The sequence below is a fragment of the Streptomyces callyspongiae genome (genome assembly GCF_047200695.1).
In the GTDB taxonomy this organism is placed as follows: Bacteria; Actinomycetota; Actinomycetes; order Streptomycetales; family Streptomycetaceae; genus Streptomyces.
The window spans coordinates 112,197-169,867 of sequence record NZ_JBJZOM010000012.1 but is presented as its reverse complement, the minus strand read 5'-3'; the positions used below and the strand labels follow the sequence as shown (position 1 = coordinate 169,867).

The following is a 57,671-nucleotide window of genomic DNA, read 5'->3' as shown; positions in this document are numbered from 1 at the left end:
CCTGCGCGGCGGGCGCGGCCGTGGCGCACACCTTCCCCGAGCACCGGACGTCCGCCGCGGCGCCGAAGGCGGAGCACACGGCCGCCGAACCGTTCGGGCGGCTGCTACGGCGCGGCCTCGCCGAGGCGCGCCGTGTCCCCGCCGTGCGGCGTGCCGTCCTCCTGACAGCCGTGCTCACCGGGGCACTGGCCTACGACGAGTTCCTCCCGCTGTTCGCAGCCTCCACGGGTATCGCCGTCACGACCGTGCCGCTGCTGATCCTGCTCGTCACCGCGGCCGCGGCCGTCGGCGAGTGGAACGCCGGCCGCGGACGGCGCCTGCTCCGACCGGCGCTGCTGGTCTCCGCCGTCCTCCTGGTGCTCGCGGGACTGAACGGCCGGCCCGCGGCGTTCGGCCTCGTCGCGGTCGCCTACGGCATCGCCCGCTGGGCGGCCACGACCGCGGAGGCGCGTCTGCAGAGCCGCCTGTCCGACGGGACCCGGGCCACCGTCGGTTCGATCGCCGGTGTCGGCTCCGAGGTGGTCGCCGTGCTGGTCTTCGCCCTGCACGGACTGGGGTCGGCGTGGTCCCCGCCCGGGCTGCTGCTCGCCTGCGCCGCCCTGCCGTACGGGTGCGCCGCCTGCCTCCTGCTGCGCCGCCGGCCCTCCGACGGTCATGTCCGATGACCGCCGGTACCGCCCCCCTCCGGAGCGCACACTGGACGACGTGACCACGGAAGACAGCAGGTACGAGGCGGTACGCAGCAGGGACGCGCGGTTCGACGGCGTGTTCTTCCTCGGCGTCACGAGTACCGGGATCTACTGCCGTCCGAGCTGCCCGGCCGTGACGCCCAGGCGGGAGAACGTGCGCTTCCACCCCACCGCGGCCTCCGCCCAGCAGGCAGGCTTCCGGGCGTGCCGCCGCTGCCGGCCGGACGCCGTGCCGGGATCGCCGGAATGGGACACCCGTGCCGACGCCGTGGGCCGCGCGATGCGGATGATCGCGGACGGGGTGGTCGACCGGGAGGGCGTCGCGGGACTCGCGGCCCGCCTCGGCTACAGCGCCCGCCAGGTCCAGCGCCAGCTCACCGCCGAACTCGGTGCCGGCCCGGTCGCTCTGGCCCGTGCCCAGCGTGCCCACACCGCGCGGGTGCTGCTGCAGACCACACGCCTGCCCGTCACCGACATCGCCTTCGCCGCGGGCTTCAGCAGCGTGCGGCAGTTCAACGACACGATCCGCGCCTTGCACGGCACGACCCCCAGCGGGCTGCGGGCCGCCCGCGGCGGGGGCCCGGGGGCGGTCGTCGCCTCCTCCTCAGAGGCCGAGGGCGCCTCGGGGATTCCGTTGCGCCTGGCCTTCCGGGGTCCGTTCGCGGCCCGAGAGGCCCTGGACTTCCTCGCGCGCCGCGCCGTCCCCGGCGTCGAGGAGGTCCTCGGCACCGCACCGCGGCGCACCTACCGGCGGACCCTCGCGCTCGTCCACGGCGCCGGCGTGCTGGAGGCCGACGAGCGCACCGGCGCCACCGCGTCGGGCAGCCACACCTGGCTCGACGTCAGGCTGAAGCTCACCGACCTCCGCGACCTCACCACCGCCGTGCAGCGCGTGCGGCGGTTGTTCGATCTGGATGCCGACCCGGACGCCGTCGCCGCGCGGTTCGACGGCGATCCGGTACTCGGCCCGGCGACCCGTGCCGTACCCGGCCTCCGCTCGCCCGGTGCCGCGGACGGCCACGAGGCGGCCGTCCGCGCCGTCCTCGGGCAGCAGGTCTCGGTGGCGGCGGCACGCACCCTCGCCGGGCGGCTGGTGCGGGCGTACGGCAAACCGCTGCCCGCCCCGGACGGCGGACTGACCCACCTCTTCCCCGAGGCGGGGGCGCTCGCTTCCGCCCCGCTCACCGAACTCGGCATGCCCGGCAGCCGCAAGCACACCCTGCGCGCCCTCGACACCGCCGTGGCCGACGGGACGATCGACCTCGGTCCCGGAGCGGACCGCGACGGGACCGGACAGCGTCTCCGCGCACTGCCCGGCATCGGCCCGTGGACCGTCGCCTACGTACGGATGCGGGCCCTGGGCGATCCCGACGTCTTCCTGCCGGGTGATGCGGGAGTGCGCCACGGCCTCGCCGCGCTGGGCGCCTCCCCCCGGGACGCCGAACGCTGGCGGCCGTGGCGCAGCTACGCCGTCCACCACCTCTGGAACGCCGCATCCGCCAAGGAGAACGCCTGATGCTGTACACCACCCACCCTTCTCCGCTCGGGGAGTTGCTGCTGGCCGGACCGGAGCGCGAGGTGCTCGCCCTGGTCTCCGTGCCGGGACAGAAGGGCGCTCCGACCGTCGGCCCCGGATGGCGGCGCGACGACGAGGCGCACCGGGGCGCCCGGGAGCAGTTCGACGCCTACTTCGCGGGGGAGCTGCGGGAGTTCGACCTCCGGCACGTCACCCGGGGCACGGCCTTCCGGGAACGCGTGTGGGCTGCGCTGGACCGCATTCCCTACGGGACGACCGCGACCTACGGACAGGTGGCCCGGATGGCGGGCGTCGACCCCCGAGCCGCCAGAGCGGTGGGTGGGGCCGTGGGGGCCAACCCGCTGACCGTCGTGCATCCCTGCCACCGTGTCGTCGGGGCCGACGGTTCCCTGACCGGGTTCGCCGGCGGCCTCGCCCGCAAGAGGACGCTTCTCGCCCTCGAAGGCGTGTCGTTGCCGTGAGCCTCTCGGGCAGCGCGTGCGGCACGTCCCTGCCGGGTGCGTACGTGGCGGTGGCCGGCGTGCGGTCGTACGAACTGCCCGGCGGCGGCCTCCGGACGGGTGGTCCTGTCCCGCGGAGGCTTCCCCCGGGGCGGAGGGGGACGACAATGGGCGGATGAGCGAGCAGGGGGAACGGCACGTGCCCGGGACGGGTGCGCAGCAGGACTGGTGGGCGCGGTTGTACGAGCCGGGTGCGCCGGACACCGGCGGCTCCGCCGACGGCGACACGCTCGACGACCGGTTCGCCTCCGCCCGGGTGCTGGGAGTCCCGCCCGCCGTCGGGGACGACGCCCACGGTCCCGGCGCGGAGAGCGGGAGCGGAGAGACGTTCCGGGGCGCGGGCGATCCGGCCACGGAAGCGGTCGCCTCCCCCGCCCCCGCCGGCGGTGCGCCGGACCGGCCCGAGTGGCTCGACCGGCTGTTCGGCACCGGCGATCCCGACGACGCCGAGCCGCCCGCGACGGGGCGGGTCGGGGCGGGAGAGGCTCTCCGCGAGCCGGTACGCCCCACTCCCGGGATCGCACCCGGGCGTGAGCGCCCGTCATCGGCCACCGGTGCCGGGGAGGAGGCGGGCCGGGTCCGGTCACGGCGGAGCGGCCTGCGTGGCGCGTTCGGTGCGAGGAGGCCCCACGACGGGCCCGCCCCGGATCCGGGGCGGGCCCGTCGTGGGGCGCTGCCGGAGCCCGGCCCGTCCGCGGACGTGGCGCCGGAAGCCGTCGCGGACCTCGTTCCCGACACCGTGCTCGACGGCGCCCGCCACGGGCACCTGGTGGTGCGGGCGGTGTCCGCGCGCGGCGGGTCCTCCCGGCTGCGGGGCGATCCGCGCGCCGAGACCGTGCTCACGGCACGGTTCGGGAGCGCCGACTCCGGCCTGCTCTTCGCCGCGGTCGCGGCCGCCGCGGGCGACGCCCCCGCCGGCCGTCGGGCCGCCCGCGATCTGTGCCGGTCGCTCGGAGAGGCCGTGGGGCGCAGTCGGGCCCGGCTCGCCGAGGACATCGCCGACGCCCGCGATGCCGCGCTGAGCGGCGGCCTGAAACGGCTCACCGACCGCTGCTACGGGCGGCTGCGGGCCCAGGCGGCGGCACTCGGCCATGCCCCGGACGCCTACCACGCCGACCTGTGCGCACTGCTCGTGCCGACCGACCCGGGATGCCGTAACCGGGTGGCTTTCGGAGCCGGCGCGGGCGCCCTGTTCCTTCTCCGCGACGGCGCCTGGACGGATCTCGCTCCGCCGGTGGAGGAGCTCCCCGCGGAACCGGCGGAGTCCACCGCGCTCCTGCCCCCGCCGCGCGGACTCGACGCCACCCAGGGCGGTGAGCCCGGCCCCCCGGCCCACCCGGCCTTCCGCTTCCGCACCCTCACCGCGGCCCCCGGAGATCTGCTGCTGCTCTGCGGCGAGGGCCTCGCGGAGCCGCTGCGCGGTCCGACCGGATGCGCCGACGACCTGGCGGCCGCCTGGTCGGAACAGTGCGGACCGCCCGACCCCGCGCACTTCCTGACGGATGTGCAGTACCCGGAGCCCGGGCAGGGAGTGGACCGTACGGCGGTCGCGATCTGGGACACCGACCCGCGCTGACGGGTGCGGGGCGCGACCGGCCGTCGGGGCGCAGTCGGCGCGGAACGGGCGTGGAGCGGTCGCCCGCTCCGGAGCGGATCAGCCGAACTGCTTCTCGATCTGGCGCAGCTTCTCCTCCAGGCTGTCCAACCGCGGGCTGGCCTGGCTGCTCAGCGACTCGTCGGAACTTCCGGACTCCGCTTCCGCTTCCGTGTGGTCGCCCGGGGCCCGGTCGTCCGCGGGGCTGCGCGGGCCCGGCGGCCGCGGTTCAGCTCCGGCCACCCCGGCCGCCTCCTCCTCCACCTCGACGTCCAGGGCCGCAGGCTGCAGGGCCGGACGGTTCCGTGCCGCCGCGTCACCGGACGGGGCGGACGACGTCGGGGCGCCGATCTCCACCTCCAGCGGCGAGGCGTTCCCGCTGCTCCGCCCCCACAGCCGGTGCTGGCGGTTGAGCGCCTTCAGCCGCGCCCGCTCCAGCTTGTCCTGCTCCTTGCGCCGCCTGCGGTCCTCCTCGCGGCGGCGCTGTTCGTCGCGGACCTCGTCCACCGCCTCGTCCAGCGAGCGGACTCCTTCCAACAGCATCAGCGACCAGGCGCGGAAGGTCTCGCGCGGGGCACGCAGCCACCGCACCACACGGATCTGCGGAAGCGGCCTGGGTACCAGTCCCTGCTCCCTGAGCGCTGCCCTCCGGGTCTGCTTCAGCGCGCGGTCGAACAGGATGGCGGCGGAGAGCGACATTCCGGCGAAGAACTGCGGAGCGCCGGCGTGTTCGTCGCCGCGCGGCGCGTGGACCCAGTTGAACCAGGCCGCGGCAGCGGCGAAGGTCCAGACCAGCAGGCGCGACCCCAGGGAGGCGTCACCGTGGCTGGCCTCCCGGACCGCGATCATCGCGGAGAACATCGCGGCGCCGTCGAGTCCGAACGGCACCAGGTACTCCCAGCCGCCGGAGAGGTTCAGATTCTGCCGTCCGAACCCGACGAGCCCGTGGAACGACAGCGCGGCAGCGACCGCCGCGCAGCAGAACAGCAGCAAATAGGACGCCATGGCGTACACGGTCTCCTTGCGCCGCCGCCGCTGCTCCATCCGCTCCCAGGAGTCCGCGGGTGCGCCGTCCTCCCGTTTCCGCCGTCCACGCGCCAGGAGGAAGACCGCCACGAGGCCGGCGACGAGCAGCACCGTGCACACCAGCACCCAGTTCGGCGTCAAGTCGGTCAGTGTCATCGGGCGCCCCTCGTGTCCTTCGCCGTGCCTCTTCGGTGGTGCGGGCATCCTGGACCAGCCGGGGAGCGCCGCAGGCGGTTTCGGGGCAAGAGCACGCCAAAGGGCGGCGGGGACCGTCGTCGGGGCGACCGGGAAAGGAACGCTTCAGCGAGTGCCGGTCAGACGTGCGACGCGTTCAGGGTCGCCCGTCCGCGGGCAGGTGACGCAGGTGTCCTGGGGGCGGAGCGTGTAGTAGAGGCAGCACGACGCCCGGTCCCGTGTCGTGAGCGGCCGGCCGGCGGGGCCGGTCAGCGTCCGGAACGCGGCACCGCCCGGGAACGGATCCGTGGCACCCGGCAGCAGCAGTTCCGCCTCCTTTCTGGCCCGCTCCTCCTCGCCGAGCAGGTGGCCGAGGTACCAGAGCCCCTCGGTGATCTCGTCCGTGACCAGGCCCCACAGGGCCCGGGTGCCGCGGCGCATCCGGGGCCGGAACCCCTCCAGAACGGGGGCGAGGTGGTCGGCGACGGCGCTGCGCACCTCCGCCGCCAGGGCGGCCTCGTCGGCCACCGCCCGTGCCCGGGGCAGGGTGGCGGCCGGGTCCCCCGGCAGGCAGGCGAAGCCCTCGGCCCGCACGGCGAGGCGGCCGCGCTCGCGGTGCAGGGCCACGCCGTCGAGGGGGAGGCGCGGTACCCGGCGGTGCAGGAACCAGGGGAGGGTCACCAGCAGGCAGACGGGCCAGGCGTACCGGTGGAACGCGAAGGTGGCGATCACGTCCGGACGGCCCGGACGGGCGTGCTCCCCGAGTACCTGTTCCGCCTCGGGGCGCAGGTAGGCGTCGAGGGCCGCGGTCGAGCCCGCGAGGTCCGCCGCCGTGACCCAGCCGCCGCCCCGCGGGAGTTCGAGGTGCTCGCTGATCCGGACGGCCGGGAACACCTCGGCGAAGCGCGTGTAGGCCGGCGTCAGCGGGGTGGCGCTCGGAGCGGGTGCTCCGGCCGAGGCCGCGGGCGGGCTGGAGACGGGTGCGGGCACGGGCATCCGGGGACCTTCCGAGCCGATGATTGATTACAGGTAAGCCTTACCTTACCCGAAGCCCGGGATGTGCTCATCCGGCGTCGCCGCCTATCGTGCTGCTCGACACGAGGAGGCACAGATGCAGCAGGTCCGCACGGGGGCCGCAGCCGAGACGCTCCGCCTGCCGCGTCCCGGCACGGGTGGGACCCCCTCCTCGGGCGTTCCACCACACGGGGGCCCGCAGCGCCACTCGGTGCGTGCGCAGGTTCTGGCGGACCTCCGCCGTGCGCTGCTCTCCGGCGACCTGGCGCCCGGCCGGGTCTACTCGGCCCCCGCGCTGGCCGAGCGCCACGGCGTCTCGGCCACCCCGGTCAGGGAGGCGATGCAGCAGCTCGCGAGCGAAGGACTCGTCGAGACCGTTCCCAACCGCGGATTCCGCGTCGTCGAGCACAGCGCCCGTGACGCGGAGGAACTCGCCGAGGTGCGCCTGCTGCTCGAACTCCCCGTCGTGCTGCGGCTGTGCCGCACTCGGCCCCCGGCGACGTGGGAGGCGGTCCGGCCGCTCGCCGACCGCACCGTCGCCGCGGCCGAGGCCGGGGACCGGGTGGAGTACGCCGAGGCCGACCGTGCCTTCCACCGTGCCCTGCTGGAACCGTCGGGCAATTGTCGGCTGACCGATCTCGCGGAGGACGTGCAGCGTCGAGCCGCCGGTGCGCAGCCCGCTGCGGGGAGCCGTCGGACGGCAGGGCTGGTCCCGGCGGCGGCCGAGCACGTGGCGCTGCTGGACGCGCTGTGCGCACGGGACGCGGTGACCGCGGAGCGTGTGCTGCGCGACCACCTCGTTCCCGGAGGCCGTCCGGGGGCCGGAAGCCGATGACGCACGGCGGCCCCGGCCGGAGGGCCGGGGCCGCCGCTGTGCGAGGTGGAGGTCACCGCCGTGTCGGGCGTTCGCGGACGCCGTCGCTGCGGTGGGGTGTCCTGCCTGCCTGTCAGTAGACCTGCAGGCCGTAGGTGTTGGTGACCTCGGTGACCGGCTGGAAGAAGGTGGTGCCGCCGGAGGAGCAGTTGCCGCTGCCGCCGGAGGTCATGCCGATGGCGGTGTTGCCGGCGAACATGGAGCCACCGCTGTCGCCGGGCTCGGCGCAGACGTTGGTCTGGATCATGCCGTAGACGACGTCGCCGCCGCCGTAGTTGACGGTGGCGTTGAGGCCGGTGACGTAGCCGCTGTGCAGCCCGGTGGTGCTGCCGCTGCGCTGGACGTACTGGCCGACGTAGGCGTTGCCGACACCGGTGATGTCACGCGTGGAGCCGTTGTAGAGGTTCACGACGCCCGGGGTCGAGCTGTAGTCGTTGCGGATGACGCCGTAGTCGTCGCCCGGGAAGCTCGACGCGGCGGTCGGGCCGATGTTCTGCCAGTCGGGGTAACCCTCGGTGCAGTGGCCGGCGGTGATGATGTAGTAGGTGCCGTTCAGGTAGGCGTTGAAGCCCGCCGAGCAGCGCCAGGAGCTCGTGTACATGGCGTCGCCGCCCTGGACGAGCTTGCTGAACTCGCCGGAGGTGCGCTCGATCGTCACCGCATCGCCGAAGCGCTTGGTGACCTTGTGGAGCTTGGCCATCTCCTTGGCGTCCACGGTGCTGTCCGCCTGCACGGACAGGGTGTTGGACGTCGGGTCGACGGACCAGGCCGTGCCCTTGATGTTCGCCTTGTTCTCGAGCGCCTTGGCCGCCTGGCCGAACTCCGCCTGGCTGTGCTCGACGAGCTTCGGCACGGCGCCGGACTTGCGGACGGTGCTCGCGTCGGCCTGGTCGGTGATGGTGACGACCATCTTGCCGGAGTCGCCCATGTAGGCGCCGCCGGTCCGGGCGTCGCCGAGCTTCTTCGCCAGGCCGGACGCGTCCTGGGCGGCGGCCATCCTGGCCTCGGAGGTGGTCGGCGCGTCCGCCGGAGCGGCGGAGGCGCCGGGGGCCGTCAGGGCGGCGGCGGCGACAAGACCGGTCGCCGCGACCGCGATGCTCTTGCTGCGGGACTTGACACGTGCGGAGGCAGAGTTGCTGACCTTCACGCGTTCCTCCATGTGTGGGGTGTCTGTGAGGTTGACCGGATGCATCCGGCGTGGAACGCGTCCCCGGTTCCCGGCCCGGTGGGGGGTGGGAGGTCAGGCGGAGATCCCCGGCGACGTGGTGAGTATCGGCAGCGTCCGAGGTCGCTCACAAGGGACATGGACAAGTCAAAAATTCACCGGGGCATGTGAACACGCCGTCACCGAACTCCGGTTTGCGGAACCCGCGTTCCGGATATCACGCGGAGTCGCCCAGCCGTCCCGCCAGCCATGTCGGAACCCCTCCGAGCAGGCGGAACAGGCGTCCCGCCTCCGCGCGCAGCCGGGACGCCTCCTGCTCCGGTTCGGCGTCCGAGAGGGCCACCAGGGCGGGGGCCATGCCCACGAGGAAGCCGGTTTTCTCCCGCAGCAGCAGCGATTCGGTGAACCCCTTGCGGGCCTCCGCGAGTTCGCCGTCGCGCAGGGCCAGTCCCGCGAGGTGGCGCCAGGTGAACGAGTGCAGCAGGGGGTTCCCGTGTGCCGAGGCGCCGGCGTGCGCCCGCTCGTAGGCCGCCCGAGCGGCCTGCGTGTCGTCGCCCAGGTGCTCGGCGACCAGTCCGCGTCGATAGTCCAGCAGGGCGCGGGCCGGGGATGTGGGTGCGAGGAGGGCCGCCGACCTGCCCAGCGCCGCACGGGCCTCGTCCGCCCGGTCCCGTACGCCCAGGACCGTCGCGACATAGGCGAGATGGCCCCGTTCGCTCGCGGCCGAGCCGCGGGCGTCGTCGTCGCGTGCCGCGGCCTCCGCCAACCGGAGCGCGTCCTCGGCCGCCTCCCAGCCGCGGGAGGTGAACATGCACCGTTCGACCAGCAGCGCCGCACGCTGGAGTGCTGGCTGCCAGGCGCTTGCGGCGTGGGGTTCGAGGAGCGCCGCCGCGTCGTCCCAGCAGCCCCGCGACCTGAGGCGCCACACCGCCCGTTCGGAAGGGGAGTCCCCGCCGTACGCGGCCGTCGAGGCCCACACGTCGTTCTGCCGTCGTGCCCCACGTGCCATGGCGGCGTCCGCCACTGTGGCCTCCTCGCGGATAGGTCTGGCGCGTCGTCGAGCCGGGTGTGACCGCATCTCAGCACGAAGTGGTCGTCGAGCCAAGGGGAAAGTGTGAAGCGGTTCACAAAGTTTTGCCCGGTGCTGCGGTGCCCGGTGTGCCCGTAGTTCGGAGCAGACGAGCGGAGATCGTTCGCGGTTTCACCGACCTGTGCGTGCCCTACGTGATTTTCGTTCTAGCATCTGTCACGGTTTAGGACGATTTGACAGAAAGGTGAGCTTCGTGCTTCGAGTCGCCCTCGTGCCCGGCCCGTTCGGCGAACCCTCCGCAGCCGCGCCCCCCGGCAGCCGGACCCCGCGTAGCCCCCGCGCTGCCGCGGGCCGCTGAGCCTCACCACCAACGGCATCCGAGACCGCATCGTCCCGACCGCGGGGGAGAGGTACGCGTGCAGCAACAGCAGCCGCAGTCCGGCCCGCCGACCGTCCTGCATGTGGCGCAGCCCGTCGACGGCGGAGTCGCACGGGTCGTCACCGACCTGGTGCGGGCGCAGACGCGCTCCGGCCTCCGCACCCTGGTGGCCTGCCCGCCCGGAGCGGGCCTGTCCGCCGCCGCTGTCCGGGAGGGCGCCACGGTGCTGCCGTGGACGGCGGGACGCGAACCCGGAACCCGCCTGCCCCGTGAGACGGCCGAGATCGCCCGCATCGTCGCCCGCACCTCGCCCGACGTGGTGCACGCCCACAGCGCCAAGGCCGGCCTCGCGGTGCGCCTGGCGCTCCGCGGCCGGCTCCCGACCGTCTACCAGCCGCACGCCTGGTCGTTCGAGGCCGCGACCGGCCCGACCGCCGTGCTGGCGAAGGCCTGGGAACGGCACGCGGCCCGCTGGGCGGCGCGGGTGCTCTGCGTCAGCGAGGACGAGCGACGGCGCGGGCAGCGCGCCGGTGTACGGGCCCGCTGGGCCGTCGTCCGCAACGGCGTCGACACCGCCCGCTTCGCGCCCCCCGGCCCGGACGCCGTCCTCCGGGCCAGGGAGCAGCTGCTCGACCGCTCCGCCCCGGACGGTCCCGTCGTGGTCTGCGTCGGCCGGCTCTGCCGGCAGAAGGGACAGGACGTGCTGCTGCGTGCCTGGTCCGCCGTCGGGGACCGGATTCCGGGCGCCCGCCTGGTGCTGGTCGGCGACGGCCCGGCGGGGGAGGACCTGCGGGCCGCCGCCGACCGCCGGGTGCTGTTCGCCGGAGCCGTGACGGACCCGGCGCCGTGGTACGCGGTGGCCGACGTGGTCGTCCTGCCGTCCCGTTGGGAGGGCATGGCCCTCGCTCCGCTCGAAGCGATGGCCTGCGGACGCCCCGTCGTGCTGACCGACGTGGGCGGTGCGCGGGAGAGCCTGCCGCCCGGCCACCACGCCGACTGCGTCGTGCCGGAGGAGGACCCGGAGGCACTCGCCCGCGCCGTCGTCCGGCTGCTGACCGACCGTGAGCTGTCCGAAGCACTCGGACAGCAGGCCCGCGACCATGTCCGCGCCACCGCCGACGTCTCGGTGACGGCCGCGGCCGTGCGAGACCTGTACCGGGAGCTGACCGCCTCGCCGCACCGCGGCGCCGACCGCGAGGAACTGATCCGCCGATGACCATGGAGAGCACCGGGGCGGTCGGGACGGGCACGTCCGTGCCGCGCGCCGTGCCCGCCGAGGCCTCCGCCCCGACCGCCGACGCCGCCTCGCCGCCGGCCGACGGCACGGAGGCGGCGAGCAGGGAGACACTCAGACCCACCGCCGTCCCCGCGCCCCGGGCCGTCGTCCGGGGCAGGACCGGGCCTCCCCCGGGGCGGAGGCAGGCCGCGGCCCTGGTGGCCGCCGACCTGTGCGCGGCGGGACTCGCCGCGCTCCTCGCCGGTGGATCCGCCGCCGCGGTGCTCCACCTGGCGCCGATGCTGCTCACCCTGCTGGCCCTGCACCAGCAGGGCGGCCTCTACCGCTGCGGTCCGGCCTGCGCCGCGCTCGAGGAACTCCCGCGGGTGCTGTGGCGGGCCGTGCTCGCCTGGTGCGCGGCGACGACCGCGGTAGCAGTGGCGCGCCCGGATCTGACGCTCGGGTGGCCGCAGTTGCCGGCGCTGACGGCGCTGCACGTGCTGCTCGCCGTCGCCCTGCGCGGCAGTGTGCACGTCCTCCACCGTTCGCACCGCAGGCGCCGTCCCCGCTCCACGCTCGTACTCGGCGGCAGGGAGACCGCCCGGCGGATCGCGGCCGTTCTCCACGAGCATCCGGAGTACGGGATGTGGCCGGTGGGACTGATCACCCCGCCGGGCGAACTCCACGAGTCCGCACGTCCCGCCGGCGAGGGGCCGGCGAACGCCGACCGGGCGCGGACCGGTCTCCCGCTGCCGGAGCTCTCCGCAGTCGAGGACGTCACCCGCGCCGTCATCCAGAACGCCGTGACCGAAGCAGTCGTCACCCGGCCCGTGCAGGCGGACAAGCAGACCGAGGCGCTCGTACAGCACTTCCGCATCCTGGGATGCACGGTGTGGGTGGTCGACGGGGAGGCGGCCCCCGGCCGCACGACCTGGCAGACGACCGAAGCGGGCCACGTCTGGGGCTTTCCGTGCCTGCGGCTCGACCCGCCGCCGGCCCGCACCGGCGCCCGCCTCGTCAAACGGGCCGGGGACAGCGTCGCCGCGCTGCTCGCACTCCTGGCGGCGGCCCCCCTGCTGGCGCTCTGCGCGCTCGCCGTCCGTGTCTGCGACGGCCCGGGCGTCCTCTTCCGGCAGGAACGCATCGGCGTGCACGGGCAGCCGTTCGTCATGCTGAAGTTCCGCACGCTGCGCCCCACCGACGCGCACGAGTCGGCCACGCGCTGGAACGTCGCGGGCGACCGTCGGATGAGCAGGATCGGGCACTTCCTGCGCCGGACGTCCCTGGACGAACTGCCCCAGCTGTGGAACGTGCTCCGGGGAGACATGAGCCTGGTCGGTCCGAGACCCGAACGGCCCTACTTCGTGCAGCAGTTCAGCGCGGCCTACCCCGGATACGCGGCACGGGACCGCATGCCCGCCGGGATCACCGGACTCGCCCAGGTCCACGGCCTGCGCGGCGACACCTCGATCGAGGACCGCGCGCGGTTCGACAACCACTACATCGAGACCTGGTCCCTCTGGGAGGACGTCCGGATCCTGCTGCGCACCGCGGGTTCCGTGTTCCGGCTGGGAGGCAGCTGAGGTGCCGGAAGGCCAGGCCACGGCGACCGCCCTCCTCCCGGCCCAACCGGTCCGCGCGAGTCCGCCGGCGGCGCCGGCTCCGCCGGAGCCCACCGGACGGCGGCTGCGGCGCGCGCTCCGCTCGCCCGCACTGCCCGTCGCGGCAACGGCTTTGCTGCTGTGCCTCCCCGGTGGCGCCGGGGACACTGCGGAGGGGACCCACGTGACCCCCGCCGACGTGGCCTCGGCGCTGCTGGTGCTGTGGTGCGCCGTCGTGCTGCTGCGCGGCCGGCGTCGCCCGCTCGCCCTCCGGGCGGTCGTCGTGATCGCCGCACCCGCGGTGGCGTTCGCCCTGGCGACGGCGACCGCACCGGATCCGGCGGGCGCCCTGCTCGGTCTGGTCCGCCACCTGCAGATCTTCGTCCTGGTACCGGCGGCCGTGCTGCTGCTGCTCCGCACCCGCCGCGACCTGCGCCGGGCCGCGGCCGCGGTCGTCACGGTGGCCGTGGTGCAGGGAGCCGTCGGCGTGTACCAGTACGTCACCGCGACCGGCGCCTCCTACCGCGGCAGCACGGTGCGGGCCGTCGGCACCTTCGGGCCGACGGACGTGATGGGCATGGCCACCGTCGTCTCCTACGGGCTCGTCCTGCTCCTCGCCGTCGCCCTCGCTCCGCCCCCGTCCGCCCCCCGGCGGCTGCGGCCGGTGGCCCTGGGAACCGCCGCAGCGCTCGTGGTGCCGCTGGCGGTCTCCTTCAGCCGGGGTTCGTGGATCGCCACGGCCTGCGCGGCCCTCGTCATGCTGCTGTTCACCGGGATGCGCAGGGCGGTGCGCTCGCTCGTCCTCCTCTGCGCCGCGGCGGTGGTGCTGGTCGGCGGAGCCGGAGTGGGCACGGACATGATCGGCGAACGGCTGACGAGCATCACCGAAGTCACCAGCGCCCCCGACCAGTCCGTCACCGACCGGTACGCGATGTGGGCCGCCGCCACCGCGATGTGGCGGGACAATCCCGTGACGGGCGTGGGCCTGAAGGGGTTCCCCGACCACCGCGACTCCTACGCCTCGCTCGCACTGTCCGCCGGGAGCGACACCGCCGGAGCGGGCGTCGCCTTCCACGTCGAGCCGCTGCTCTCCCCGCACAACATGTACCTGCTGGTCCTCAGCGAACAGGGGCTGGCCGGGTTCGTCCTCGTCATCGGCGGCTGGCTCGCCCTGCTCACCTGCGGAGTCCGCCGCCTGCGGGGTCTGCTGGGACGAACGCGTCGGACCCGGCGGACGGGAGGGTCCGCACCCGACGGCGCGGACTGCGGCCTGGCCGCGGTGGGCCTGCTGGTCTGGCAACTCGTCGACTTCCTCTACGCCGACATCGGAGGACCCTCCACCGTCCTGACCGCACTGCTCTTCGGTCTCGCCGCCTGGTGGGCGTTCGCTCCCGGCGCCGTACGGGAGGAGGCCCCCGCGTGACACCGCCCGCGAGCACCCCCGCCGTACCCGAGGAGCACGCCGTACCCGAGGAGCGCGCCGCCGTCACCGCCCCCGGACGCGGCCGCGACCAGAGCCGGTTCATCGCCCGCGCGGCCGCGGCGACCGCGGTGCTGACCGTGCTCGGCGCCCTGATGGGCCTGGTCCGCGACCAGGCCGTCGCGCACCTGTACGGGGCGGGTGCCGCGACCGACGCGTTCCTGGTCTCCTGGACAGTCCCCGAAGTCGCGGCGACTCTCCTCATCGAGGACGCCATGGCGCTGGTGCTGATCCCCGCGTTCAGCCTCGCCCTCTCCCGCCGGGCCGCGCGCGACGCGGCCCGGGGAGCCGGCGCCGCCCCGGGAGAGAGCCCCCCGGAGGAGGGAGGGCGCGACCCGGTCCGCGCACTGCTCGCCCACACACTTCCGCGCCTCCTCGCGGGCCTCGCCTGCGCCTCCGGCCTGCTCATGCTCGGAGCACCCCGGCTCGTGCACCTGCTGGCACCGGGACTCGCCGATCCCCGACTGGCCGTGGAGTGCACCCGTCTCACCGCCGTCACCGTGTTCACCTTCGGCGTCGCCGGGTTCCTCAGCGCGGGTCTGCGGGCCCACCGGCGCTTCGTGCCGCCCGCCGGGATCTACCTCGCCTACAACATCGGCATCACCGTGACGGTGCTGGTCTTCCACGAACTGTGGGGAGTCCGCGCGGCCGCCGCCGGGGTGGCTGCCGGGGGCTGCCTGATGGTGCTCGTCCAGTTGCCCTTCTTCCTGCGACGGCTGCCTCGGGTGACGCGGCAGGACCGGCGCAGCCCCCGGCGCACCACCGGTGCCCGGCGCGTGCAGCGGCGGGCCGTCCTGGCAGGCGGCGGAGTGCTGCTGCCCATCGCGGTGTTCACGCTCAGCCGCCAGTCGCAGGTCCTCGTGGAGCGGTACCTGGCGTCCTCACTGCCGGCCGGCGCCATCTCCCATCTGAACTACGCCCAGAAGGTCGCCCAGATCCCCATGGTGCTGTCTCTGATGATCTGCACGGTGACCTTCCCGCTGGTCGCCCGCGCCTACGCCGACGGCGAGGCGGGCCAGGTGCGCCGCCGCGTGGAACGCGACCTGGCCGCCGCGGCCCTCGTCGTGCTGCTGGGTGCCGCGTACGTGTTCGCCTGCGCGCCGCAGATCATCGAACTCCTCTTCCAGCGCGGGGCGTTCACGTCCCAGGACACCGCCGTCACCGCCTCGGTGATGCGCGTCTACGCACTCGGCCTGCTCGGCCACAGCCTGGTCGGCGCACTCATCCGGCCCTACTTCTCCACCGGGCGCCCCACCTGGTACCCCGTGACGGCCATGGCCGCAGGCCTGGTCCTCACCGTGTGGGGCGGAGTGCTGCTGAGCGACCACTGGGGCACGCACGGCATCGCGGCGGCCAACGCGGCAGGCATCACCCTCACCGCCGCGCTGCTGCTCGCCGGCACCGCCCGTCCGTCGCGGCGCCACGCGGCTGCCGCCGTCGACCTGCGCCGCGTCGTCCCGGGGCTGATCCGCCTCGCGGCTGCTGCCGCGGCTGCCGCCGCACTCGGCGCCGCCGTGGTCCCGAGGTGCGGCGAGGCGCTGCCGGCCGCTGCCGTCGGCGCAGTCCTCGTACCGCTCGCGTTCCTCGCGGCCGGATACGCCGCCGGTGCCCCCGAAGTGCGTCAGCTGTTGTCCGTCGTCGAACGAAGGCTCCGTCATGACCGCTGAATCCACCCGGACCACCCAGCAGCCCGTCTCCCGGGAGACGCCGCGCCGGAAGGAGGCGCCGAGCCCGGCGACCCGCCGCGGCGGCGCACCACCGTGGCTGCTCATGTACCACTCCGTCGCCGAGCACACGGAGGACCCCTACCGGGTCACCGTCACCCCGCACCGTCTGCGGCGCCAACTGGACTGGCTGACCGCGCGCGGACTGCGCGGAGTGGGGGTCGCCGAACTGCTGCGCGAACGGGCCGCCGGCCGCGGCGCGAACCTGGTGGGACTCACCTTCGACGACGGATACCAGGACTTCCTCGACGAAGCCGTGCCGCTGCTGCACCGGCACGAGTGCACCGCCACCGTGTTCGTCCTCCCCGGCCGACTCGGCGGCACCAACGCCTGGGACCCGCTGGGGCCGCGCAAACGCCTGCTCACCGCCGAAGGGGTGCTGGCCGCCGCGGGCGCCGGAATGGAGATCGGATGCCACGGACTCCAGCACCGTGAACTCCCCGGACTGGACGACGCGGCGCTGCTGGAGGAGACGGCGCGCAGCAGAGAGCTACTGGCACGGATCACCGGAACCGCGCCCGCCGGGTTCTGCTACCCGTACGGCACTCTCGACCCCCGATCCGTCGAGGCGGTCCGCTCCGCGGGCTACGCGTACGGCTGCGCCATCGATCCGGGGCCGCTGACGGGCCAGCACGCTCTGCCGCGCGTCCACATCGGTGAGCAGGACAACGCAGTGCGGATGTACCTCAAGCGCCGCCTCCACCCCTGGCGGCGACGCCCCCTCCCGGAGGAGGCGGACGCGTCGTGAGGGAACCCTCCCGCGTGCTCCACGTCATCACCGGCCTCGGAGTCGGAGGTGCCGAGCAGCAACTGCGGCTGCTGCTGCGCAGCATGCCGGTCGCCGCCGACGTGGTGACCCTGACGCACCCGGGTGCCGTGGCGGACGGGATCCGGGCGGACGGCGTCCGGGTCCGGCACCTGGGGATGCGCGGCAACCGCGACCTCACGGCGCTGCCCCGTCTGGCCCGGCTGATCCGGGACGGAAACTACGACCTGGTCCACACCCACCTGTACCGGGCCTGCCTCTACGGACGTCTCGCCGCCCGCCTGGCGGGTGTGCGCAACGTCGTGGCCACCGAGCACTCCCTCGGGGACGCCGCCATCGAGGGCCGCCCGCTCACCGCGGGCACCCGCGGCCTCTACCTGGCCACCGAGCGGCTGGGGCGCGCGACGGTGGCCGTCTCCGCCACCGTCGCCGCACGGCTGCGGGCCTGGGGAGTGGCCGGGGACCGCATCCACGTCGTGCCCAACGGCATCGACGCCGCCCGCTTCCGGTACGAACCGGCCGCCCGGGCCGCCGCCCGGGGCCACCTCGGTGTGCCGCCGGGAACGACCGTGGTCGGCGGAGTGGGGCGCCTGGTGCCCGGCAAACGCTTCGACCGGCTGCTCCGTGCCTGCGCCCCCCACCCCGACGTCCGGCTGCTGCTCGTCGGCGACGGTCCGGAGCGCGGGGCGCTGCACCGTCTCGCCCGCGAACTGGGCATGGCCGACAGGGTGCTGATGCCGGGTGAATGCCCGGGCGCGGCAGCACCGGCCACGCACGACGGGCGCGGCAGCACACCGGAACTGCCGGAGTTGCTCGCCGCGATGGACCTCTTCGTCTCTCCCTCGTCGGAGGAGGCGTTCGGGCTCTCCGTCCTGGAAGCGCTCGCCGCCGGACTGCCCGTCCTCCACGTCACCTGCCCCGCGATCGACGACGTGCCCGGGGCCGAGGCGCCGTCCGCCTACCGCGTCGGCGGGGGGACCGCACAGCTCGCGGCGGCCCTGCGGGTGCACCTCGCGGCCCGCCACGGCAGGCAGCCCGTCCCCGGGGCGGTGGCGCGCTACGACATCGCCCGCACCGCGGAGCAGCTGCTCGAGGTCTACGTCCGCACGATCTCCGGCAGCGGGCCGGACGCCCCGGTTCCCGCGCTGTCCGCCGCGCGGCGACCGGCGCCGCTGCGGCCCGCCCGGTCTCCGCTCGGGGGGCGGGACTCCGCCTCCACCCGCCGTGCGCGCGGCGCCGGCACGCATCGCAGAGCGGTGTGAGGGGCTCCGCGCCTTCGCACCCCGCCCGACACCCTACGGAGGATCCAGATGACCGAGACGCGTTCCGATGCGCGGACGGGGACGAAGCGGAAGCGCCGCTCCCGCAACCGGCCGCGGCGGCGCCCGCAGTCCCGCAATCCGTCCGCGCCGATGGATGTTTCCCAACCGGCCGAGGACACCGGATCCCCGGCCCCCGGGGCGAGCGACGGAGCGGACACGGCACCACCCGCTGAGGGCGGCCGACGCACGGCGGCCGCCGAGTCCCCCGTACCGGCCCGGGACACGGCTCCGGAGGACGGCACTCCGGCTTCCGACGCCGGGTCGGAGGCACCCTGCGACCCCGGGCGGGACCGGAACGCTGCGGAGGCCCCGGCAGACCCGCCCGCGGCGGCCCGGGAAGCCCGGTTCCGCCGCGGGCTCCGGCGGGCGGGCCCGCTCCTGACGTCGCGTGTGCGGCTGCCCCGCCGCAGGAGCAGCCGCCGCACCCCGCGCCCGGGGCGTGTGCCGCGCGTCTCCCGCGTCCTCCGCGTTCCACGCGTTCCGCGGGTCCGGCTGCCACGGTGGTGGCCCGCCGCGGCCTGCGTGCTGCTCGGCTCGCTGGCCGGCCTGGGCTACGGTCTGCTCCGCCCTGCCGAGTACACCGCCACCAGCTACGTCGCCGTCGTTCCCGGGGACAAGGGCGATCCGATGACCGCACTGGGCTTCGCCCAGGCCTACGGCCGCATCGCTACGGACACCGCCGTGCTGGCCGGCGCGCAGCGGGACGCCGGTGTTCCCGTCGCCGAGCTGAGGGCCGGGGTCCGTGCGGTCACCTCGCCGGACGCCCCGATGATCGAGATCACCGGAAGCGCATCGCGTGCCGACGAGGCGGCGGACGTGGCGAACGCCGTCGCCCGCTCGCTCACCGAGGTCGCGTCCGGTTCGGCGAAGGACACCGGGGTGGAACTCACCGCCTTCTCGCGGGCCCGCGCGCCACGCGAACCGAGTACGCCCGCACCCGCGTTGACGACAGCTGTCGGCGGCAGCGCCGGGCTGCTGATCGGGGCGCTGGTGCTGTTGGTACGGCCGGGACGTGACGAGCCGTCCGGGGCCCGGACGTCGGCCGGGGCCCCCGCGGGCCCCGGCGAGGAGCCGGCCGGACGGTCCAGCCGGCGCCCCGTCCCCGCGCGGGAGAAGGAGGCGGTGCGATGACGACGACCGCCCACTCCGCCCCGACCGGTACGGGGGCGCACGGCGGGGAGGGGGTGAGGGTCACGCTGTGCCGGGACCCGGAGCGGTTCGCGGCGCTGGCGGACGCCTGGGACGCCCTCCACGCCCGCTGTCCCGCGGCAACCCCCTTCCAGACCCACGCCTGGCTGCACTCCTGGTGGCTCTCCTACGGCACGCCCGGTCGGCTCCGGCTGCTGCTGGCGCACCGCAACGGCGTCCTGGTCGGAGTCGTTCCGCTGGTTCTCGCCCGTCGCCCCTTTCCGGTGCTGGTACCGATGGGAGGCCGGATCTCCGATTTCTTCGACATCCTCGTCGACCCGGCGCACACCGCGGCCGTCGTCCCGGCGCTGGCCCGCGGCCTGCACCGTGCGGCCCGCGCAGCGCTCGTCGACCTGCGCGAAGTGCGTCCCGGTGCCGTGGCGGAACGCCTGTTCGTCCAGTGGGAGGGGGTGCGGCGGTACCGGCGCGATTCGGTGTGCCTGGAACTCCCGGGCGTCCCGATCGAGGATCTCCTGCGGCGCATGCCGCCCACCAGCGCGAAGCGCCGGCGCGCCAAACTGCGCAGGATCGACGCCCTCGGGCTGGAACAGCGCGAAGTGGCGTCCCCGGAGGAGGTGCCGGCAGCCGTCGGGCGCATGCTGCGGTTGCACGGTCTGCAGTGGGAAGGGCGCGGTGTCACCCCGGAGCACCTCCACCCACGCTTCGCCGAGCACCTGAGTCGCGCGCTGACCCGGATGGTGGGCAGCGGCCACGCGCGGATCTGCGAGTACCGCGTCGACGGCGCCCTGATGGCCTCCGACCTCACCCTGCTGTCGGCGGACCTGGCGGGCGGATACCTGGACGGTGTGCACCCGGAGCTGCGCAGGAAGACCGACATCACCTCGATGCTGCTGCGCGAGAGTGCCCGTCATGCCGCGGCGACCGGGCGGGGAACGTTCAGCATGCTCAGAGGCGCGGAGCCCTACAAGCTCCGGTGGCGGCCCGTGGAGGTCGTCAACCGCCGGCTGCTGATGGCACGCCGGGAACTGCGGCCGGTCATGGCGCTGCACAGCGGGCTGCGCTCCCTGCGGGAGGCGGCGGTCCGCGCGGTGCGGCACCTGGAGGGCGCCCGGGAACGGTGGTGCGAACGGTTCGTCCGCCACGCGCGGGCGGTGCGGATCCGCCCGGGCGGGCCGGAGGGGTGACGGAGCGGCGGGCGTGCGGCACCGACCGGTACCGCACGCCCGCCGCTGCGGGCTCCGCAGGGAGCCGTTGCGCCACTACCGGGGCAGACCGCCGTCGAACCGGAAACAGGGCGGTTCGACGTCGAGCAGTTCCTCCAGCCAGTCGCCCAGGTCGACGCAGAACTCGAAGGGGCGCGGCTGCCACCACGGCAGGTCCGGTGCGGGCTCCGGCTCGGGCCGCGGCTCCGGCTCCCGGCCCGGTTCGGACATCACCGAACGGAACACCCGGGACGATTCGGGGTTCCCGTCGCAGCGCATCACGCCGTGCGGACAGTAGTCGGTGATGGTGTGGTAAGCGGGTTCGTTCTCCCGGATCCAGTCGAGCATGGACCGCACGTAGTCCGGGTTGTCGCCCTCACGGAACAGGCCCCATTCCGGGTACGAGATCTCCTTCCCGTGCTTCTCGGCGAAGTCCACCTGCGCCTGGAGCCCGTACGGCTGCCGCACCTGCTCCCGGAAGGTCTCTCCGGGCGGCTGGTCGTAGGAGTCCATGCCGATGATGTCGACGTACCGGTCGCCCGGGTAGCACCGCGTCCAGGGGATGGCGTCCCGGCCGCGCGCCGGTGCGAAGTCGAAGCGGAACTCCTGTCCCGGCACCGACCGCATCGTGGCGACGATGCGGCGCCAGTACTCCTGCCAGGCCTCGGGGTTCGGTCCGCAGCGGTGTCCGTAGGTGGTGCCGTTCATCTCCCAGCCGAGCACGACGACGGTGTCCGGCACGCCGAGGCGCACCAGGCGCTCCGCCAGGGTGCGGAAATGACGGTCGTACCCGCCTGCCGCCCCCACCCGCAGTACCCGGTCCACCTCGCGGTCCGGCAGGCCCGCCTCGTTGTACTCGGCCATGGGCACGTTGAGGACGAACATCCGGTCCTCGTCCGCCTTGCGCCACTCGGCCCACGGCCGCAGGAAGCGGGGTCTGCCCTCGATGTTCTCCCACCGGTCCCCGGGCAGATAGGTGTGGCCCACGGTGGGCTCCCGCCCGCCGAGCCAGCGGCGGAGCTCGTCGATGCGCCGCACACCCTCGGGACCGGAACCGAGGAAGGCGCCGAAGGGAACGGAATCCGAGGAGCCCGCACGGGAGTCCCGGTCGCTCCCCACGGGCGCGGGGCCCGGCGCCGGGCCCGCCTCCGGCGGTCGCTGCGCGGTGCTGGTCGGCACGCGGTCCCCCGGGGCGCGCTCGGGCCCCGTGACCGCGGTGGCGATCAGCAGTCCTGCGGTGACGGCACCGATGCAGGTGCTTGTCAACACCGCTCGTCGGTGGGACATGATGACTCCTTCCGGGGCCCCGGCGGTTGTAGCCCGTGAAGCCGACCGTAAGCAGATGCATCGTCATATGTGAGGTCGTCATAGGTGCTGATGGTCCAAATGGGGACGGTGTCCCCCGCTCGGCCCAGCCGGGCTCCCCCTGCCGCTTCTCCGCGACGTACTGGTGGCAGGGTTTGCCACGCCCGGTGCCGCGGCCCGACGCCGGCAGCGACGATCCCACCAACCCTCCCGGCAAGGAGCGCCATGACCGCACCCCACACCCCGCCGCACGCAGAGGGGCCCTTCTCCCGCCACGCGGGACACGCCCACGGCCACGGTGGCGTGCACGAGGGCCACGAACCCGACTGGGACGCGATGGCCGACCACCTCGTGCGGGAAGCCGAGTTGCTGTCCCCCTTCCTGGAGCAGGCCGCCGGGTGGCTGGCCGGCCTGCTCCAGGACGGCGCGGGCGAACCGGGAGCGGCGGTCCGGCGCCTGCTGGACGTGGGCAGCGGGCCCGGCGTCGCCACCTGCGTGCTCGCACGCACCTTCCCCGGTGCGGAGGCCGTCGCCGTCGACGCGTCGGCTCCGCTGCTGGAACGGGCCGGGGCGCGTGCGGCGGAACTGGGACTGGCGGATCGGGTCACCACCCGGCAGGCCGAGCTCCCGGACGGCGTCGCAGCGCTGGGCGCGGCCGACCTGATCTGGAGCAGTCAGGCCGTGCACCACCTCGGGGACCAGCAGGCGGCCCTGCGGGACCTGGGGCGCCTCCTCCGCCCCGGCGGTGTACTCGCCGTCGTCGAACGAGGACTGCCGCAACGCTTCCTGCCGCGCGACATCGGCATCGGCCGCCCCGGCCTCCAGGCCCGCCTCGACGCCGCGCACGAGGACGTCTTCGCACAGATGAGGGCGGAGCTCCCGGGGCACGTCGCCGTGGTGGAGGACTGGCCGGCGCTGCTTGCCGCAGCGGGTGTCACGCCCGCCGGAACGCGCACCTTCCTCACCGAACACCCCGCCCCGCTGCACGCCGCGGCACGCGCACATCTGCACAGCCACCTGACGCGCCTGCGCGACCGGCTCGGAGAGAGCCTCGACGCCGAGGACCGGGCCACCCTGGAGCTGCTCGTGGACCGCGACGCCGACGAGGGCATCCTGCGGCGGCCCGACGCTTTCCTCCTCAACGCCACCACGGTCCACGCCGGCCGCATCCCCGGCTGACGAGGCGCCACCACCGGGCCGGCCGCCCGTCAGCGCATGCGGAGCGCGAGGAAGAAGTCCAGCTTGTCCTCCAGCCGGGACAGGTCCCGGCCGGTCAACTGCTCGATGCGGCCCACCCGGTAGCGCAGGGTGTTGACGTGCAGGTGGAGCCGGGAGGCGCACCGGGTCCACGAGCCGTCCGCGGCGAGGAACGACTCCAGGGTGTGCACCAGGTCGGCGCGGTGCCGCCGGTCGTAGTCGCGCAGCGGATCCAGCAGCCGCGCCGTGAACGCCCGCCGCACGTCGTCCGGGACGAACGGCAGCAGCAGCACGTGCGAGGCGAGTTCCGCGTGCCCGGCCGCGCACACCGTGCCCGGCCGGGCCGCGGCGACCCGCCGTGCGTGCCGTGCCTCCTCCAGCGCCCCGTGCAGCCCCTCCGCCGAGCCGACCGCCGCACTCACCCCCAGCGTCAGGCGTCCGTCCTCTCCCAGCCCGCGCTCCATCGGCCCGCGCACGTCCTCCAGCAGCGCCTCGGCGCGGAGCTCCTCGGAAGCGCCGGCCTCCTCGCCCGCGGCCAGCGGCACCAGCGCCACGGCCTCGTCCCGCGTGTGCGCGACGGCGATCCGGTCGCCCGCCTCCGGCGAGGACGCCTCCCGGCCGACCAGCAGCTCCTCCAGCAGCGCCTGGGTGGCACGGCCGCTCCCGGCCGCGCCGTCACCGCCCCATTCCACTGTCGCCGTGACGACCTGCCAGCGAGGCGCCGTCTCCAGCCCCGGCAGCAGCACCGGCGCTGCCACCCGCAGCCGGGCGCCGAGCTCCGCCGGTGACGCGCCGGCCTGCACCAGTTCCAGTACCTCCTGCGCGAGGCGACGCCGCACCGCGCGCTCCGCGTCGCGCCGGTCCCGTTCCACCGCGATCAGCTGCGTGACACCCTCCAGCAGCCGGAGACGCTCCGACGGCCAGTCACCGGTGTCCGCCTCGACCGCGAGCAGCCAGCCCGACAGCGCGGCACTCCGCCGGTCCGCGCCGGAATCCCCGGCCGGGCCCCCGCCCACCCGGAACAGCGCGTAGCCGACTCCGCCCACGCGCACCCGGTGCGGTCCGCGCCGTCCCGCACCCACGGCCGTCAGGTGCTCGCCCGTCAGGTGTGCGCGCACCCCGGGGTCCAGGGCGTCCCCGTCGCGCGGGGAGGAGGACGCGACCTGCCGCCCCGTCGAGGACAGCACCCAGGCCCGGAGGTCCAGATCCGAGGTGAGGAGCTCCAGGACCGCGTCGGGACCGCCACCGGCGGGACCGGTCGACATCAGCCTCCGGTGCCGCTCGACGACCGCCGCGAGATCCCCCGCGCGTCCGGCCGAGACCTGGCGCACCACGTGCTCGGTGATCGTCGCGAAGGAGACGTCCTCGTCCACGGCGAAGAGCGGCAACCGGTGCCGCTCGCACGCGGCGACCAGATCCTCCGGTACGGACCCCAGCTCCGCCTCGCCGGCTGCCAGCGCGGCCACCGAGGCCCCGGCCAGGATCCGCACGAACGGTTCGGAGTCCTCGGGGGTCCGCCGCCAGGCGAGACCGGTCAGCACCACCTCGCCGCCCGACAGGTACCGGCTCGGGTCCCGCAGGTCCGTCGTCATCACTCCGCGCAGCGTGCGGTCGAGCTCTCCCTCGCCCCACAGCAGACGCAGACCGAGTGAACCGGTCTCCAGGAGTGCGCGCAGCCGCATGTCGTCCGCCGTTTCGTCGGATGATGGAGGTGAAGGACCGAGAGCGAGAAGGAGGTCACGCAGCGCAGCGGGGCATCCGGCTCTTGTTCGAATCTACAAGACCGTTCGTCCCGGCGGCCAGCCGGTTCATGGTTTCGGTGACTGCACCCTCACCCACCCGGCTCGATGTACTGGAACACAACAACGGACGAACGATGCACCCCGCCCCGGAGCCGCTCCCCGGGGGCGGTCGGCAACGCCGCGCAAGCGACCCGAGAAGAGATCACGCATGGAGTTCCTGCGCCCCGCCAGCTGGGAGGAGGCGCTCGCCGCGAAGGCCGAGCACCCCACGGCTGTCCCCATCGCGGGCGGCACCGACGTGATGGTCGAGCTGAACTTCGACCACCGCCGGCCCGAGTACCTGCTCGACCTGAACCGCATCGCCGATCTGTACGAGTGGGAGACCGGCGCGGACAGCGTGCGCCTCGGAGCCTCCGTGCCGTACACCCGCATCATCGAGCACCTCCGGGACGAACTGCCGGGTCTCGCACTGGCCGGCCACACCGTCGGGTCGCCCCAGATCCGCAACCGGGGCAGCGTCGGCGGCAACCTCGGCGCCGCCTCGCCCGCCGGCGACTCCCACCCCGCGCTGCTCGCGGCGGGTGCCGAGGTGGAGGCCGCATCGGTGCGCGGCACCCGGCGGATCCCTGTGGAGGAGTTCTTCACCGGCGTCAAACGCCACGCACTCGCCGAGGACGAACTGATCCGGGCCGTGCACATCAAGCGCGCGGCCGGACCCCAGCAGTTCTCGAAGGTCGGGACACGGAACGCCATGGTCATCGCGGTCTGCGCGTTCGGCCTGGCCCTGCACCCCGACACCCGCACCGTCAGGACCGGCATCGGCTCGGCCGCGCCCACCCCTGTCCGTGCCCGCGCGGCGGAGGACTTCCTCAACGCCGCGCTGGAGGAGGGCGGCTTCTGGGACAGCGGCAGCACCCTGCCGCCCGCGATCGCCCGCCAGTTCGCCGAACTCGCGTCCGGAGCCTGCAACCCCATCGACGACGTGCGCGGCAGCGCCCGCTACCGGCGGCGGGCCGTCGGCATCATGGCCCGCCGCACGCTCGGCTGGACCTGGGAGTCCTACCGCTCGGGCCGCAGCACCACCGAAGGAGGCGCACAGTGCGCGTGACGTTCACCGTCAACGGCCGCCCGCAGACGGCCGACGACGTCTGGGAGGGCGAGTCGCTGCTCTACGTGCTGCGTGAGCGACTCGGCCTGCCCGGCTCCAAGAACGCCTGCGAGCAGGGAGAGTGCGGGTCCTGCACCGTGCGGCTCGACGACGAGCCGGTCTGCGCCTGCCTGGTGGCCGCCGGTCAGGTCGAGGGCCGCGACGTGGTCACCGTCGAGGGACTCGCGGACCGCGCCCGGCGGCGCGCCGCCGGCGCCCCGACCTCCGGTGCCCACGGCACCTCGCTCGACGCGGCGCAGCGCTGGCAGGCCCGTCCCGACGGCTCCCGTGCCCAGGAGCCGTCCGAACTGTCCGGCGTCCAGCAGGCGTTCATCGACGCGGGCGCGGTGCAGTGCGGTTTCTGCACCCCCGGACTCCTCGTCGCCGCCGACGAGCTGATCGAACGCACCCCGGAGCCCTCCGACGCCGACATCCGCGAGGCACTGTCGGGCAACCTGTGCCGCTGCACCGGCTACGAGAAGATCCTCGACGCGGTGCGTCTCGCCGCTGCCCGCGGCACAACCGGAACCACCGGAACGGGGGTCTGACGGACATGGGAGTCACACGCACCCCCACCCCCCTCAGCCAGGGAAGCCGGACGGCCGGAGGCATCGGCGAGTCCACGCTCCGGCCCGACGGAACGCTCAAGGTCACCGGCGAGTTCGCCTACTCCTCGGACATGTGGCACGAGGACATGCTGTGGGGCTACACCCTGCGCAGCCCGCACGCCCACGCGGAGATCCGGTCCGTCGACACCTCGGAGGCGCTGCGGCAGGCCGGGGTGTACGCCGTCCTCACCCACGACGATCTGCCCACCGAGGTGAAGAACTACGGCCTGGAGATCCAGGACACCCCCGTCCTGGCACACGGCCGGGTACGGCACCACGGGGAGCCGGTGGCGCTCGTCGCCGCCGACCACCCGGAGACGGCGCGCCGCGCCGCCGCCAAGATCAAGGTCGACTACGCGGAGCTGCCCGTCGTCCACGACGAGGCCTCGGCACTCGCCGAGGACGCGCCGCTGCTCCATCCCGGCCGGGACGACCACCACGCCCCGCACGTGCCGCACCCGAACATCGTGCACCGCCAGCCCATCGTCCGGGGCGATGTCGAGGCGGCCCGCGCCCGGGCCGACGTCGTCGTCACCGGCGAGTACGAGGTCGGCATGCAGGACCAGGCCTTCCTCGGTCCCGAGTCCGGTCTCGCGGTGCCCGCCGAGGACGGTGGCGTCGACCTGTACGTCGCCACCCAGTGGCTCCACGCCGACCTGCGGCAGATCGCGCCCGTCCTGGGGCTGCCGGAGGACAAGGTGCGGATGACCCTCTCCGGCGTCGGCGGCGCCTTCGGCGGGCGCGAGGACCTGTCGATGCAGATCCACGCCTGCCTGCTGGCCCTGCGCACCGGCAAACCGGTCAAGGTGGTCTACAACCGCTTCGAGTCCTTCTTCGGGCACGTCCACCGCCACCCGGCGAAGCTGCGGTACGAGCACGGCGCGACCAGCGACGGCCGGATCACCCACATGACGTGCCGGATCGTGCTCGACGGCGGCGCGTACGCCTCCTCCTCGCCCGCCGTCGTCGGCAACGCCTCGTCCCTCTCGGTCGGGCCCTACGTGGTGGACCACGTCGACATCGAGGCGCTCGCCCTGTACACCAACAATCCGCCCTGCGGGGCGATGCGCGGCTTCGGAGCGGTCCAGGCCTGCTTCGCCTACGAGGCGCAGATGGACAAGGTCGCCGCGGCACTCGGCATGGATCCCGTCGAGTTCCGGCAGCGCAACGCCATGTCGCAGGGCACGATCATGCCCACCGGCCAGGAGGTCGACTCCCCGGCGCCCGTCGCGGAGATCCTGCGGCGGGTGAAGGCCATGCCGATGCCGCCCGAACGGCAGTGGGAGCTCGCCGACGGTGCGGCAATGGGCGGTGCCACCGTCGACGTCCGGGCCCTTCCCGGCGGACTCTCCAACACCACCCACGGCGAGGGCGTCGTGCGCGGTGTCGGGTACGCCGTCGGCATCAAGAACGTCGGCTTCTCCGAGGGGTTCGACGACTATTCCACCGCCCGGGTGCGGCTGGAGGTCGCCGGCGGGAAGCCGGTGGCGATGGTGCACACGGCCATGGCGGAGGTGGGCCAGGGCGGTGTCACGGTGCACGCGCAGATCGCGCGTACCGAGCTGGGCGTCACCGACGTGACCATCCACCCCGCCGACACGCAGGTCGGCTCGGCGGGCTCCACCTCCGCCTCCCGGCAGACCTACGTGACCGGTGGCGCGGTCAGGAACGCGTGCGAGATGGTGCGTGAGAAGGTCCTGGAGATCGGGCGGGCCCGGTTCGGCACTTACCACCCGGCGTGGGCCACCGCGGAACTGCTGCTGGAGGGCGGCAAGGTCGTCACGGACGGCGGCGAGGTGCTCGCGTCGCTCGTGGACGTCCTCCAGGACGAGGTGGTCGACATCGAGAGCGAATGGCGCCACCGCCCCACCGAGGCCTTCGACCTGAGAACCGGTCAGGGCTTCGGCCACGTCCAGTACTCCTTCGCCGCGCACCGTGCCGTGGTCGAGGTGGACACCGAACTGGGCCTGGTCAAGGTGGTCGAGCTGGCGTGCGCGCAGGACGTCGGCAAGGCGCTCAACCCGCAGTCGGTGGTGGGCCAGATCCAGGGCGGCACGACCCAGGGCCTGGGTCTCGCGGTGATGGAGGAGATCCTGGTCGGTGAGGACGGCAGGGTGCGCAACCCGTCGTTCACCGACTATCTGATCCCCACCATCCTCGACACACCGACCATTCCGGTCGACGTCCTGGAGATGGCCGACGACCACGCGCCCTACGGCCTGCGCGGCGTGGGCGAGGCACCCACGCTGTCGTCGACGCCGGCGGTGCTCGCGGCGATCCGCGCCGCGACGGGCAGGGAGCTGGCCCGCGTACCCGTCCGGCCCGAACACCTCACCGGCACCTGACCGACCCGTTCGACACGGTGTCCCCGCGCCCCGGCGCAACCCGGCCTCCCCGGCCGTCCCCCGCTGCGATGGATCCGCTCTCCGCCGCAGCGGGGCACCGGGGCGCGGGAACCGGGACGGCCGCCGCAGCGCACCGACGCCGTGTGCGGCCGCTCCGCCCCGCGCCCCACGGCTCCCCCCGTGGAGCGGAACGGCGAGGGCCGTCCCCCACGTCGTGCCCATCCCAAATCCCGTGCCGCGCCGCGCCCTTCGCGCGCCCGGTGACGGGTGCCCCTGTGAACCTTGGGAGACAGCACACCATGACCCAGCCGCAACCGGAGCCGACCGCACCCTTCGAGGAGGCGGGAGGCGCGTCGCCGTCCTCGGCCGCTTCCTCACGCCTCGACCGGTACTTCCGCATATCCGACAGAGGTTCCACGCTCGCCCGGGAGGTGCGTGGCGGCGCCACCACCTTCATGGCGATGGCGTACATCCTCCTCCTCAACCCCGTGATCCTCTCCGGCGCGGATGCCACCGGGGCGCACCTGGACCCCGCGCAGCTCACCACCGCCACAGCGTTCGCCGCCGCGGTGACGACCCTGGCGATGGGGATCCTCGGCAACGTCCCCCTGGCGCTCGCGGCGGGGCTCAGCGTCTCCGCCGTGGTGGCCTTCCAGGTGGCGCCCCAGATGACCTGGGGCAACGCCATGGGCATGTGTGTCATCTACGGCGCAGTGATCATTCTGCTGGTCGTCACCGGTCTGCGTGAGCTGATCATGAACGCCATCCCGAGGGCGATGAAGCACGCCATCACCATGGGCATCGGGCTGTTCGTCTGCCTCATCGGACTGGTCCAGGCCGGTTTCGTCACCGGCATGGGCGGCCCCGGAGGTGTCGCCGGCGCCAAGCCGGTCCAGCTGGGCGTGGACGACCAGCTCGCCGGCTGGCCGGTGCTGTGCTTCGCCGTCACCGTGATGCTGATCTTCCTGCTGCAGGTGCGGCGCGTGCCCGGCGCGATCCTCATCGGCATCGTCGGGGGAACGCTCTTCGCCGCCACGGTGCACGCGGCCGCGGGTCTCACCGCCGACGACTGGGGCGGGCTCAACGCTCCCGAGATCAGCGGCTCCCTGGTCGGCGTCCCCGACTTCGGACTGTTCGGCGCGGTCTCGTTCTCCGGCATCGCCGACGTCGGTGCCCTCACCGTCGGCATCATTGTCTTCACCCTCGTGCTGGCGGGCTTCTTCGACGCCATGGGAACCATCATCGGCATCGGCCAGCAGGCCGACTTGGTGGACCGCGACGGTGCGATGCCGGGACTCAGCAGGGCGCTGGCCATCGACGGCGCGGGAGGGGTCGTCGGCGGTGTCGCCGGCGCCTCCGGCCAGACGGTGTTCGTGGAGTCCACGGCCGGGGTCGGCGACGGTGCCCGCACGGGCTTGGCCAGCGTGGTCACCGGCCTGGGCTTCACCCTGTGCCTCTTCTTCACCCCGCTGGCACAGGTGATCCCCACCCAGGTGGCCGCTGCCGCGCTCGTCGTCATCGGCGCCATGATGATGACCAACGCCCAGCACATCGACTGGAACGATCCGGCGACCTCGATCCCGGTGTTCCTCACCACGGTCCTGATGCCCTTCACCTACTCCATCACGGCGGGTATCGCCGCCGGAGTCCTCTCCCACGTCCTCATCCGGGCCGGGCAGGGCCGGTGGCGCGAGCCCGGGTGGCTGATGTGGGTACTGGCCCTGGTCTTCCTCGTCTACTTCGCGCTCGGCCCGATCGAGGGTCTGCTGGGCGTGGGATAGCGCCCGATTCTCCGAAGGAGTTCACCGACCATGCTGGACATCGCCGCCCACCTGCAGGAGTGGTGCGCCGACGGCCGTGACTTCGCCGTGGCCACCGTGATGGCCGTCAGCGGCAGCGCGCCCCGCCTTCCCGGCGCGGCCCTCGCTGTCGACACCGACGGCACCGCGGTGGGCAGTGTGTCCGGCGGCTGCGTCGAGGGCGCGGTCCACGCGCTGTGCACCGAGGCGCTCCGGGACGGGAGAACCGTCACGGAGCGCTTCGGCTACAGCGACGGCGAGGGGCTCGCCGTGGGCCTCACCTGCGGCGGCGCCATCGAAGTCCTCGTGACGCCCGTACGGGCCGGCGCCCCGCACCGCGCGGTGATCGCCCAGGCGCTCGCGGCAGGCGCGCGCAGGGAGTCAGCGGCCCTCGTCCGCGCGGTGGCGGGGCCGCCCGAACTCCTGGGCGGCGCGCTGCTGGTGCGGCCGGACGGCAGCACGCCGCGCGGCGCCGCCCGCTCGGGCTCCCTGGGCGGCCCGCCGGAACTGGACCGCACCGCGGCGGCCGAGGCACGGGCGATGCTGGAGGCGGGACGCACCGGCACCTTCGAGGTCGGGGCAGAGGGCAGCCGGTGCGGCGAGCCGGTCAGGCTCCTGGTGGAGTCCAGCGTCGAGCCGCCCCGGATGCTGGTGTTCGGCGCGGTCGACTTCGCCGCCGCACTGGTGCGGACGGGCCGGTTCCTCGGCCATCACGTCACGGTCTGCGACGCCCGGCCGGTGTTCGCCACGACGGAACGCTTCCCGGAGGCCCACGAGGTCGTCGTCGGCTGGCCGCACGACTACCTGGACCGGACTGCCGTCGACGAGCGCACCGTGGTGTGCGTCCTCACCCACGATCCGAAGTTCGACGTGCCGTTGCTGGAGCGTGCGCTCCGGCTGCCCGTGGCGTACGTCGGAGCGATGGGGTCGCGCCGCACCCATGCCGACCGTCTCGCGCGGTTGCGGGAGGCAGGGTTGACGGAGGCCGAACTCGCCCGTCTGCACTCGCCGATCGGGCTCGACCTGGGGGCACGGACGCCGGAGGAGGTGGCGCTGTCCATCGCGGCGGAGGTGGTGGCGTCGCGCCGCGGCGGATCCGGCCGGCCGCTGACCGGCGGCCGCATGCCCCTTCACCACGACGGTGACGCGGGCGGCTCGTCCGCCCTGCCGGACTGAATCGCGCCGGCCGGTGTGCCGGTGTGCCGACGGCCGGGAGGACGCCTGCGAGGGCGCCCGGGAACGACTCGGGCCGCTTCCCCGCCGGGACGGGGAAGCGGCCTGAGCCCGGTGTCGTCTGCGGCGTCCGCTCAGTAGGGGCCGTTGACGTTGTCGATCGATCCGTAGCGGTCCGCCGCGTAGTTGCAGGCGGCCACGATGTTGGCGACCGGGTCGTACTGGTCCCAGGCCGTGCCGTCGACGTGGTAGGCGTCGAAGGTCGGCTTGATGACCTGCAGCAGCCCGATGGAGGGCGTACCGTTCTGGGCGTTGATGTCCCAGTTGTTGATGGCGCTCGGGTCACCGCTGGACTCGCGCATGATGTTGCGGTGGATGCCCTCGTAGGTACCCGGGATGCCGTTCTCCTGCATGATGGACAGCGCCTCGCGGATCCAGCCGTCCAGGTTGTCCGGGTAGGAGGCCTGGTCGGCGCTCGCCGTGGAGGCGGAGGACTGCTCGTCCCCGCCCTGCTTCTTCGGGGCCGGCGCGGCCTCGAGGGTCAGTTCCTGGCCGGGGAAGATCAGGTCGGGGTTGTCGCCGACCGTTTCCTTGTTGGCCTTGTAGAGGCTCTGCCAGCCGCCGTCGACCTCGTGGGCCTCGGCGATCCGGAAGAGGGTGTCGCCGCTGGCGACGGTGTAGGTCTCCGCGGCCTGCTGCTCGGCCTTGGCGGAGGTCTTCACGGTGCCGGCCGCAGCGGCGTGCTGGGCGCCCTGCGGGGCGGCCTGCGCGGTGCCCGCAGCGGCGAGGGGCGCGGCGAGCGCCCCGCCTGCCACAAGCACGGCGGAAAGGCGGGAAAGCTGACGGGAGTTGATCTGGATACGCGGGCGACGGTGGCGTCCACGGGACATGGGCGTGATTCCTCTCTTACGCCTGCGAGGTGAGCTGTCGGATTCGGGCGAGAAGAAGTGCCCGGCCAATTCCCGTCCCGCGTGGGCGTGACGAGGCATGGCTTCACCCCAAGCCGGACCGCAGTGCGGTACGGCGCTTACCTGGTTCCCCCGCTCCTGCCGCTGTTGATTGCTGCGCTTTCCGCCACCGGCCGGCAGGATTCGGCGTTCCGGGTGCGGAGCTCCCGCCATGTCGTGCGGAAGCGAGCACATAGGAACACAGCCGAATTGACGGAGACAAGCGGCGGGAATGCCCTGTTTCGCCTTTCCGATCTTCCGGCGGGGGAACTTGTGGACGCTATGCAACGGCGTCTTTTCCGAGCGTGAGAGGGGCTCTGTGCTTCCGATTCCTAAGCGGTCTGCGTGCAAAGGGAATTGAGAATCAAGGTGGCGCGGGTCTCCTCGGTTCCCGAAGAAGCGGTACCGGGTCGTGTGAGTCCAGCCACAGGGCCGCAGTGTGCGTCGTATGTCCGATTATTTCCGCGTGTTGGTGTCCGGTGGTACGTCGGATGCCGGGCGCGACCACCGAGGGCCGGCATGTCCGCCCTGCGGCCTTTGGTTGATTTTCGGTGTGCGAGTCCGCGCGCGCCTGATCCGGATCGCTCGCGCCGGGTGAGCGGACGGTCGCCCAGTGCTGCGGCCGGGTGTCCCGAGACAGTCCTCTGTTCCGGTGCCGGGCCGTGGCAGTGGCCGTGCGCCGGTGTCCGGGAGCACGATGGAAGGGCACGCACGAATTCGGAGGTGCATCGTCATGGCCAGGTTCATGGACGTCCACGAAGGGATGAAGGGGATCACCGCCGACCAGCTCAGGGAAGCCCACCAGGCGGACCTGGCGATCGAGGGTGAGGAGAACGTGCACTTCGAGCGGGCCTGGGCCGACCCCGACGCCGGAGTCGTCTACTGCCTGTCCGAGGCACCCTCCCGCGAGGCGGTGCAGCGCGTCCACGAGCGCACCGGCCACCCCGCCGCACAGATCCACGAGGTGCCGCTGTCCGTCTGAGCGGCCGCACCGCCCCTCGCACGGCATCGCCCCGCCGCGGCCCACCGGCCGCGACGGGGCGATCGGACGTCGCCGTCCTGGCTCAGAACAGCGAGTACAGCAGCACGTTCGGCGACCCGGTGCGGGGGTCGCCCACCACACCGGCCGTCCCGTTGTCCACCACGGCGTCCCGCACCTGCGCAGGCCCCGCGGAGGGGTGCTGCGACAGATACAGCGCTGCGGCGCCTGTGACGTGCGGGGTCGCCATCGAGGTGCCGCTGAGCGTGTCGCTCCCGCCGTCGTTCCACGCCGAGACGATGTCCACGCCCGGTGCGAACAGGTCGACGCACGTCCCGTAGTTGGAGAACGAGGCGCGCTGGTCCTCCCGGTCGGTGGCGCCGACGGTGATCGCCGCCGGCACCCGCGCCGGGCTGGAGTCGCAGGCGTCCTGCGGCCAACCGAGGATGTTGCCGTTGCCGGCGGCGATCGCGTACGTCACGCCCGAGTCGATGGACCGCTCGACGGCGTCGTCGAGGACTCCGTCGACACCCCCACCGAGACTCATGTTCGCCACCGCCGGCTTGGCCGCGTGCTCGGTGACCCAGTCGATCCCCGCCACGACCTGCGAGGTGCTGCCCGAACCGGCGCAGTCCAGCACCCGGACCCCGACGATGTCGGTGTCCTTGGCGACGCCGTACTGCGAGCCGCCGACCGTGCCGGCGACGTGCGTGCCGTGGCCGTGGCAGTCGTTCGCCACCGCGTCGTCGTCGACGAAGTCGTACCCGCTCCGGGCGCGGCCGCCGAAGTCCGGATGCGACGTCCGGACCCCGGTGTCGATGACGTACGTGGTCACGCCCGCGCCGCCGGTGTCGTAGCCGTAGCTCCCGTCGAGCGGCAGTTGGCGCTGGTCGACCCGGTCCAGGCCCCAGGACGGCGGATCCTGCTGCACGGTCCGGGCGGACTGCCCGTCGTCCTTCGCGGGCTTCTTCGGGGTGTCTCCCTTCTGCTCGTCCTCGTCCTTCTCCTCGTCACCGGGGGCGAGTTCCCCGATCGCCTTCTCCACGTCCTCCAGCACGGGAGTTGCCGGAGGTTCCGGGTCGTCTCCAGCGCCGTCCGCTCCTTCGGCGTCTCCGGGTGCCGCCGGCTCGGCGGTTTCCGGCGAGCCGGTGACGAGGCCGTCGAGAAGACCGCCGTCGCCCTCGGTTCCGAGGAGGGAGTCGGACTGCTGCGCCCCACCGTCGGCGACGGTGATCGTCGAGTCCTGCTCGACGTAGGCGACTCGCGGGTCGGCCGCGAGCCTGCGGGCTCCGGCCTTGTCCATCCGTGCGGAGAAGCCGTCGACAGCAGAGTCGTAGACCGTGCTCAGGCTGCCGTCCGACGGCCGCAGAAGCGATTCTGCCAGTGCAGGGGAGGACGACGAACCGTCGTTGAGGACCACGATCCAGCTGTCGGATATCGCCGTGGCCTCCGGGGCCAGGCGAAGGTCGACGTCGAGGGGCCCGGGCGCGGGAGCGGCATGTGCCGTCCCGCCGGCGAGCGGCAGCCCGACCGCGAGTGTCGCGGCGCTGAGAACGGTCCCCAGGCGTCGAGCAGTTGCTCTCATGCAGGCACCTGTACCTTTCGGTTGACCGGTTGCTCGGACAGAGTCCGGCTGTGGAGGTCCCCGCACGTGGTGCGCGGCGGACCCCACGTCGGCAGGCCCCCCTACTACCGGCGGTTACTGCTGGTGAGAGCGGGAAATCGGCGACAGACGGGGGGTGGCCGCCAGCCTCTCCCGTTGATCGACTCGGTACAAGGGGCGTTCCTGGCGGAATGAGGGGAGTGTTGCGACCCCATGTGTCCACACCGTGCCGGTTGTTCGGGTTCCGTGTCCGCCGTCGCAGGTGCGGCGACGGAAGCGCCTGGTGTCCGGTCCGACGACCTCCTCACCGGCTTCGCCGTTCGATAGCGTGCCGCCATGGAGGATCCCGAGGAACTGCTCGCGGCCATCCTGGAGTGGGCCGCACGGGACCCCCGGGTGACCGGCGTGGTCCGGACCGGGTCCAGGGCCCGCGGCCGCCGTGTGGACCGGTACTCGGACCTGGACCTCGAGCTGATCGGTCCGCGCTGGCGGGAGCTGTCCGCCGACTCCTCGTGGTTCCACGGCTTCGGCGACGTCATGGTGGCTCTGCCGTTCGACTCCGACGGCACGCCGGGAGCGGATCCCCCTTGGCCGACCCGCCTTGTCGTCTACCGGGGCGGCAGGAAGGTCGACTTCACCGTCGCCGGTGAGGAGCGCATCGCACGGATGCTCTCGGACGGCCTGGACCCCCTCTACGACCACGGTTTCGTGGTGCACTACGACACGTCGGGACTCACCGCTCGGCTGCCCGCCCCCCGCATGACCCCTCCGCACCACGATGCGCCGGAACCCGGGGACTACCAGCGTGCCGTCACCGAGTTCTGGTTCGAGGCGACGCAGGTGCCCGTCTATGTCGCCCGCGACGACCTGTGGGTCGCCCAGTCCCGCCTGAACACCATGCGGGAGATGCTGCTGCGGATGCTCGAGTGGTACACCCGGACCGATCCTGAGGGCCCCGCAGACACCTGGCACAGCGGCCATCGGGTGAAGGAATGGCTGTCGGCGGAGCACTGGGACCAGGTCGCCCGCACCTTCCCCCGCCTCGACGCGGAGGACGTCCGGGCCGCCCACGGGGCGAGCACGAACCTCTTCGAAGCAACGTCCCGCGTCGTGGCACAACGCCTGGGGTTCGCCTCGCCCGAGCCGCTCGGCAGTCGCGTCCGCGCGGCGGTGGCCCGTACCTTCCCCCGAGGCACGTGAGCCGGCCCGCCCGTCACCGTCCGTCGTCCGGGTTCTCTCATCGCAGCGCCACCTCTGCGAGCACTGCCCGGTGATCCGCGTCGGGCAGCGTGAAGAACATCACCTCGTGCACGTCGAAGTCCTCGCTCACCAGGACGTGGTCGAGCTGTGCTCCCAGGGGCGGTGCCGTCCGTGCGGGCCAGGTGGGGGTGCGTGAGCGCCCGTCGAGACGCGCGGTGTCCCGCAGGCCGGTGGCCAGCAGGCCCCGGAAGGCCGCATGGTCCTGGGAGGCGTTGAAGTCCCCGGCCATCAGGAGGGCACCGTCATCGTGCCGCCCCGCGTACTCCGCCAGACGCCCGAGCTCCTGCCGCCACACACCGACCCCGTCCGGGAGGGGCGGCGCCGAGTGGACGACCTGGAACCGGAGCCGGGCACCGGCCACGTCGACGACCGCGCCCGGCATGGCGTGCGTGCCCGGTACCGCCGGCACGCTCCGCAGCGGATACGTGCTGAGCAGCGCCGATCCCTGCGATGCGCCGCTCGCGACGATCACGCGTCCCGGGTACGACTCCCGGACCTCCGGCGACCGCAGGGCACGGGCACATCCGGTGTCGCACTCCTGCACGGCCACCAGCTGGGGGCGTTCGTCACGCAGCAGCGCGAGGAAGGTGTCGACCGCCGTCCCCCGGTCGAGGTTCGCGGTCAGGACACGCAACCGTGCGGCCGGTGCTCCGGCCGGAGCGGGAGCGGCGTCGGGCCCGTAGGGACGGAGGAACCAGCCCGTGGCCGCCAGCACGGCCAGCGCCCACACGGCCGGTACGATCCGCCGCCCCAGCGCCGCGCACGCCAGCGCCAGCCAGGCGGGCACCAGGAACCAGGGCAGGAAAGCCAGCAGCTGCGGTACGGGTGACGGGCCGTCGGCGTCCGCCGCACGGAAGACCAATGCCACCGAGAACGGCAGCAGCAGCAGTCCCGCGCACCGGCCCCACCGGCGGCGTCGCGTGCGGACAGCCCGCCGCTCCGCCGCCTCCACCACAGCGGGCGGCAGGGACGGCGGCTCCGCCTCCCGCCGGAGTTCCGGCGGCGGAGCGCCGCGGTACAGGTACTCGTCTGCCCCCGGATGCACGGTGTCGATGGTGCCGCATCGCTGTGCCCGGGCGCGATTACCGGCCGTCCGCAGCATGTCGGCGCGCCGCGCGGCCGACCGCGTGCGGAGCCCGGCTGTCGGTGCGTCCGCCTATCGTGCCGACCATGGCCAGTCCCGCCGTACTCGGTGTGCGCGCACTCGAACGGGCCACACTCGCGCGGCCCGTCTGCTCGCGCTCCACGCGGCCGGACGCACCGCCCTGGCGCGGTGGGAGGAGTGATACCGGCCCGAAGCGGTCGTACCGGGCCGGTCGCTGCCGCGGTGGACAGCAGCAGGTCGCGCTGGTGCGGACACGCCACGGTGTTCCGCGCCCACCCCTGGCGTCCGAAGGACGCCGGGCGACAGGATGAGCCCACGGCAGATCACGCGAGCCCGCCGCACGTGAGGAGTACGCATGACGGACACCGGCCCCGCCGCCACCGAGGAGTTCCGCTCGGCGAGGGACGTCCTCGTCCGGCACCGGGAGGACTACGACGCGGCGCGGGCGGAGTTCCGCTGGCCGCGCCCGGAGTACTTCAACTGGGCGCTGGACTGGTTCGACGTCGTCGCCGAGGGGAACGCCCGGACCGCGCTGCACATCGTCGAGGAGGACGGCAGCGAAACAAAGGTGTCGTTCGCCGGCATGCGCGAGCGGTCCGACCGGCTGGCGAACTGGCTGCGCGACACGGCCGGTGTCCGCCCCGGGGACCGCATCCTGGTGATGCTCGGCAACCAGGTCGAGCTCTGGGAGACGCTGCTCGCGGCCATGAAGCTGCGGGCCGTGGTCATCCCCGCCACACCGCTGCTCGGTCCCGCGGATCTCGTCGACCGCATCGAACGGGGGCAGGCCCGGCACGTGGTGGTGCGTTCCCAGGACACCGCCAAGTTCGCCGAGGTGCCGGGCGACTACACCCGCATCGCTGTCGGCGGTGCCGACAGCGGGTGGCTCGACCACGCCGACGCCCACCGGGCGCCGGACCGCTTCGAACCCGACGGACCCACCCGTTCGGACGAGACTCTGCTGCTGTACTTCACCTCGGGCACCACCGCGCGCCCGAAACTCGTGGAGCACAGCCACCTGTCCTACCCAGCGGGACACCTGGCCACGATGTACTGGATCGGCCTGCGACCCGGCGACGTCCACCTGAACATCTCCTCGCCCGGCTGGGCGAAGCACGCGTGGTCCAACTTCTTCGCACCCTGGAACGCCGAAGCCACGATCTTCATCCACAACTACACCCGCTTCGACGCGGGGCGCCTCCTGGCGGAGATGGACCGCGCGGGGGTGACCAGTTTCTGCGCGCCGCCCACGGTGTGGCGCATGCTCATCCAGGCCGACCTCGGCACGCTGGCCCGCGTCCCCCGGGAAGCAGTGGCGGCCGGGGAACCGCTGAACCCGGAGGTCATCGACCACGTGCGGCGCGTGTGGGGCGTGACGATCCGGGACGGCTTCGGCCAGACCGAGACCGCTGTGCAAGTGGCCAACACGCCGGGCCAGCACCTGAAGACGGGCTCCATGGGCCGGCCGACGCCGGGCTTCGACGTCGTCCTCCTCGACCCGGCCACCGGCGAACCGGCCGACGAGGGGGAGATCTGCCTCCGCCTGGACGGCCCCGGCGGTCGTCCCGTCGGCCTGCTGACGGCGTATCACGGTGATGCGGAGCGCACGGCGGAGGCCATGGCGGGCGGCTACTACCGCACCGGGGACATCGGCTCCCGCGACGAGAACGGCTACATCACCTACGTCGGGCGATCCGACGACGTGTTCAAGGCGTCCGACTACAAGATCAGCCCCTTCGAGCTGGAGAGCGCGCTTCTCGAGCACGACGCGGTCGCCGAGGCGGCCGTCGTCCCCTCGCCGGACCCGGTGCGGCTGGCCGTGCCCAAGGCCTACGTGGTGCTGGCCGACGGCTGGGAGCCGGGCGAGGAGACGGCGAAGGCCCTGTTCGAGCATTCCCGGGCCGCGCTCGCGCCGTTCAAGCGGGTGCGGGTGATCGAGTTCGGCGAGCTGCCGAAGACGATCTCCGGCAAGATCCGCCGGGTCGAACTCCGGGGGCACGCGGCGCAGGGCCCGGGAGAGGAGTTCCGGGAGTGACCCCGCCCGCGCGGCGGGGAAACGCGAGCCCGGGGCGCGTCCCCGGGCATTGCGGTCGCCCCGCCGCGGAGTGACGATGAGAGCAGACGCGCGACCGGGTCACCCGTGCGCGGAAAGAGCGTCCGCCCGGCCCGCGGACGATGAGGTGAGGGCCATGCGGATGCTGCTGAAGGCCCGGATGGATACCGAGCACGCCAACCGGGCGGTGCAGAGCGGAGCCATGGAGAAGTCCCTGATGGCTGTGCTCGACGACCTCGAACCGGAAGCTGCCTACTTCGTCGCGGAGGAGGGCAAGCGCTGCGCTCTGATCGTCTTCGACATGCAGGACGCCTCGGAGCTTCCCAAGGTCGCCGAGCCGTTCTTCTCGGAGTTCGACGCGGAGGTGTTCGTGCAGCCGGCGATGACCCCCGAGGACGTGCGCACGGGGCTCGCCGCCTGGGCGGGCACGCGGTGACGGCTGCCGGGTGCCTCAGGTCGTCGTACGGATCAGGGTGTCGGCGGCGTCGTTGACCGGTTGCGGCGTACCGGTCAGGTCGAGCACGAACAGTGGAAGCAGCAGGTCGTCGGCGCGGGCGCGGGCCTCGGGCGCGTAGCCGGCCAGCGAGAAGCAGGCGGTGGCCGCCGACTCGTTGAGGCCGTTGAGCCACAGCGTCTCGATCGCGCGCAGCGGGGTCGGTGCGGTGGTGGGGTCGACGTGCGCCACGACGGCCCGGCCTCGCAGGTCGACACCCGAGGCGGGCCGTTTCCCGGCGACCCTGACCTCGCGGAAGCCCAGCCAGCGCAGGTAGTGCGCGGCAGCGGACTTGGCGTCCTGCGCGGTGCGGATCGTCAGGGGCCGGAACGCCGGTCGCCGGGTCGGCGGGCCGGGTGCCGCGGGTGCGTCGGGTGGGCCGTGCAGGCCGAGCTGTCCGGAGGCGCTGCACATGCGTGCGCTCTCGCGGTCGCCGTTCAACGGGTCCGGGCGGCGGGGGACGGGGCGGGGCGCCGGGGGAGCGGTCGGGACCCGGACCGTGGTGCCGCAGGGGCATCCGTACTCCGGCTGCGGCCACTCGTCGGTGCGTCCGCACGAGCGGCACCGCACGGTCACCCACGAGTCCGCCCAGGTGCGGTGTTCGACACGTACCGGCACTCCTGACGCCAGCAGCGGAAGCGTCACGGGTTCGCCGCACGCGCAGGGGAAGGTCGTCGGGGCGTACACGTGCTCGCGACGGCAGTCGGGGCAGCGGACGGACACGCTCTCGGCCACTCGGCGCCTCCAGCGGGATGTCGTGGCTACGGCGGTGGGTGCGGACCGCGTCCGGATTCGGACGGGTCCGCGTTCCATCGTCCCCGATGCGGGTCTTCGTGCGAAGCGGATGCGGCAATGTCGGCCGGTAGTCGCCGATCGTGGCGCCCTGTACGGCGTGTGCCCCCTCCCGGCCGGGAGGGGGCACACGCCGTACAGGGCTCGGGGATCAGCCCTCGCGGAGTGCGCGCACCGCTTTCTCCACCCGGGCGCCGTAGTCGGGGTCGGCCGCACGGAAGTGCGCCAGGTTCCTCTCGACCACGTCGTCGCGGGTGACCTGCGACAGGCCCTCGGCGATGTTCGCCACCAGGCGGGACTTCTCATCCTCCGACATCAACCGGTACAGCTCGCCCGCCTGGTGGAAGTCGTCGTCCGGGCTGTGCCGCGGTGGCTTGTGGGGGCCCGTCTGTCCGGACACCTCGCCGGGGGCGGACAGCGGACGCCCGGTCTCGTGCGGGCCGCCGTACGAGTTCGGCTCGTAGTTCCTTGCGTGGCGGCCCTGCCCGTTGGTGGCCATGAAGCCGTCCCGGCCGTGGTTGGCCGCAGTGGTGGCCCTGGGGGCGTTGACGGCGAGCTGGGTGTGGTTCACGCCCAGCCGGTACCGGTGTGCGTCCGCGTAGGCGAAGAGCCTGCCCTGCAGCATCCTGTCGGGGGAGGGGCCGATGCCGGGGACGAAGTTGTTCGGGGAGAAGGCGGACTGCTCCACCTCGGCGAAGACGTTGTCGGGGTTGCGGTCCAGCACCAGCCGTCCCACCCGCTGGAGCGGGTGGTCCGCGTGCGGCCACACCTTCGTCAGGTCGAACGGGTCGAAGCGCCGGCCGGCTGCCTCGGCGGCGGGCATCACCTGCACGTACAGCGTCCACGACGGGTGCATTCCGCGCTCGATCGACTGCAGCAGGTCCGTCTGGTGGCTGTCGGGGTCGGTGCCGCACAGCTCTGCGGCCCGTTCGCTGCTCAGGCAGCGGACTCCCTGGTCCGTCCGGAAGTGGTACTTGACGAAGAACGCCTCGCCGTCGGCGTTGGTCCACTGGTAGGTGTGCGAGCCGTAGCCGTTCATGTGGCGGTACGAGGCGGGGATGCCCCGGTCGCCCATCAGCCAGGTCACCTGGTGCGTCGCTTCGGGGGAGTGGCCCCAGAAGTCCCAGACGTTGTCGGGCTCCTGCTTGCCCGTGAACGGGTCCCGCTTCTGGGAGTGGATGAAGTCGGGGAATTTCAGCGGGTCCTTGATGAAGAAGACCGGGGTGTTGTTGCCGACGAGGTCGTAGTTTCCCTCCTCGGTGTAGAACTTCAGCGCGAAACCGCGCGGGTCGCGGGCCGCGTCGGGGCCGCCCAGACTGTCGGCGACGGTGGAGAACCGCACGAAGGTCTCGGTGCGGCGGCCGACCTCGCCGAGGAAGTGGGCGGAGGTGTAGGCGCTGACGTCGTCCGTCACCTCGAAGTGGCCGTAGGCCCCGGAACCCCGGGCGTGCACCACGCGCTCGGGTATGCGCTCCCGGTTGAAGCGGGCCAGCTTCTCCAGCAGGTACTGGTCCTGGAGCAGGAGAGGACCGCCGGCGCCGGCCGTTGCGGAGTTCTGGTTGTCTGCGACAGGGGCGCCGGACTCGGTGGTGAGAGTCCCCGCCGTCGGCTGGGGCTGCGTCATGCTGACCCTTCTTGTGGCGCGCACGGAAGAGGTTTCCGCATCGTGCGGAGCGTAGGGACGCCGCACGAACTCAGTCAACAGTTTGTTGAAAGTCGCCCGGGTGCGGGCGCTGTGCAGGGTCCGCGCGAGGAAGTGATCGACGGCCAGCCCCGGGTGCGACTCCGACGACTCCACGAAGTCCGGGGCAGCTGGGTGCCCGGTTCCCGTGCAATCCGTTCCCCGTCGATTCTCGGCGGGCCCTTGTGCTGGAGGAGTGCGGGCCAGGCATGTTCGAGATCTTGCAGACTCGACCCGTCGCCCGTCGCCCGTCGCCCGTCGCCCGTCGCCCGTCGCCCGTCGCCCGTCGCCCGTCGCCCGACGTTCCGGAGTGGTTTTCACGGCCTCGTTCACCAGCAGCCCTTCGAGAGTGAAGGCTGTCACGGTGATCGGTCGGCATCTGCGCCCACCTGCTTCCCGCCCCGGACAGCCGTACCCGGTCGGCCATAGACTCGGCGGCGGCGCTGGGCGACGATGGCCCCCGTTGCGCCCTCTCCAGCAGGGCTCAGCGGCGCAGAATGCAGGCCGGACAGGGTGAGGAGCGCCCGGAGTGCGATTGAAAGTGGAGTTCACCACGGAGCCCTTCGATCTCGACGAGGCGCCGCAGCACGCGGTCGTCGCGCGGGAGACGGTGCAGGGCGCCGGTCTGGACGCCGTCGACGTCGGCCCGTTCGGCAACACCGTGGAGGGTGGCTCCGAGCGGGTGCTCGCCGCCGTGGGGGAGATGCTGCGCCGCAGCCTGGACGCCGGTGCCACCCGTGTGTCGCTGCAGGTCAACGTCCTGGATGCGGCGGACGGGTCACACGAGGAGGAGCGGTGAGCGTGCCGGAGGAGCACCCGTTCGTCGCGGCGGTGAAGCCGCTGGTGGACGCGATCGGCGGTGAGATGGTCCCGCCGGACGCCGCTGGGGGCGACGACGTCGTGCTCGCCTGGGAAGGGCGCGAGGTACTGGCTGTGCGGCTGCCCCACCTCTCCGAGTCCCTCGACCACCTCCTCGCCGAACTGGAGCGGCGCCACGGCAAGCCGCTGGCAGAGCTGGACCGCAGGTCCAAGCAGTCGGTGGTGCGGACCCTCGAGGCTCGCGGTGCCTTCTCCGTCCGGCACGGGGTGGAGACCGTGGCGGGAGCCCTCGGTGTCAGCCGTTTCACCGTCTACAACTACCTCAACCGGGAGAACGCCGCGCGCCACCGGGGGTGACGGCACACGAGCCGTTCTTCAACAAAGTGTTGACGCGTGCCGGTGCGGGTACTTAGCTGTATCCCAGCCCGATCCGCACACGGCTCCGGAGGCCTTCGTGACGTCGAGTCCCACACCGGGCCTGGCCTGGTTGAACACCGTCGACGACGGGGCGGCCCGAGCCGCACTGACCGAGGTCTGCGCCTCGACCGCCTGGGTGGACCGTCTCCTTTCGGGACGCCCGTACGCCGACGGGGAGGCCCTGTGCGCCGCCAGCGACGACGCCATGGCCGCTCTCGATGCCGCGGACCTCGACGAAGCGACGGCCGCCCATCCGCCCATCGGCCGGCCCCGCCCCTCGGACCCGGCCTCCGCCCGCGAACAGCGCGGCATGACGGGCGCCCCGGAGGCGCTCAAGGAGCAGATGCTCGGGATGAACCTGCAGTACCAGGAGAGGTTCGGGCACGTGTTCCTGATCTGTGCCACCGGCCTCACCGGGGAACAGATGCGGGACGCGCTCGCCGAGCGCCTCGGCAACACGCCGGAACGCGAACGCGAGAACGTCCGCACCGAACTGGTGAAGATCAACCGCATCCGGCTGACCCGCCTCGCGCACGAAGGAGACAGGCGATGAGCGCCGCCGCAGCACCCCCCGACACACCGGCCACCACGGTCTCCACCCACATCCTGGACACCGCCGCGGGCCGTCCCGCAGCGGGGGTCGCCGTCCGGCTGTCCGTCCGGGACGACAACAGCGGCGCCTGGTCCGTGCACGGCGAGTCGAGGACCGACGAGGACGGACGCTGCAAGGACCTTCCGGCTCTCCCGGAAGGCACCGCACAGGTGCGACTGCGCTACGAGGTGGAGCCGTACCTCGCACCCGGGGCGGGACCCGCCGACCGGCACGCCGCGGAGCAGCAGGACCGCCGGCCGTTCTTCCCCGAGGTCACGACCACCTTCACGGTGAACCCGGGCGAGCACTACCACGTACCGCTGCTGCTCAACCCGTTCGGCTACTCCGTGTACCGAGGGAGCTGACATGACCGCAATGTCCCGCCCGGTGGTTCTCGGCCAGAACCAGTACGGCAAGGCGGAGAACCGCGTCGTCAAGATCACACGCGACGGGGACACCCACCACATCAAGGACCTGAACGTCTCCGTCGCCCTGTCGGGCGCCATGGACGACGTCCACTACTCGGGGTCCAACGCCAACGTGCTGCCCACGGACACCACGAAGAACACCGTCTTCGCGCTCGCCAAGGAGCACGGGATCGCCTCCGCCGAGGAGTTCGGCATCCACCTGGCCCGCCACTTCGTCACGAGCCAGGACCCGATCCACCGGGCACGCATCCGCGTGGAGGAGTACGCCTGGGAACGCATCGCCTGCTCCGACGCCAACTCGCGCTTCATCGGCGCCGACGAGGTGCAGCACTCCTTCGTCCGCAAGGGACAGGAGACCCGCACCGCGCAGATCACCTTCGACGGCGAAGGCTTCGAGGTGCTCTCCGGGCTCGCCGGCCTCACGGTGCTGAACTCCACCAACAGCGAGTTCCACGGCTTCCGCAAGGACCGCTACACCACACTGAAGGAGGACTACGACCGAATTCTCGCCACGGAGGTCACCGCCGTGTGGCGCCACTCCTGGAGCGGCGACGAGCAGCGCATGCCGCGCTGGGACAGGTCGTACACCGAGACCAGGAGACACATGCTGCAGGCCTTCGCCGAGACGTACTCCCTCTCCCTCCAGCAGACGCTCTACCAGATGGGCGCACGCGTCATCGACAGCCGGTCGGAGCTGGAGGAGATCCGGTTCTCCATGCCCAACAAGCACCACTTCAAGGTGGATCTGGAGCCGTTCGGGATCGCGAACGAGGCCGCCGACGGCGCCGTCTACCACGCGGCCGACCGCCCGTACGGCCTCATCGAGGCCACGGTCCTGCGCGACGGGGCCGATGCGCGCATCCCCGTCGACATGACCAATCTCTGACCCGGCCGACCGGGCGCGGCACGCACCTGCGATATTTCGGCCTCCGGGACACAACGCAGCGGTGGCGCGTCCGCCGCACCGCGGAGCACGAGACACGAGGAACCACACATGGCAGAGCGAACCGAGCGCATCGTCATCGAGAACTGCGCTCTCGCGACCGTCGACGCCGACGACACGGAGCACGCCTCCGGCCACGTCGTCGTCGCGGGCAATCGCATCGAGTCCGTCGGCGCCGGCCCGGCACCGGACGGCCTGGAGAACGTGGTACGACGTGTCGACGGCACCGGTCACCTGGCCACGCCCGGCCTGGTCAACACCCACCACCACTTCTACCAGTGGATCACCCGCGGCCTGGCGCAGGACTGCAATCTCTTCGACTGGCTCGTCTCCCTCTACCCCACCTGGGCGCGCATCGACGAGCAGATGGTCCGCGCCGCCGCCCAAGGCTCGCTGGCGATGATGGCCCGCGGCGGCGTCACCACCGCGATGGACCACCACTACGTGTTCCCGCGCGGAGCCGGCGACCTGCTGGGCGCCGAGATCGCGGCCGCCCGCGACATGGGTGTCCGCTTCACCGCGGCCCGCGGATCCATGGACCGCGGCGAGTCGGACGGAGGACTGCCGCCGGACTTCGCCGTCGAAAGCACGGAGGACGCCCTGCGCGCCACCGAGGAGGCCGTCGACCGGCACCACGACCCCTCCTTCGGTTCCATGCTGCACATCGCCGTAGCCCCCTGCTCGCCGTTCTCCGTCTCCACCGAACTCCTCCGCCAGGCAGCCGACCTGGCCCGGCGCAAGGGAGTGCGCCTCCACACCCACGGCTCGGAGACCGTGGAGGAGGAGAAGTTCTGCCACGAACTGTTCGGCAAGGGCCCCACCGACTACCTGGAGTCCACGGGGTGGCTGGGCGACGACGTCTGGATGGCGCACTGCGTCCACATGAACGACTCCGACATCGCGGCCTTCGCCCGCACCGGCACCGGCGTCGCCCACTGCCCCTCCTCCAACGCCCGGCTCGCGGCGGGGATCGCCCGGGTCCCCGACATGCTCGCGGCGGGAGTGCCCGTCGGGCTCGGCGTGGACGGCACCGCCTCCAACGAGTCGGGAGAACTCCACACCGAGCTGCGCAACGCCCTGCTGATCAACCGGCTGGGCAGCCACCGGGAGAAGGCCCTGAACGCACGCCAGGCGCTGCGACTGGGCACGTACGGCGGCGCCCGCGTGCTGGGCCGTGAGGCGGAGATCGGCTCGCTGGAGCCCGGCAAGCTCGCCGACCTGGTGCTGTGGAAGCTGGACGGTCTCGCTCACGCGTCCATCGCCGACCCCGTCGCCGCGCTGGTGCTCGGCGCACCCGCCCCGGTCACGCTGTCGCTGATCGACGGTCGCCCGGTCGTGGAACAGGGACGTCTGACCACGGCGGACGAGGACGCGATCGCACGCAGCACCCGGGACGAGGCAGCCCGCCTGACCCGCATCGCCGCCGCGGGGTGAGGAGTCCGCAACCCGTACGGCGGACCGCCCGACTCCGGCCGGGAGGGACGGCTCCCGGCCGGTTCCGGGCAGCGAGCGGGCTGCCCGGAAGGTTCGCCCCCGAGGCGCGGCAGCGTACGCGCCCCGGGGGCGGCCCGTAGCCCGGGGCCGACGGCTGCCCGGAAGCACAGCGAGCAGGACCGACCCGGACCGAGCACAACCGAGCAGGACGCACCACCTCCCTGAAACCGGGTGCCGTGAGGCACACGTCCGAACGACAGGAGGAACCGCCGTGGCCGAGCCCCCCGGGCCCACCCCGCAGCGCACTTCCGGGAGGGACGGCGGAGATCCGCCGGGCGCACCCGCACCCGCCCCGAAGCATCCGGTCGACCGTTCGCTGCCGCCCGCCAGACTGTTCACCACCGGGCTTCAGCACGTCGCGGCCATGTACGCAGGCGTGGTCGCGCCGCCCCTCATCGTCGGTGTGGCCGTGGGGCTGTCCCCCACAGAACTGACCTTCCTCATGGGAGCGAGTCTGTTCACCGCCGGCATCGCAACCCTGCTGCAGACGCTCGGCGTGTGGCGGATCGGAGCGCGACTGCCGTTCGTCAACGGCGCCACCTTCGCGGGAGTCGCCCCCATGCTGGCGATCGTCGAGGGGGAGTCGAAGGCGGACGCTCTGCCGGTGATCTTCGGCGCGGTGATGGTGGCGGGTGCTTTGGGGTTCCTGTTCGCGCCGTTCTTCTGCAAGCTCGTCCGCTTCTTTCCGCCCGTGGTCACCGGTACGGTCATCACGCTCATCGGCGTGTCCCTGCTTCCCGTGGCCTTCACCTGGGCGCAGGGCGGCGACCCGGAGGCGACGGGATACGGCTCCGGACGGAACCTGGCGATGGCAGCCGTCACGCTGGCCGCCGTCCTCGTCCTCCGCCGCTTCACCCGGGGCTTCCTCCAGCAGATCGCCGTACTGCTCGGCATGGCGGCCGGCACCCTGCTCGCGGTGCCCGTGGGCATCACCGACTTCGGAGCACTGGGCGACGCGTCCCTCGTCGGCTTCCCCACCCCCTTCCACTTCGGCGCACCGCAGTTCCACCCCGCGGCAGTGGTGTCCCTGTGCGTCGTCATGCTCGTCTCGATGACGGAATCCACCGCGGACATGCTGGCGCTGGGAGAGGTCGTCGGGCGTCCCGTCGACGAGCGGACGATCGCGGCAGGTCTGCGTGCCGACACCCTGGGGTCCTTCCTGAGCCCCTTCTTCAACGGTTTCACCTGCAGCGCCTTCGCCCAGAACATCGGCCTGGTGGCGATGACGCGCATCCGCAGCCGCTTCGTGGTGGCGGCCGGTGGCGGCATCCTCGTCCTCATGGGGCTGTGTCCCGTCGCCGCCGCAGTCGTGTCGGCGGTGCCCCTCCCCGTGCTGGGAGGAGCCGGAGTGGTGTTGTTCGGATCGGTCGCGGCCAGCGGCATCCGGACACTGGTCCGGGCGGGGTTGGAAAAGGACGGCAACGTGGTCGTGGTGGCGGTCTCGCTGGCGGTGGGGATCATCCCCATCACCGCCCCTGCGTTCTACGACGCCTTTCCCGAAAGCGCCCGCATCGTGCTCGACTCGGGCATATCGACCGGCTGCCTCGCCGCGATCCTGCTCAACCTCTTCTTCAACCACCTCGGCGGATCCGCACAGCGGCCCGGTCCCGCCGAGGTTCCGGAACCGGCCGACACGCAGGCACCGGGCGCCGGTTAGGGGTCTCCCGGGCAGGTGCGGTCGGGCCGTGCGGGCGGCGCCCGTCGCATACCGAATGCGTATCGATGACGGACGGTCGGATGCGCCCGCACGACCGCCCCGACCTGCGATGCCGCGCGCTTCCGTGTCGGTGGTCGCACTCCGGGCCGCCGACACGTCGGTGACGACGGAATCGGGCCCGGAGGTGCTGGGTCACAATGATCCTTCAGCACGTGAGAAGGAGCCCCCCGCAGTGCACGCCACTCGTCGTCGCTTCCTCGCCGGATCCGCCACCGCTCTCGGCATCGCCGGAGCCAGTGCGGCTGTGAGCGAACTCGCCCTGGGCCGCATGCCCGAGCCGCATCCCGCCAAACATCCCAACGTCGTCGTCGTGCTCGCGGACGACCTGGGATACGGCGAACTCGGCTGCTACGGCCAGGAACTCATCAAGACCCCTCGCATCGACGAACTCGCCGACGAGGGACTGCGGTTCACCACCGCATACGCACCGGCCCCGGTCTGTGCCCCGGCCCGCTGCTCCATGCTGACGGGACTGCACAGCGGCCATGCCGCCGTCCGCACCAACCCGATGGCCGGGCCGCAGCAGTCGCTCGGCGACGAGGACACCACCTTCGCCGAGCTCCTGCGGGACCAGGGCTACCGGACGGCGTGCGTCGGCAAGTGGGGGTTCGGCCCGCAGGAGCCCGACCAGCCCAGCCACCCCAACAACCGGGGCTTCGACGAGTTCTACGGATACATCGGTCACCACGCCGCCCACGACTACTATCCGGCCTCGCTGTGGCGGAACGGCCGGACCGTCCGGATCCCCGGCAACCTGGCGGGACGACGCGACACCTACGCCCCGGACCTCTTCCGCGAGCGCGCACTGGACTTCGTGCGCCACCACGTCGAGGCGCAGCGGGCAGAGCGGGAGGGCGAGGGCGACGGACTCCCCGCGCGTCCGTTCCTCCTCTACTACTCGCCCAACGTGCCCCACGCGCCCAGTCGCCGCCTGGAGGAGGCCGGGTACGCCACCCGGCCCTGGACGAAGGCGAACCGCGGCCACGCGGCGCAGGTCACCCACCTCGACGACACGGTCGGTGCCCTGGTCGACCTGCTCCGCGAGTCGGGGGCCGACCGCAACACCCTCGTCCTGGTCACCAGCGACAACGGCGCCCATCAGGAGGGGCGTGTCGATCCGACGCGTTTCGCGGCGACGGGTCCGCTCCGCGGCGTCAAACGCAACCTGTACGAAGGAGGCATTCGCGTGCCCCTCGTGGTCTGGGGTCCGGGCCGGGTCGAGCCGGGCACCGTGAGCGACCGTCAGACGCCGTTGACCGACGTCCTGCCCACGCTCACCGAACTCGCCGGCGCGCCGACACCGAAGGGGATCGACGGCCTGTCGCTCGCCGGAGTCCTCGGCGGATCCGGGACTCCGCGCAGCCACCCGTACCTGTACTGGTACCGCAACGATCCCTACGTCACCTCGATGTCGCAGGCCGCCGACCACGGCCGTGCCCTGCAGGCCTGCGAGGCCGTGCGCAGCGGTGACTGGAAGCTGGTGCGGTTCGCGCCGGGCCGGGACCGGACCGTGCCGGACAGCCGCTGGGACGTCGAGCTGTACAACCTGCGGGACGATCCCCGCGAGCGGCACGACGTCTCCGCCCAGCATCCGCGGACCGTGAACCGCCTGGTGGAGCTGATCCACCGCGCATGGGTGGAGCCGGAGCCGCTCCCCGCCTGAGGCGGCGGGCGCCCCGGGAAGCCGGCGACCGCCGGCGCGGCGTCAGCATCCCGGGGTCAAGAACTCGCACCACACCGCCTTGCCGGTGCCGCGCGACTCCACGTCCCAGGTGTCCGACAGACGGTCCACCAGCAGCAGCCCCCGGCCGGAGAGGCCGGACCCGCCCGGGTGGCGCACCTGCGGCAGTGTGCTGGAGCGGTCGGTGACCTCGATGCGGAGCCGCGGTAGGTCTCCGCCGAGCGGACGGGCGGTCACCAGGGCGCCGCCGCCGGCGTGCAGCAGGGCGTTGGTCACCAGTTCGTCGACCACCAGCGCCACGTCGTCCGCACGGTCCGCCGCCCCCCAGGAGCGGGCCGCCGCGTGCACCATGCGACGCACCGCGGCGAGCGACTCGGGGTCCCGCGGTGCGACGTGCCGGTGGAGGCGGCGCCCGGGCGGCGAGACCGCGCTCCCCTCGCGGTGCAGCAGCACCAGGGCCAGGTCGTCCGTGCCGCTCCAGGCCTCCGGCACCTCGCAGAGCCGGTCGGCGAGCCGGGGGAGGGAGGAGGGGCCGGTGCGGATCGTCCCGGCCAGTTCCGCGATGCCCTGGTCCAGGTCGACACCCGGCCGTTCGACGAGTCCGTCGGTGAACAGCACGAGCGTCTCCCCCGATTCCAGTTCCAGCGTCGTCACGGGGTAGGAGGGCGTGCCGAAGTCGGCCGACAGTCCGAGCGGCAGGGCGCCCGTCACCGGGAACGGGCGGCAGCCGCCGTCCGCGCGCCGCAGCAACGGCACCGGGTGGCCCGCCCGGACGATGCTCAGCCAGCCCGTCGCCGGGTCGGCCTCGACGTACAGGCAGGTGGCGAAGCGGTCGGCGTCCAGGTCGTGCAGGAAGGACGAGGCCCGGGCCATCACGGTGGCCGCGGGGTGCCCCTCCGCGGCGTACGCGCGCAGCACGATGCGCAGTTGGCCCATGACCGCGGCGGCGTCGGTGTCGTGGCCCTGGACGTCGCCCACGACCGCGGCGACCCTGCCGCCGGGGAGCGGGACGATGTCGTACCAGTCGCCGCCGATGTCGCGGCCCTGCTGCGCGGACCGGTAGCGGACCTCGGCCCGCACCCCGGGGATGGTCGGGAGCGTGCGCGGGAGCATGGCCCGTTGCAGTCCCTCGGCCAGCTCGTGCTCCTGCTCGAACAGTCGTGCACGCTGGAGGCTCTGAGCGATGCTACTGGTCAGCGCCGTGAGGAGGGCGCGTTCCTCGCTCGAGAAGGAGTGCTTGTCGCGGTACACGAGTCCGATGGCCCCCTGCGCCTCGCCCTGGGCGATCAGAGGAAGGAAGGCGGCAGCGCTCCATCCGATCTCCCTCGCCCAGGGCCAGAGCGTGGGGTAGCGGCGTGCGAACTCCTCGCGGGAGACGATGTACCGGGGAGTGAGGGTGCGCGTGGTCTCGGGGAGCGGCAGCTGCTCCTCCATGCGCCGCCGGCTCATCGGCAGCTGACCGCTCAGTTCCCCCTCGCTGTACAGCTGCATCCGCCCGTCCTCGACGAGCCCGACGACGACGCTGACCACGCCGAGCCGGTCCAGACCCCGCGAGCTCCCGAGCGCTTCGAGCACCTCGCGCACCGTGCGGGCGTGCGCGAGTCCCGCCGTCGTCGCCTCGACCACGTCGGTGTGGAGGGAGTGCTGCGCCGCCCGGGCCGGCAGCGGCTCACCGTGCGGGCCGACCTCGTCGGGGGCGTCCCGCAGGATGCCGATGACGCGGCTCGGGGTGCCGTCCACCGACCGGCGGACGGCACCCCGGGCGTGCGTCCACCTCTCGGAGCCGTCCGCTCCGCGGATCCGGAAGTAGGTGCCGAAGGTCGCGCGGCCGCTCCGGAGCGCGCCGGCGATCAGTCGTTCCAGGCGCTGTGCCTCGGCCCGGGGCAGCCGTGCACCCAGTGTGCGCGGGCAGTCGTCGTATTCGTCCTCCACCAGGCCGAAGAGGGTGAGGGCCGGCCCGTCCAGGTGCAGCACGCCGCGGTTCAGGTCCCAGTCGAAGGATCCCGCCCGGTTGAGCGCGAGCGCCTCGCCGGGGCCGGCGGGCCAGGGCACGGGCGGCGGCCCGCCGCCCGGCGGCGCCCCTCGAGTGTCCATGCGCCCCAGGGTGGCACCGCCCCGGCCGCTGCGCGACCAGGGCGGGAGCCGCCGGGGCAGGCCCCGGGATGCTCAGTCCAGCAGCTCGTAGGCCGGGAGTGTGAGGAAGGCGGCGTAGTCCTCGTCGAGCGCCACCCGGAGCAGGAGGTCGTGGGCCTGCTGCCAGCGGCCCGCGGCGAACGCCTCCTCGCCGGTCTCCTCGCGGATCGCGGCCAGATCCTCGGCCGCGATGTCCCGGACCAGGGCGGGCGTCACCCGTTCGCCGGTGTCGAGGACGACCCCGGCGTTCACCCACTGCCAGATCTGGGAGCGGGAGATCTCGGCCGTCGCGGCGTCCTCCATCAGGCCGAAGATCGCCACCGCTCCGAGGCCGCGGAGCCAGGCCTCGATGTACCGGATGCCGACCTGCACGGCGTTGCGCAGGCCCTCACGCGTGGGTTCGGCCTCGAGGGAGTCGACGGCGATCAGGTCGGCGGCCGAGACCTCGACGTCCTCGCGCAGCCGGTGTTTCTGGTGCGGTCCGTCGCCCAGGACGGCGTCGAAGGAGGCCTGCGCGATCGGCACGAGGTCGGGATGGGCGACCCAGGAACCGTCGAAGCCGTCGGCGGCCTCCCGGTCCTTGTCGCTGCGGACCTTGGCCAGTGCCTGTTCGTTGGCCTCCGGGTCGCGGCGGTTCGGGATGAAGGCTGCCATCCCGCCGATGGCGTGCGCGCCGCGCTTGTGGCAGGTACGGACCAGCAGTTCGGTGTAGGCCCGCATGAAGGGGGCGGTCATGGTCACCGCGTTCCGGTCCGGGAGGACGAACCGCTCCCCGCCGTCCCGGAAGTTCTTCACGAGGGAGAACAGGTAGTCCCAGCGTCCCGCGTTCAGGCCGGAGGCGTGGTCGCGCAGTTCGTGGAGGATCTCGTCCATCTCGTAGGCGGCGGTGATGGTCTCGATGAGCACGGTGGCGCGGATGGTTCCCTGCGGGATGCCGCACCGGTCCTGGGCGAACACGAAGACGTCGTTCCACAGCCGCGCCTCGAGGTGGGACTCGGTCTTGGGGAGGTAGAAGTACGGGCCCTTCCCCATGTCGAGCAGCCGCCGGGCGTTCCGCAGGAAGTAGAGGCCGAAGTCCACCAGGGCGCCCGGTACCGGACGGCCGTCGACCTCGATGTGCCGCTCGTCCAGGTGCCAGCCCCGGGGGCGCATCACCACGGTGGCCCGTTCCTGAGCCGGGCGGAGCCGGTAGGACTTCCCGCGCTCGTCGGTGAAGTCGATGCGGTTCTCGTAGGCATCCGTCAGGTTGAGTTGCCCTCCGACGACGTTCTCCCAAGTGGGGGCGGAGGCGTCCTCGAAGTCGGCCAGCCAGATCCGGGCGCCCGAGTTGAGCGCGTTGACCGTCATCTTCCGGTCCGTGGGGCCGGTGATCTCCACCCGGCGGTCCTGGAGCGCGGGCGGGCACGGCGCGACCTGCCAGTCGCCCTCGCGCACCTCGGCCGTCCCGGGGAGGAAGTCCAGCGTGCTGGTGCGGGCGATCTCGGCCCGCCGGGCCGCGCGTTCGGCCAGCAGTTCGTCGCGGCGCGGGGTGAACCGGCGGTGCAGTTCGGCCAGGAACGCGAGGGCCTCCTCGGTCAGGACCTCGTCCTGGCGGGGGATCGGGTCGGCGTGGACGCGGGCCGAGGGCGACGGCGCTGGTGCGGACATGTCGGGTCACTCCTTGCGGGCGGTGCGGGGTGCCCACGGGGCACTCGGGTCGCGACGGACCGGCTCGTTTCTGTGAAGTGGAGACTAGATTCCTCATAGTGGAATCTCAAGGGATTCCGGTGTGCGGCGGGCGGAGCTGTCACGGCGCGAGCCGGGACAGGTCCTCCGGTGTGTCGATGTCGGCGGGAACGGCGACGTCGCCGCACTCCACCAGCCGTATCCGCGCCGCGTGCTGCTGCAGGTAGCCGCGTGCCCCGCGGTCGCCGCCGGCACAGGCGGCGACGCCCGCCCAGTGCCGCGCGCCCAGCAGTACGGGATGCCCACGGCGGCCTCCGTAGGAGGCGGCGGCGAGGGTCTCGGGGGAGTGGTAGGCGCCGCGCACCCGGGACACCGCGCGCGCACCGATGCCCGGCTGGTCCACCAGGAGGACCAGTGCGGCCTCCGCGGACGTGCCGCCCAGCGCCGCGAGTCCCCGCCGGAGCGAGGAGCCCATGCCCTCCTCCCAGCCGGGGTTCTCCACGACGACGCATCCCGAGAGGTCCGCCGCCTCGCGCACCTCGTCCGCGCGGGCCCCCAGGACGACATGCACCGTCGGGGTGCAGCCGCCGTCCCGAGCCGCGGCGACGGCGTGTTCCACCAGCGGGCGGCCGTGGTGCCGCAGCAGGGCCTTGGGGCGCCCGCCCAGCCGCCGACCGGCTCCGGCGGCGAGGACGAGGGCGGCGACCCGTCCGTGCGGGGGGTGCGTGCGGTCCATGCGCTCCATCATGCGCCCCGTCCCCTCGCCGACCGTGTCGTCGCGGGCCGTGCCCCCTCGTCGACCGCTCGCGGAGGTGCGGCGCGCCGGATCAGCGGGTGTGCGCAGGCGCGGTGAGGGCGGCCGAGAGGTCCCGTGCCACCTCCCGCAGCAGCGGGGCGAAGCGGTCCGTCGCCGCCTCGGTCAGGCGGCCCGCCGGGCCCGAGACGGACAGGGCGGCCGGAGTGGGTGCCTCGGGCACGGCCACGGCGACGCACCGCACCCCGATCTCCTGCTCGCCGTCGTCCACCGCATACCCCGTCTCCCGCACCGTGGCCAGTGCGTCCAGGAAGGCGTCCGGGGTGGTGAGCGTCCTCTCCGTGGCGGCCGGCATGCCGGTGCGGGACAGCAGTGCCCGCACCTCGTCGGCCGGGGCGTACGCCAGCAGCGCCTTGCCCACGCCCGTCGTGTGCGGCAGCACCCGGCGGCCGACCTCGGTGAACATCCGCATCGAATGCCGCGAGGGCACCTGTGCGACGTAGACCATCTCGTCGCCGTCCAGCAGCGCCATGTTCGCCGTCTCGCCCGTCTCCTCCACCAGGCGCGCCAGGTGCGGGCGCGCCCAGGAGCCGAGCAGCCGGGACGCACCCTCGCCCAACCGGATGAGCCGCGGCCCCAGCGCGTAGCGCCGGTTGGGCTGCTGGCGCACGTAGCCGCAGGAGACCAGAGTCCGCATGAGCCGGTGGATCGTGGGCAACGGCAGGCCGCTGCTGCCGGACAGTTCGCTCAACCCCACCTCGCCACCGGCAACGGCCATCCGCTCCAGCAGGTCGAAGGCACGCTCGAGGGACTGGACCCCACCCGGCGTGGCGGTACGGGAGGCCGGGGGCTGCTGCTCGGCGGACGGCGGCACGTCGCGTTCCTTTCCTGCGGTTCAGCCGCATGGTACCGGCCCGCGCACCGCCGGTTCCGGGCCGAGCCCCGCATCGTGCCCGGTCACCCCCGGTCCTGCCCGGGCCGGGGTTGACGAAGATTCCCCGCGGGGGAAAACTTCTCAACAGAACGTTGAATTTCCGCCCTGCGGAAGAACCCGAGGAGGCTTCGAGTGGCCGACGACCGACTCGTGCTGCGCTCGACCCGCGTGATCACGCCGGAGGGCAGCCGTGCGGCGTCCGTCGTCGCCGTCGACGGCATGATCGACGCCGTCCTGCCGCACGACGCGCCGCTCCCGGCGGGAGCCCGCACCGTCGAGCTCGGCGACGACGCCCTGCTGCCCGGCCTCGTGGACACCCACGTCCACGTCAACGACCCCGGGCGCAGCGCGTGGGAAGGATTCGCCACCGCCACCGGCGCCGCCGCGGCCGGAGGCATCACCACGCTGCTCGACATGCCCCTCAACTCGATCCCCCCGACCACCACCGTCGACCACCTGCGCACCAAGCGCCACGTCGCCCGCGACAAGGCGCACATCGACACCGGCTTCTGGGGCGGGGCGGTGCCGGGAAACCTCGCGGACCTGCGTCCGCTGCACGACGCCGGAGTGTTCGGCTTCAAGTGCTTCCTCTCGCCCTCGGGAGTCGAGGAGTTCCCCGAACTCGACCCCCGGCAGCTGGAGGAGGCCCTCACCGAGATCGCCTCGTTCGACGGCCTCCTGATCGTCCACGCCGAGGACCCGGACCGGCTGACCGACGCCCCGCAGCGCCCCGGCGGCCGCTACGCCGACTTCCTCGCCTCGCGCCCCCGCGAGGCGGAGCACGAGGCCGTCGCCCGGCTCATCGGACTCGCCCGCCGCCTCGACGCCCGCGTCCACATCCTCCACCTGTCCTCGGCCGCCGCTCTCCCGGCGATCGCGGCGGCCCGCAGCGAGGGAGTCCGCCTGACGGTCGAGACCTGCCCCCACTTCCTCACCCTCACCGCCGAGGAGGTGCCCGACGGGGCGACGGAGTTCAAGTGCTGCCCGCCCATCCGGGAGCGGACGAACCAGGACGCCCTGTGGCGCGGTCTCGCCGACGGCACCCTCGACTGCGTGGTCTCCGACCACTCGCCCTGCACCGCGGACCTGAAGACGCCCGACTTCATGGACGCCTGGGGCGGCATCTCCTCGCTGCAGCTCGGACTCCCCGCCGTGTGGACCGAGGCCCGCCGCCGCGGGCACACCCTGCACCAGGTCGCGCAGTGGATGTCCACCGGCCCCGCACGCCTCGCCGGGCTCCGGGACCGCGGCGCCGTCGAGGCGGGACGGCGGGCCGACTTCACCGTGCTGGCCCCCGAGGAAACCTTCTCCGTCGACCCCGCGGACCTGCACCACCGCAACCGGGTCACCGCCTACGCGGGCCGCACGCTGCACGGCGTGGTGCGCTCCACCTGGCTGCGGGGCGAACAGATCACCGACGGCA

Annotated in this window: 47 protein-coding genes and 1 riboswitch (2 of these 48 cut by a window edge); of the genes, 32 read left to right on the top strand and 15 right to left on the bottom strand. The window is 73.2% G+C overall.

The window, feature by feature from the left end:
* The 4 genes from ACL06G_RS14255 to ACL06G_RS14240 all read left to right on the top strand — a co-directional run.
* Positions 1-665: the 3' portion of an MFS transporter gene (locus ACL06G_RS14255; protein WP_412786162.1), read on the top strand. It extends 493 nt beyond the left edge of the window; only the last 665 of its 1,158 coding nucleotides appear in the window; its start codon lies off the left edge, out of view; it ends in the stop codon at positions 663-665.
* Positions 655-2,205 carry an AlkA N-terminal domain-containing protein gene (locus ACL06G_RS14250; protein ID WP_412835975.1) on the top strand — a complete coding sequence of 517 codons (1,551 nt, stop codon included), beginning with the start codon at positions 655-657 and terminating at the stop codon, positions 2,203-2,205. The genes ACL06G_RS14255 and ACL06G_RS14250 overlap by 11 nt, the downstream gene beginning before the upstream one ends.
* Positions 2,205-2,687, top strand: a complete 483-nt coding sequence (locus tag ACL06G_RS14245) for a methylated-DNA--[protein]-cysteine S-methyltransferase (RefSeq protein WP_412786145.1) — start codon at positions 2,205-2,207, stop codon at positions 2,685-2,687. The genes ACL06G_RS14250 and ACL06G_RS14245 overlap by 1 nt, the downstream gene beginning before the upstream one ends.
* Positions 2,688-2,841: 154 nt before the next feature.
* Positions 2,842-4,302 carry a protein phosphatase 2C domain-containing protein gene (locus ACL06G_RS14240; protein ID WP_412835974.1) on the top strand — a complete coding sequence of 487 codons (1,461 nt, stop codon included), beginning with the start codon at positions 2,842-2,844 and terminating at the stop codon, positions 4,300-4,302.
* A 78-nt stretch (positions 4,303-4,380) separates the two neighbouring features.
* Here ACL06G_RS14240 and ACL06G_RS14235 read toward each other — a convergent pair whose 3' ends face one another.
* Entirely contained in the window at positions 4,381-5,502 is a 1,122-nt protein-coding gene (locus tag ACL06G_RS14235; RefSeq protein WP_412786143.1) for a DUF2637 domain-containing protein, read from the bottom strand.
* 144 nt (positions 5,503-5,646) lie between these two features.
* Positions 5,647-6,516, bottom strand: a complete 870-nt coding sequence (locus ACL06G_RS14230; protein WP_412786142.1) for a (2Fe-2S)-binding protein — start codon at positions 6,514-6,516, stop codon at positions 5,647-5,649.
* 115 nt (positions 6,517-6,631) lie between these two features.
* Here ACL06G_RS14230 and ACL06G_RS14225 point away from each other — a divergent pair, with 115 nt between their 5' ends.
* Positions 6,632-7,369 carry a GntR family transcriptional regulator gene (locus ACL06G_RS14225; RefSeq protein ID WP_412786141.1) on the top strand — a complete coding sequence of 246 codons (738 nt, stop codon included), beginning with the start codon at positions 6,632-6,634 and terminating at the stop codon, positions 7,367-7,369.
* 112 nt (positions 7,370-7,481) lie between these two features.
* On the opposite strand, the gene ACL06G_RS14220 is transcribed toward ACL06G_RS14225, so the two are convergent.
* Complete coding sequence (locus tag ACL06G_RS14220; RefSeq protein WP_412835973.1) at positions 7,482-8,567, bottom strand: S1 family peptidase; 1,086 nt, start codon at positions 8,565-8,567, stop codon at positions 7,482-7,484.
* A 223-nt stretch (positions 8,568-8,790) separates the two neighbouring features.
* Entirely contained in the window at positions 8,791-9,582 is a 792-nt protein-coding gene (locus ACL06G_RS14215) for a hypothetical protein (RefSeq protein ID WP_412786161.1), read from the bottom strand.
* A 437-nt stretch (positions 9,583-10,019) separates the two neighbouring features.
* Here ACL06G_RS14215 and ACL06G_RS14210 point away from each other — a divergent pair, with 437 nt between their 5' ends.
* From ACL06G_RS14210 to ACL06G_RS14175, 8 genes are all read left to right on the top strand, one after another.
* Positions 10,020-11,198, top strand: a complete 1,179-nt coding sequence (locus tag ACL06G_RS14210; RefSeq protein ID WP_412786139.1) for a glycosyltransferase — start codon at positions 10,020-10,022, stop codon at positions 11,196-11,198.
* Positions 11,195-12,781, top strand: coding sequence for an exopolysaccharide biosynthesis polyprenyl glycosylphosphotransferase (locus ACL06G_RS14205; protein WP_412786138.1), 1,587 nt, complete (start codon positions 11,195-11,197; stop codon positions 12,779-12,781). Before ACL06G_RS14210 ends, ACL06G_RS14205 begins: the two co-directional genes overlap by 4 nt.
* A 1-nt stretch (position 12,782) precedes the next feature.
* On the top strand, positions 12,783-14,222 hold the full coding sequence (locus ACL06G_RS14200; protein ID WP_412786137.1) for an O-antigen ligase family protein: 1,440 nt from the start codon (positions 12,783-12,785) through the stop codon (positions 14,220-14,222).
* On the top strand, positions 14,219-15,946 hold the full coding sequence (locus ACL06G_RS14195) for a lipid II flippase MurJ (RefSeq protein WP_412835972.1): 1,728 nt from the start codon (positions 14,219-14,221) through the stop codon (positions 15,944-15,946). Before ACL06G_RS14200 ends, ACL06G_RS14195 begins: the two co-directional genes overlap by 4 nt.
* A 103-nt stretch (positions 15,947-16,049) precedes the next feature.
* Complete coding sequence (locus ACL06G_RS14190; RefSeq protein WP_412786160.1) at positions 16,050-16,751, top strand: polysaccharide deacetylase family protein; 702 nt, start codon at positions 16,050-16,052, stop codon at positions 16,749-16,751.
* Entirely contained in the window at positions 16,748-18,031 is a 1,284-nt protein-coding gene (locus ACL06G_RS14185; protein WP_412786135.1) for a glycosyltransferase, read from the top strand. Before ACL06G_RS14190 ends, ACL06G_RS14185 begins: the two co-directional genes overlap by 4 nt.
* A gap of 48 nt (positions 18,032-18,079) precedes the next feature.
* Positions 18,080-19,222, top strand: coding sequence for a YveK family protein (locus tag ACL06G_RS14180; RefSeq protein WP_412835971.1), 1,143 nt, complete (start codon positions 18,080-18,082; stop codon positions 19,220-19,222).
* A complete protein-coding gene (locus ACL06G_RS14175) occupies positions 19,219-20,424 on the top strand; it encodes a GNAT family N-acetyltransferase (RefSeq protein ID WP_412786133.1) in 1,206 nt (401 codons plus the stop codon). The genes ACL06G_RS14180 and ACL06G_RS14175 overlap by 4 nt, the downstream gene beginning before the upstream one ends.
* 75 nt (positions 20,425-20,499) lie before the next feature.
* On the opposite strand, the gene ACL06G_RS14170 is transcribed toward ACL06G_RS14175, so the two are convergent.
* Entirely contained in the window at positions 20,500-21,729 is a 1,230-nt protein-coding gene (locus ACL06G_RS14170; protein ID WP_412835970.1) for a glycoside hydrolase family 26 protein, read from the bottom strand.
* Positions 21,730-21,972: 243 nt separating this feature from the next.
* Between ACL06G_RS14170 and ACL06G_RS14165 the strand changes: the two genes are divergently transcribed.
* Positions 21,973-22,926, top strand: coding sequence for a class I SAM-dependent methyltransferase (locus ACL06G_RS14165; protein WP_412786131.1), 954 nt, complete (start codon positions 21,973-21,975; stop codon positions 22,924-22,926).
* 29 nt (positions 22,927-22,955) lie between these two features.
* Here the strand turns inward: ACL06G_RS14165 and ACL06G_RS14160 are convergent, their stop codons facing one another.
* A complete protein-coding gene (locus ACL06G_RS14160; protein WP_412835969.1) occupies positions 22,956-24,626 on the bottom strand; it encodes a PucR family transcriptional regulator in 1,671 nt (556 codons plus the stop codon).
* A 268-nt stretch (positions 24,627-24,894) separates the two neighbouring features.
* On the opposite strand from ACL06G_RS14160, the gene ACL06G_RS14155 reads away from it, so the two are divergent.
* The 5 genes from ACL06G_RS14155 (at position 24,895) to ACL06G_RS14135 (ending at position 31,761) form a co-directional block, all read left to right on the top strand.
* Positions 24,895-25,794, top strand: coding sequence for an FAD binding domain-containing protein (locus ACL06G_RS14155; protein ID WP_412835968.1), 900 nt, complete (start codon positions 24,895-24,897; stop codon positions 25,792-25,794).
* Complete coding sequence (locus ACL06G_RS14150) at positions 25,785-26,381, top strand: (2Fe-2S)-binding protein (protein ID WP_412786128.1); 597 nt, start codon at positions 25,785-25,787, stop codon at positions 26,379-26,381. The genes ACL06G_RS14155 and ACL06G_RS14150 overlap by 10 nt, the downstream gene beginning before the upstream one ends.
* Before the next feature lie 5 nt (positions 26,382-26,386).
* Positions 26,387-28,786: a xanthine dehydrogenase subunit D gene (pucD, locus tag ACL06G_RS14145; protein ID WP_412835967.1), complete on the top strand. Its 2,400-nt coding sequence runs from the start codon at positions 26,387-26,389 to the stop codon at positions 28,784-28,786.
* Between the two features lie 299 nt (positions 28,787-29,085).
* On the top strand, positions 29,086-30,567 hold the full coding sequence (locus ACL06G_RS14140; protein ID WP_412786126.1) for an NCS2 family permease: 1,482 nt from the start codon (positions 29,086-29,088) through the stop codon (positions 30,565-30,567).
* A gap of 30 nt (positions 30,568-30,597) precedes the next feature.
* Positions 30,598-31,761, top strand: a complete 1,164-nt coding sequence (locus tag ACL06G_RS14135) for an XdhC family protein (RefSeq protein WP_412786125.1) — start codon at positions 30,598-30,600, stop codon at positions 31,759-31,761.
* Positions 31,762-31,892: 131 nt separating this feature from the next.
* Here the strand turns inward: ACL06G_RS14135 and ACL06G_RS14130 are convergent, their stop codons facing one another.
* Positions 31,893-32,648 carry a transglycosylase SLT domain-containing protein gene (locus tag ACL06G_RS14130; RefSeq protein WP_412786124.1) on the bottom strand — a complete coding sequence of 252 codons (756 nt, stop codon included), beginning with the start codon at positions 32,646-32,648 and terminating at the stop codon, positions 31,893-31,895.
* Positions 32,649-32,652: 4 nt separating this feature from the next.
* Positions 32,653-32,835, bottom strand: a riboswitch (cyclic di-AMP (ydaO/yuaA leader).
* 603 nt (positions 32,836-33,438) lie between these two features.
* Here ACL06G_RS14130 and ACL06G_RS14125 point away from each other — a divergent pair.
* Complete coding sequence (locus tag ACL06G_RS14125) at positions 33,439-33,687, top strand: SCO4226 family nickel-binding protein (RefSeq protein WP_412786123.1); 249 nt, start codon at positions 33,439-33,441, stop codon at positions 33,685-33,687.
* Between the two features lie 82 nt (positions 33,688-33,769).
* On the opposite strand, the gene ACL06G_RS14120 is transcribed toward ACL06G_RS14125, so the two are convergent.
* Positions 33,770-35,269 carry a S8 family peptidase gene (locus tag ACL06G_RS14120; protein WP_412786122.1) on the bottom strand — a complete coding sequence of 500 codons (1,500 nt, stop codon included), beginning with the start codon at positions 35,267-35,269 and terminating at the stop codon, positions 33,770-33,772.
* Positions 35,270-35,623: 354 nt separating this feature from the next.
* Between ACL06G_RS14120 and ACL06G_RS14115 the strand changes: the two genes are divergently transcribed.
* Positions 35,624-36,487, top strand: coding sequence for an aminoglycoside 6-adenylyltransferase (locus ACL06G_RS14115; protein WP_412835966.1), 864 nt, complete (start codon positions 35,624-35,626; stop codon positions 36,485-36,487).
* A 37-nt stretch (positions 36,488-36,524) separates the two neighbouring features.
* Here the strand turns inward: ACL06G_RS14115 and ACL06G_RS14110 are convergent, their stop codons facing one another.
* A complete protein-coding gene (locus ACL06G_RS14110) occupies positions 36,525-37,592 on the bottom strand; it encodes an endonuclease/exonuclease/phosphatase family protein (RefSeq protein WP_412835965.1) in 1,068 nt (355 codons plus the stop codon).
* A gap of 415 nt (positions 37,593-38,007) precedes the next feature.
* On the opposite strand from ACL06G_RS14110, the gene ACL06G_RS14105 reads away from it, so the two are divergent.
* Positions 38,008-39,687 carry an AMP-binding protein gene (locus ACL06G_RS14105; RefSeq protein WP_412786119.1) on the top strand — a complete coding sequence of 560 codons (1,680 nt, stop codon included), beginning with the start codon at positions 38,008-38,010 and terminating at the stop codon, positions 39,685-39,687.
* Positions 39,688-39,841: 154 nt separating this feature from the next.
* Complete coding sequence (locus tag ACL06G_RS14100; RefSeq protein ID WP_412786118.1) at positions 39,842-40,141, top strand: DUF3303 family protein; 300 nt, start codon at positions 39,842-39,844, stop codon at positions 40,139-40,141.
* A gap of 15 nt (positions 40,142-40,156) precedes the next feature.
* On the opposite strand, the gene ACL06G_RS14095 is transcribed toward ACL06G_RS14100, so the two are convergent.
* Positions 40,157-40,933, bottom strand: a complete 777-nt coding sequence (locus tag ACL06G_RS14095) for a hypothetical protein (RefSeq protein ID WP_412786117.1) — start codon at positions 40,931-40,933, stop codon at positions 40,157-40,159.
* 208 nt (positions 40,934-41,141) lie between these two features.
* Positions 41,142-42,614 carry a catalase gene (locus ACL06G_RS14090; RefSeq protein WP_412786116.1) on the bottom strand — a complete coding sequence of 491 codons (1,473 nt, stop codon included), beginning with the start codon at positions 42,612-42,614 and terminating at the stop codon, positions 41,142-41,144.
* 586 nt (positions 42,615-43,200) lie between these two features.
* Here ACL06G_RS14090 and ACL06G_RS14085 point away from each other — a divergent pair.
* The 8 genes from ACL06G_RS14085 to ACL06G_RS14050 all read left to right on the top strand — a co-directional run bounded on the left by ACL06G_RS14085 (position 43,201) and on the right by ACL06G_RS14050 (position 50,744).
* Positions 43,201-43,470: a thiamine-binding protein gene (locus ACL06G_RS14085; RefSeq protein WP_412786115.1), complete on the top strand. Its 270-nt coding sequence runs from the start codon at positions 43,201-43,203 to the stop codon at positions 43,468-43,470.
* Positions 43,467-43,847 carry a helix-turn-helix domain-containing protein gene (locus ACL06G_RS14080; RefSeq protein ID WP_412786114.1) on the top strand — a complete coding sequence of 127 codons (381 nt, stop codon included), beginning with the start codon at positions 43,467-43,469 and terminating at the stop codon, positions 43,845-43,847. The genes ACL06G_RS14085 and ACL06G_RS14080 overlap by 4 nt, the downstream gene beginning before the upstream one ends.
* A 97-nt stretch (positions 43,848-43,944) precedes the next feature.
* Entirely contained in the window at positions 43,945-44,460 is a 516-nt protein-coding gene (gene uraD / locus ACL06G_RS14075) for a 2-oxo-4-hydroxy-4-carboxy-5-ureidoimidazoline decarboxylase (RefSeq protein ID WP_412786113.1), read from the top strand.
* Complete coding sequence (uraH, locus tag ACL06G_RS14070) at positions 44,457-44,864, top strand: hydroxyisourate hydrolase (protein WP_412786112.1); 408 nt, start codon at positions 44,457-44,459, stop codon at positions 44,862-44,864. Before uraD ends, uraH begins: the two co-directional genes overlap by 4 nt.
* A 1-nt stretch (position 44,865) precedes the next feature.
* Complete coding sequence (gene pucL, locus ACL06G_RS14065) at positions 44,866-45,813, top strand: factor-independent urate hydroxylase (RefSeq protein WP_412786111.1); 948 nt, start codon at positions 44,866-44,868, stop codon at positions 45,811-45,813.
* A gap of 108 nt (positions 45,814-45,921) precedes the next feature.
* On the top strand, positions 45,922-47,304 hold the full coding sequence (locus ACL06G_RS14060; RefSeq protein ID WP_412786110.1) for an 8-oxoguanine deaminase: 1,383 nt from the start codon (positions 45,922-45,924) through the stop codon (positions 47,302-47,304).
* A gap of 271 nt (positions 47,305-47,575) precedes the next feature.
* Positions 47,576-49,021 (top strand): nucleobase:cation symporter-2 family protein, encoded by a 1,446-nt coding sequence (locus ACL06G_RS14055; RefSeq protein WP_412786109.1) that lies wholly within the window; start codon positions 47,576-47,578, stop codon positions 49,019-49,021.
* A 232-nt stretch (positions 49,022-49,253) separates the two neighbouring features.
* On the top strand, positions 49,254-50,744 hold the full coding sequence (locus ACL06G_RS14050; RefSeq protein ID WP_412786108.1) for an arylsulfatase: 1,491 nt from the start codon (positions 49,254-49,256) through the stop codon (positions 50,742-50,744).
* Positions 50,745-50,786: 42 nt separating this feature from the next.
* Here the strand turns inward: ACL06G_RS14050 and ACL06G_RS14045 are convergent, their stop codons facing one another.
* The 4 genes from ACL06G_RS14045 to ACL06G_RS14030 form a co-directional block, all read right to left on the bottom strand.
* Entirely contained in the window at positions 50,787-52,856 is a 2,070-nt protein-coding gene (locus ACL06G_RS14045; RefSeq protein ID WP_412786107.1) for a SpoIIE family protein phosphatase, read from the bottom strand.
* A gap of 72 nt (positions 52,857-52,928) precedes the next feature.
* Complete coding sequence (gene aceB, locus ACL06G_RS14040; protein WP_412786106.1) at positions 52,929-54,542, bottom strand: malate synthase A; 1,614 nt, start codon at positions 54,540-54,542, stop codon at positions 52,929-52,931.
* A gap of 139 nt (positions 54,543-54,681) precedes the next feature.
* The gene (locus ACL06G_RS14035) at positions 54,682-55,296 is read right to left on the bottom strand and encodes a nucleotidyltransferase family protein (protein ID WP_412786105.1); all 615 of its coding nucleotides are present in this window, start codon (positions 55,294-55,296) and stop codon (positions 54,682-54,684) included.
* 91 nt (positions 55,297-55,387) lie between these two features.
* Positions 55,388-56,188, bottom strand: a complete 801-nt coding sequence (locus ACL06G_RS14030) for an IclR family transcriptional regulator (RefSeq protein ID WP_412835964.1) — start codon at positions 56,186-56,188, stop codon at positions 55,388-55,390.
* 192 nt (positions 56,189-56,380) lie between these two features.
* Here ACL06G_RS14030 and allB point away from each other — a divergent pair, with 192 nt between their 5' ends.
* Positions 56,381-57,671: the 5' portion of an allantoinase AllB gene (gene allB, locus ACL06G_RS14025; RefSeq protein ID WP_412835963.1), read on the top strand. Its footprint extends 50 nt past the window's final position; 1,291 of the gene's 1,341 nt are visible here — the first part of the coding sequence; its start codon is at positions 56,381-56,383; its stop codon lies beyond the right edge, outside the window.

Bases quoted from the DNA above. Each gene is read 5' to 3' on its own strand.
- ACL06G_RS14250 (WP_412835975.1), top strand. From the start codon at position 655: ATGTCCGATGACCGCCGGTACCGCCCCCCTCCGGAGCGCACACTGGAC.
- ACL06G_RS14245 (WP_412786145.1), top strand. From the start codon at position 2,205: ATGCTGTACACCACCCACCCTTCTCCGCTCGGGGAGTTGCTGCTGGCC.
- ACL06G_RS14240 (WP_412835974.1), top strand. From the start codon at position 2,842: ATGAGCGAGCAGGGGGAACGGCACGTGCCCGGGACGGGTGCGCAGCAG.
- ACL06G_RS14235 (WP_412786143.1), bottom strand. From the start codon at position 5,502: ATGACACTGACCGACTTGACGCCGAACTGGGTGCTGGTGTGCACGGTG.
- ACL06G_RS14230 (WP_412786142.1), bottom strand. From the start codon at position 6,516: ATGCCCGTGCCCGCACCCGTCTCCAGCCCGCCCGCGGCCTCGGCCGGA.
- ACL06G_RS14225 (WP_412786141.1), top strand. From the start codon at position 6,632: ATGCAGCAGGTCCGCACGGGGGCCGCAGCCGAGACGCTCCGCCTGCCG.
- ACL06G_RS14220 (WP_412835973.1), bottom strand. From the start codon at position 8,567: ATGGAGGAACGCGTGAAGGTCAGCAACTCTGCCTCCGCACGTGTCAAG.
- ACL06G_RS14215 (WP_412786161.1), bottom strand. From the start codon at position 9,582: ATGGCACGTGGGGCACGACGGCAGAACGACGTGTGGGCCTCGACGGCC.
- ACL06G_RS14205 (WP_412786138.1), top strand. From the start codon at position 11,195: ATGACCATGGAGAGCACCGGGGCGGTCGGGACGGGCACGTCCGTGCCG.
- ACL06G_RS14190 (WP_412786160.1), top strand. From the start codon at position 16,050: ATGTACCACTCCGTCGCCGAGCACACGGAGGACCCCTACCGGGTCACC.
- ACL06G_RS14180 (WP_412835971.1), top strand. From the start codon at position 18,080: ATGACCGAGACGCGTTCCGATGCGCGGACGGGGACGAAGCGGAAGCGC.
- ACL06G_RS14175 (WP_412786133.1), top strand. From the start codon at position 19,219: ATGACGACGACCGCCCACTCCGCCCCGACCGGTACGGGGGCGCACGGC.
- ACL06G_RS14170 (WP_412835970.1), bottom strand. From the start codon at position 21,729: ATGTCCCACCGACGAGCGGTGTTGACAAGCACCTGCATCGGTGCCGTC.
- ACL06G_RS14165 (WP_412786131.1), top strand. From the start codon at position 21,973: ATGACCGCACCCCACACCCCGCCGCACGCAGAGGGGCCCTTCTCCCGC.
- ACL06G_RS14160 (WP_412835969.1), bottom strand. From the start codon at position 24,626: ATGCGGCTGCGCGCACTCCTGGAGACCGGTTCACTCGGTCTGCGTCTG.
- ACL06G_RS14155 (WP_412835968.1), top strand. From the start codon at position 24,895: ATGGAGTTCCTGCGCCCCGCCAGCTGGGAGGAGGCGCTCGCCGCGAAG.
- pucD (WP_412835967.1), top strand. From the start codon at position 26,387: ATGGGAGTCACACGCACCCCCACCCCCCTCAGCCAGGGAAGCCGGACG.
- ACL06G_RS14140 (WP_412786126.1), top strand. From the start codon at position 29,086: ATGACCCAGCCGCAACCGGAGCCGACCGCACCCTTCGAGGAGGCGGGA.
- ACL06G_RS14135 (WP_412786125.1), top strand. From the start codon at position 30,598: ATGCTGGACATCGCCGCCCACCTGCAGGAGTGGTGCGCCGACGGCCGT.
- ACL06G_RS14130 (WP_412786124.1), bottom strand. From the start codon at position 32,648: ATGTCCCGTGGACGCCACCGTCGCCCGCGTATCCAGATCAACTCCCGT.
- ACL06G_RS14125 (WP_412786123.1), top strand. From the start codon at position 33,439: ATGGCCAGGTTCATGGACGTCCACGAAGGGATGAAGGGGATCACCGCC.
- ACL06G_RS14120 (WP_412786122.1), bottom strand. From the start codon at position 35,269: ATGAGAGCAACTGCTCGACGCCTGGGGACCGTTCTCAGCGCCGCGACA.
- ACL06G_RS14115 (WP_412835966.1), top strand. From the start codon at position 35,624: ATGGAGGATCCCGAGGAACTGCTCGCGGCCATCCTGGAGTGGGCCGCA.
- ACL06G_RS14105 (WP_412786119.1), top strand. From the start codon at position 38,008: ATGACGGACACCGGCCCCGCCGCCACCGAGGAGTTCCGCTCGGCGAGG.
- ACL06G_RS14100 (WP_412786118.1), top strand. From the start codon at position 39,842: ATGCGGATGCTGCTGAAGGCCCGGATGGATACCGAGCACGCCAACCGG.
- ACL06G_RS14090 (WP_412786116.1), bottom strand. From the start codon at position 42,614: ATGACGCAGCCCCAGCCGACGGCGGGGACTCTCACCACCGAGTCCGGC.
- uraH (WP_412786112.1), top strand. From the start codon at position 44,457: ATGAGCGCCGCCGCAGCACCCCCCGACACACCGGCCACCACGGTCTCC.
- pucL (WP_412786111.1), top strand. From the start codon at position 44,866: ATGACCGCAATGTCCCGCCCGGTGGTTCTCGGCCAGAACCAGTACGGC.
- ACL06G_RS14060 (WP_412786110.1), top strand. From the start codon at position 45,922: ATGGCAGAGCGAACCGAGCGCATCGTCATCGAGAACTGCGCTCTCGCG.
- ACL06G_RS14045 (WP_412786107.1), bottom strand. From the start codon at position 52,856: ATGGACACTCGAGGGGCGCCGCCGGGCGGCGGGCCGCCGCCCGTGCCC.
- aceB (WP_412786106.1), bottom strand. From the start codon at position 54,542: ATGTCCGCACCAGCGCCGTCGCCCTCGGCCCGCGTCCACGCCGACCCG.
- ACL06G_RS14035 (WP_412786105.1), bottom strand. From the start codon at position 55,296: ATGGACCGCACGCACCCCCCGCACGGACGGGTCGCCGCCCTCGTCCTC.